Raw genomic sequence first — 43,529 nt, forward strand, 5'->3', positions numbered from 1 at the left:
CACGGCCGACGATGAGGCCATCCTGCACTTCACCAGCGGAACCACCGGTACGCCGAAAGGTGCGGTGCATGCGCATGGAGCCGTTTTGGCGCATCATGTCACGGCGAGCTATGCCCTCGACTTCCGAGTGGATGACGTGTTCTGGTGCACCGCGGATCCGGGATGGGTGACGGGCACCTCGTACGGCATCATTGCTCCCCTCAGCCACGGCATCACGAGCGTCGTGTACGAGGGTGACTTCGACGTCGAGCGCTGGTATCGCACCCTGCAGGACGAGCGCGTGACGGTCTGGTATACCGCCCCCACGGCCATTCGCTTGCTCATGCGAGCGGGAACCAACGCGGTGCGACCGTACGACCTCTCGGCCTTGCGGCTTATCTGCAGCTTTGGCGAGCCCCTCCATCCGGAGGCCGTGCAGTGGAGCGCCGAGGTGCTCAGCCGTCCCATTCACGACCACTGGTGGCAGACCGAAACCGGAGGCATCATGATCGCCAACGTTCCGGCGCTGGAGATCCGCCCCGGGTCCATGGGGAAGCCACTCCCCGGGGTCACCGCAGGCATTGTCAAACGCGCCCCCCATGCGGTGGAGGAAGTACAGGAGCCGGATCAGGTGGGCGAGCTGGCACTCCGGCCGGGATGGCCGTCGATGTTTCGCGGCTACCTCAACGAGGATGAGCGCTACCGCCGTTGCTTCGCGGACGGCTGGTATCTCACCGGCGACCTCGCCCGACGTGACGCCGATGGATACTACTGGTTCGCGGGGCGGGCCGATGATGTCATCACGAGCGCGGGACAGCTGATCGGCCCGTTTGAAGTGGAAAGCATACTGCTGGAGCATCCGGCCGTAGCCGAGGCGGCCGCGATAGGCATTCCCGATCCGCTGGCCGGCGAACTCGTCAAGGTGTTCGTGACACTCAAACCTGGCTTCGCGCCATCGGAGGCGTTGAGCCTCGAGCTACGTGACTTCAGCCGACAGCGGCTCGGCGCGGCCATTGCCCCCAGAGCACTGTCATTCCTCGACCTGATCCCACGCACCCGGAGCGGCAAGATCATGCGACGGCTCCTCAAGGCACGCGCCCTCGGATTGCCGGAAGGTGACCTCTCCTCCGTGGAGGGCGGCACCATCTGACCGGCTCCGCACGTCCGTCGTCAGGGTGGGCGTTTGCGCTGGCGCTGAGGCTCGCCCACATCGTGCGCCCACAAGAAAGAACCCCCGCAGGGGCATCGCTGCCTCCCGCGGGGGTTCATATCGCTGGCGATCGTCAGCAGCGTGGTTCGGTACCAAATATCGATGAGGCTCTTTCGAGGCATCGGTATTGTGGCAACCGACGATCTTTCCCTTGTTGGACGAGCCCAACGCAGGCGCCCGATGTACATCGGACTTCAGTTGTGTCCAGCGACCTCACAACCTGCGTGTCGACACCGAACTGCCGGCACGCGCCCTTCCGTGAACGTCTTCGAGGAAGGATCCATGCGCGGCGTCTCGTTCCGTGCATGCACCGCGAATATGCCTGGCTCGTTTCAGCGCACCAGTCGGAAAAAATCCGACGCGGTACCCACGCGCTCGATCCCCTCGAGCCGCAAGCGCCGCGGCCTTCGCGGTCCTGGTCAGATATTCGTCACCCGCACTCGCTGAAGCCGCACACATGGCACTTCACGCACCCTTCGGCGAACTCCAGCTGGCTCCCGCAGTCCGGGCACGTGCCCATGAACACCTCACCGCCCACGTTGCCGAAGTCGATCTGCGGGAGGGCATTTTGCGGCACCCCCTGCTCCGCCGCCGTGGATGGGCGCGGGCTGGACATGCCGGCAGCCGGGGCCGGCATGGGTGAGAGGAACGCGGGGCCGCTCGGCGTCGTGGCGCTCTGCCCGCCGTTCAGGAGATCCTGCTGCACCCCCTGCTTCTCACGCCACCACTGCTCCAGCGCGATACCCACCGCATCGGGCAACGACAACACCTTGTTGGGACCAAGCCCCACCGCCCGGTCGCTTGAAATGCCGCGCAGCTGCCGGTGGATCTCCTGCATGCTGATCCCGCTGCGCAGCGCGAGCGAGATCAGGCGACCGATGGCCTCGGCGTCGGCCATGGCCGACCCACCCGCCTTGCCGAGATTGAGGAACACCTCGAACGGCTGCCCCTTCTCATCTTCGGTGATGTTCACGAACATCGTGCCAAGCGGCGTGTCCTTCCGGTACGTGGTGCCGCGCATGACTTCGGGACGCGAACGCTTGCCGCGACGATTGGCGTTCTCGGCCTCCGCACTGAACAGCGCTTTCTTGGTGCGATCGAGTTCGTTCTGCAGCTCCGCCATCGTGCCCTGCAGCTCCCCCAGCTCGCGGCGCATCGCCGTGACTTCCTTGGCCGCTTCAGGCTTCGCCTCAGCCGCAGACGCCGCGGCCGGCGCGCCATCACGCTTCGCGGCCGCTTCCTGCGTGGCGCCGGTGCTCAGCACCTGGCCGTCGCGCGAACCGTCGCGGTACACGGTCACGCCCTTGCACTTCATGTCGTACGCGAGCTCATAGATCGCGCGGACATCGTCTACGGTCGCGGCGTGACTGAAGTTGGTGGTCTTGGAGATGGCCGAGTCGCAGTGCTGCTGGAAGGCCGCCTGCATGCGGATGTGATACTCGGGCGCGATGTTGTTGGCGGTGTTGAACACGCGCTGCCATGTGAGGGGCACCTCGGCGTGCTTCACGCTGCCGGTCTTCGCAATGCGCTCCATGAGCTCATCGCTGTACCACCCCTCTTTCTTCGCAATCGCCACGAAGTCTTCGTTCACGTCGGGCATCATCACGCCCGCCTGGTTGCGCATGAACGCCACGGCAAAGAGCGGCTCGAGGCCGCTGGAGCAGCCGGCGATGATGGAGATGGTGCCGGTGGGGGCGACCGTGGTCACGTTGCAGTTGCGCAGCGGCTGCATGGGGCGGATACGCTGCCCGTTGGCATCACGCGCGCAGGTGTCGTCGGGACCCCAGATGGAGCGTGCCCACTCGGGGAAGGCCCCGCGCTCCTTGGCGAGCCGCTCGCTCTCCTTCTTGCCTTCGACGTCGAGGAACTCCATCACCGTGCGCCCCATTTCCACGCCCTCGGGGCTGTCATACGGAATGCCGAGGCGTACGAGCATGTCGGCAAAGCCCATCACACCCAGTCCGATGCGGCGAATGCGCTTGCTGAGCGCGTCGATCTCCGGCAGCGGATACTTGTTGACGTCGATGATGTTGTCGAGGAAGTGCGTGCTGAGCGCGATGTCGCGCCGCATGGCCTCCCAGTCCACCACGCCGTCGCTCACATAGTGGCCCACGTTCACGCTGCCCAGATTGCACACGTCGTAGGCCAGCAGCGGCTGCTCGCCGCAGGGGTTCGTCGCCTCGTAGTTCCCGAGGTGCGGCACCGGATTGTAGTGGTTGGCCTCGTCGATGAAGAACACGCCCGGCTCACCGGTGCGCCACGCGCCGAGGATCATCTTGTCCCATACGTCACGCGCGCGCAGCTGCGCCGTGACCTGGCCGTTGGCCGGGTCGATGAGGGCGTAGTTCGTGTCGGCCTTCACGGCCTCCATGAACGTGTTGGTGATGCCCACCGAGATGTTGAAGTTGGTAATCTTGGTGAGGTCTTCCTTGGCGGTGATGAACTCCATCACGTCAGGGTGATCGACCCGCAGGATGCCCATGTTGGCGCCGCGGCGCGTCCCGCCCTGCTTCACCGCGTTGGTGCTGCCGTCGTAGAGCTCCATGAAGCTCACCGGGCCGCTAGCCACGCCGGTGGTGCTGCGGACCGTGCTCCCCTTGGCGCGCAGGCGCGAGAAGCTGAACCCCGTACCGCCGCCGCTCTGATGGATGAGCGCCATGCTGCGCAGCGTATCGTAGATGCCGCTCTGTCCGTTGCTGAGCGCGTCATCCACCGGCAACACGAAGCAGGCAGAGAGTTGCCCGAGCGGACGGCCGGCGTTCATCAGCGTGGGCGAGTTGGGCTCGAACCGACGCTGCGTCATGAGGAAGTAGAATTCCTCCGCCAGCGCCTGCACCGCCCCGTCGCTTGCCCCGTAGCGGCGGTCGGCCTCAGCCACCACCGTGGCCACACGCCAGAACATGTCTTCAACCTTCTCCACCGACTTGCCAGCCGCGTCCTTGACGAGGTAGCGCTTGTCCAGCACGGTGCGAGCATTCGCCGACAGCGTGACCAGACCTTCCGGGGGCGTTGCGGAGAAGGACATGCGAGGGCTCCTGAGCTCTTGACGGGTGGCAGACTGCCTGGGTGCGGCGACATCTCGGTGGGGAATTCCGAGAGCGGGAGGGGGTGGCAGCGGGGCGGTATGGTGCCGCTATTCGTGAAGCCACGCAAGCCGTGGGCTAACCGTTTGCGCGTGGACGAGTTGCAATCGGCGGATCACTTTTGTGCGACGATGGTGGAGTTGTCCACCAGCCACAGCAGTGTGCCGTCATCCGAAGTGCCGTGCATGCCGAGGCCCGACTCGCTGCTGGTGAGCCCTCTCGCGACAGTCACGGCATGAACCGGCAACACATTGCACAGCAATAGCTTACAAGGCTATTGCCAGAGCAGACTCGGCAGTAACACAACAGCAGGACGCCACGAGTACCCCGGGGTGAGCATTCCCGCCGGGTCTCCTGCGGTCGTCTCCGCTTGCTTGCAGTCACACCTGCGGTGCCGCCGTTGCTCGCATTCGCGTTGCGGCGATTCTCCTTGCCTCGCCGGACCTCGCCGGACCTCGCCGGACCTCAGCGCCTCCGCCCGTACTGTTCAGCGGTGCCGCGTGATCGCCCCTGACCGGTGCGCCTGCGCCAGCACCACATACCGCGCCGCATTGTCGAGAATCCGGGCCTGCTGTGCGGCGTCGAGCTGCCGCACCACCTTGCCAGGCACGCCCAGCACCAGCGATCCCGGCGGGACCTGCATGTTCTCCGTCAGCACCGCCCCTGCCCCGATGATGCTCCCGGCGCCCACGTGCACGCCGTTGAGGAGGATCGCGCCCATCCCCACCAGCACGCCGTGCTCCAGCACGCTGCCGTGCACGATTGCCCGGTGCCCAATCACGCAGTCCTCACCGACGATGGTGGGCTTGCCCGGATCGGCATGGATGACGGCGCCGTCCTGGACGTTGCTGCGGGCGCCGATGGTGATGCGCTCCACATCGCCGCGAATGACGGCGGTGGGCCACACGCTGGTGTCCTCGGCGAGCTGGACGTCGCCGACGACGACCGCGGATTCGTGAATGAAGGGAGAGGCCATGCGGGAAGTTACTCCAGCGTCCAGCAGGGGGCGGCAGGCAGGGAACGCGACGAGCGGCATGCTCGGACACCCGCCACCCTCAGAAGTACCCCCCAAGGGTCACGTACACACTCGCCTTCCGCGAGACCCCCGCCGGTGCCACGTACGGCACCGCCGTTCCGAGCCGTACGCGATACGGCACGTCGTACTGCAGCGCCAGATCGAGCACGACCTCGCCACCGGCGCTCGCCAGCCAGCCGTCGCGCACCCCGTTGGGGAGGCACACCACCGCATTGCGGCGCAGCGACGCCGGACACCACGCGCGTGCCGCGTCGCTGAACAGCACTACGCTCAGACGGTCGCTGTATACCGTGAACGGACTGGGCACCCGCCGGAACATCAGCAGCGGCGCGCGATACTCCACGCTCCCCGCTAGGGCACGCGCGCCGCGCTGCACGCCGGGCGGCGTACCGCGCACCGGGAACGGCCGCAGGGGATCACCCACCACCACACCGGGGAGCAGCTCCGAAGTCACGCCGCTCGCGCCGCCCACCGTAAACTCGGTCCGCGTATTGTTGTCGGCGTAGCCCACCGCCACGCGCGTGGCCAGCACGTGCCGCGCGTATCCCGGCAGATCGAGCGGCAGATACGCGCGCGCCGTCAGGATATCGCGGAACGATCCGCCCTCGGCGCTCTCCTCCTGCCAACGGTACGCGACACTGTTGCTGAGCGTGAACCCTTCCTCCACGCTCACGCCGCGCAGCGCGCGGCGGGCCGTACTCACGCTCGCATTGAGAAACAGGCTTGGATAGCGCACCCCGGTGCGTAGCGGATCGTCGGCGGTGCCGCGAATGGAGTCGGCGGCGGCCTTGAAGGCACGCAGTTCGTATTGCGCCCCGATGGTGCCCACGACGTTCCAGCGCACGCGTGGTACGACGTAGGTGTTGCTGGCCGTGAGAAAGCGGCGCCGGCGTGCGACCGTACCAAGGCGCGCACCGCTGTTGTTGCGCACCACGAAGGTCCCGTCCCACTCCTGACTGTAGCTCACGTCAGCAACGGGCACGCCCAGCCCGGCGTAGCGATAGGACAGCGCCCCATCGTACTCGCGCGTGGCGGGCTCGAGCAGCAGGCTGCCGCTCCAGGCATGACGCCCCAGAATGTCCACGCCACTCGATGACACGCCGTAGGTGATGTCGCCAAGGCGCGACTCCCCCGCCAGCGGCAACCAGTAGCGCGGCACCAGCTGACGCCACACCCCGTAGCGAGTGGATGCCTGGGCGCTCACACGCGCCGAATCGGCGAAGGCGGGAATGCGCACGGCGTTCGTGCGGGGATAGAACCCACCCCGCACCATCGCACCGGCGGTATCGAGCGGTGCCCAGGCCACATGATACCCGTCGCCCCGCTGCACGAGGGCGGCCACACGCGCCCCATCCGGCGACACACTGGGCTCATAGACCCCCGTCGTCACGGCACTCGCCTGCGTCGCCACTTCGGTGGTACGCCACGACAACGTATCAACCACCCCGAGCGCACCACGCGCGGCAGTCTCGAGCTGCATGCGCCCGCTGCGATCGCTGCTCCACACCAGCCGCGCGCCGTCTGGCGTGAAGGCGGGGCTCGCAAACACGGCGCGCCCACCGCTCACCACGCGGCGCACGTCGCCGAACACGGTGAGCACGACCACCCGCTGCTCACCGGTCGGCAGCAGCTGCACGGCGGCGATCTCTTCACCGTTCGGTGACCAGCGGGGCTCCGCCCAGCGTTCGCCGACCAAGTCGCGCGTGAGTGGGGTAATGGCATCACCGGTACCGCTCACACGGACAAGCCGGCTGCCATTGGCGGACAGCTGCACCGCCACGATGCTGCCGTCCGCGCGCACATCGGGCATGGTGAGGCGCTGCCCGACCGTAAGGCGCCGGTCGCGCCCGTCATGCACTCCGCCGTCGCGCACATAGAGATCGCTGCGCGTGATGTAGGGATCGAGACGCTCGTCTTGCGCAAATACCACACGCTGCGCCGAGCTGTCGAGCGGCACGTTCACATCGAGTCCGTTGCGCCAGGCCACGCGGCGAGGCAGCCCGCCCCCCGCGACCGGCGCCACGTAGAGCCCCGTGACCTCACGCCCCGTGCTCGCACTCCAGAGCAGCGAATCGTTGCCCACCCAGCGCGGCGCCTGCGCATACCAGCCGTCGAGGCTCACGTACTGCCACACGGCATCACCGTCAGCCGGTGCCGCGCTGGCTACGGCCTGCGCCGAGTCGCGAAGCGTGCGATAGAGCGTGGAAAACCGTTCACCGAAGCCGGCGCGCGACATGCGCTGCAGCCGAAACGGAATGAGATCCCCCGCAGTAGCCTCGACGAACCGCCGCATGCCGTGTACCGAATCGGCCAGATCCACCGCCCGCTGCATCAGCAGCGAGCCATAGCCGTACGCCGTCTGCCCCCGCGGGAATCGCGTGGTCGCCAAACTCCAGCGGCCGTACGGTACGAGCGCGCTGTCCCGTGCCGCGGCGCGCAGCAGCACGGGGAACTCCGTGCTCACGAGGCGTCCGCTGCCGGTCAGGGCGCTCTCGTAATGCACCGCGAGCCCCTCCTTCACCCAGCTCGGCGTGAAGGCGTTGGGGAAGAACAGCGGGTTGCGCCCGAACAGCCAGCGCCCGGCGCGCCAGAGGCCACGCGCCCGGTCAATGTGAAAAATGTGCGCCAGCTCGTGGGTGATCACGAGACGCAGCCAGTCGTCGTGGAAACGCAGCTCGCGTGTACCGACCGGTGGCACCGCGTAGATCACCACGCGGTTGGTCGGAAACACCTGTGCGAAGCCGTTGCTGGCGTCCACGTTGTCGGTGAGCAGCAGGTCGATGCGACCACGCGGCGCCACGAGTTCGCGCGCCAGCTGCCCGTACGCGGTCTCGCCGAAGACCGCCGCGAGGCGCGCCAGCGAATCGAGCGCCGCAGGATAGTGCACGTAGAGGTGCGGGGTGGTGATCGTGCGCACTGTGCCGCGCGGATCCACCTGTGCGGCGGCGCGCTCGGCGCTCGTCATGACGAGCAGGATGCCGATCGCGGCGACCAGCACCGGGCGCCATACCGCCATCGTCACCGCTCGGATCATGACGGAGCGCGCCGCGGGTCTCACCGGCCTCCGTCCCTGAGCCAGCGGAAGTACGACTCCAGCCCCGCCACCAGCGCCTCGGCATATCTGCGCTGAAAGGCCGGGTCGCGCATGGCCGCCTCCTGCTCGGGGATCATGAGGAACAGGCCCTCGGCGAGCACACTCGGATACCAGCTGGGACGCGCGACCGCGAGGTTCTGGTAATGCACCCCCAGATCCCGCAGACCAAAGCGCGCCTGCAGCGCGCGCTGGACATCACGCGCCAGCGGCTCGCTCGCGTTGTGATAGAACAGCGTGCTCGTGCCGTTGGCCGTGAACGGATTCACGCCGTCCGGCAGGGCGTTGAGATGTATGCTCACGAAGGCATGCGCATTGTCCCGGCGTGACTGCACCCCACGCTCGGTCAGCCCCACCGGTGCGAGGCTGGTGCGGGTGATGACCGGTTTGGCGCCGCGTTCCTCGAGCAGCGTGACCAGCAGTTGCCCCACAGGGAAGACCGCGTCGCCCTCGTACAGCCCCGTTGGTCCCGTCGCGCCAGCGGGTGGGTGGCCCGGATCGACAGCGATCGTGAGCCCCGCCAGCGGCAGACGGGCGTCAATCGACGGTACGCGGCGTACCCGCAGCACAAAGGCCCGGCGCACCTCATCCCATAGCGACAGCCAGCCGTAGGCCGGCTGCGACAAGGTGAAGACAAGGCGCACGCGATCACTGGTGACCTGTTCCCATGCCATGCGGCGCACGAGCGTGTCATTGCCGATGATCGGCGAGATCTCCGGGTTGGCCTGCACACCGTACAACGTGAGGATCAGGTCGCGGCCGTTCGCCTCGACATGGTGCGCCGGGCGGTCGCCGGTGCCGATCACGACGTCGACGTAATCGGCAGACGGATTCACGCGGAACCCGCCCGTCACGCGACGGGGCAATGCCGTGCCCTCGGGGAGCATGGTGATCTCGTCGCTGTCCACCCACACCTGCAGTTGGTCGTCGAGCTGCACGCGGGTGAAGCCATTCTGCCGACCGGTCACCTCGAGCACCGTGCCGGGCATCAGCTGCCATTTGTACGTGCCGCCCACGGTCGTGCGGGCGCTCACCACCTTGTCGCTGTCGCTGCCGACGGCGTTGCCGGACGTGAGCACCCCCAGCAGGCGTGTGGTCGTGGGCAATGCCCGCACGAACGGCACGCGCAGTTGCACAGAGTCCGCGGCGCCATCGTTGGCACGGACGACCACGACGCGCGCGGGGGCCGTGCTGTCAGCCAGCAGGGCGGTCGCCACGTCGGTCGCGAACACCGCCGATGCGTCGCTGACGCTGTCGATCACGGTCACCATCCCGCCCGGCGGCGGAAGCATCGGGCGCGACACCCCGTCGGTGCCGATCAACCGCACGGTGGCATTGCGCGGCGCGCGCACGCTCACCCGCTGCATGTCACTGGGGCGCGCCCACCAGCGGCGTCCTGGAATGAGGGAGCCGGTATCCACCCGGAGCCGTCCAGTGGCCGGTAGTGCCATTCGTACCGGATAGCGCACGGGCAGCGAGCGGCGCGCCGTGTCGGCGCCGCGGACCGCCATCAGGTCGTAGCGCGGGGAAGGCCCGGGCGGATTGGCGAGCCACCCCAGAAAGGCGCCGTTGGGCGCCACCGGCACCGCCACGCCGTTGATCGTGAGCGTGGCATCACCGGTGCCAACGGTTCCGAGGACGAAGTTGGAGTCGCGACTGGTGAGGAGCTGGTTGACGCCGGGGTAGCGGACCTGCACCGCCAGCGGGGCGGCGCGGACCACCGGCACCGGCGGCAAGCCAACGGTCGGCGCCTCAGGAGCCACCGGCGGTACCGCTACGGTGGGCAGCGGCACCCGGCGTGCCGGGGTGCAGCCGGCTATCCAGGCCGATGACAGGACGGTGGCACAGGTCACGGCCGCACGGGCCGACATCAGAAAGAATCGGGGAGGTCTCCGCATATCTCCGAATTTGACCCACTATTGAAACGTGGGCCATCTTCCCGCCGTCATTTGGAATACGAGGCGGGGCGCCGCCGGGCAGGATGTCGACGCCCTCATGCCTGGGATCTCCGAACAACCCTTCCGTCGGGGGCGCCCTCGGTGCAACCTCCGGCGTTCCCATCCGCAGCGGCCTCCGGCCCCGGCGAGCGTACCGGCCCTCCCACAGTCGCTGTGACCGTTCCCATCCGCGATTCCAATCAAGCGCCCCCCCACGGAGAACGCCGCGTGCGCGCGCACGTGTTCGCGCTGACCGACGTGGGGCAGCTGCGCGACCACAATGAGGACACGTTCCTCGTGGCCGATCTGGAATCAGGAACGCCGCTCGACTTCGCGACCGACTCCCACGAGCTCATCGCCGACACACACGGCCTGCTCTTCCTCGTGGCCGACGGCATGGGCGGCGCTGCCTCCGGAGAACTGGCCAGCAACATGGCCGGCCACCTCGTGCTGGAGGGGCTGATGCACCGCTGGAGTGCTGGAGCCGCCAGCTCCGTCGACGCGTTCGCCGCCGCGCTGCGCGACGCCACGGTGCAGGCCAACGCCCGGATTCACCAACACGCGAAGGACCACCCCGAACACCGCGGCATGGGCACCACCGCCACGATCGCCGGGCTGCTGGGTGACCACGTGTACGTGGTGCAGGTAGGCGACAGCCGCGCGTACCTGATTCGCGATGGGCATGCCCGACAGCTCACGAAGGATCAATCGCTGATGCAGCGACTCGTGGAGGCGGGGGAACTCACGCCCGAAGAAGCCGAGGTGAGCGACCGCCGCAACATCATTCTGCAAGCGCTCGGCCCTGAGGATCAGGTCACGGTCGACCTTACGCACCAGCAAGTCCGCCGTGGCGACACCCTCGTCCTGTGCAGCGATGGCCTGAGCGGGCTCGTGAAGGCCGACGAGATCGCGCAGCTCACCACGACGGACCCCGACCTGCGACGCGTGTGTCAGAAGCTGGTCGAACGCGCCAATGCGCGTGGGGGCCCGGACAACATCACGGTGGTGGCGGTGCGCTTCGAGGGGGACGGGCTGAGCGAGCCCGCCGCGACCGACCGCGTGGGTTACCACGCTTTCCCGCTCGCAGGCACGCTCAACGACCAAACGCGCGAACTCCCCGTTGCCCCCGGCAGCACGCACCGGAGCACGCTGCCGGTCGGTCCGGAGGACCAGGCCCCCACGGCGACGCCGCCTCTCGCACCTGCGCCCGCGCAAGTCATCGCGCAGCGCAAGGCGGCCGTGCAGCCGATCTTCATCCTGCTCGCCATTGCGGCGGTGGCCGCAACGCTCTGGACCGCCGCGGAGCTGCTGTACTGACCGCGCGCGGGCGCTGATGGAGCCGAACGCGTCTCAGCGCTTCCGCAGCAACCCGCGACCGGCCGCTTGCTGCATCACGCGGTCACCACTCCACGCCACGATCGTGGGCACCTCCATCTGCAGCTGCTGCACCCAGCGTGGATCACCAAGCCCCACCATGACCACCTCTCGCTGCATGGCCGCCGCCTGCGCGACGAGCGCGCGCACGGCAGTGATCGTGCTATCACGCAAGCGGGTGCGCCCCTTGTTGGGCAGATAATCAGCGAAGAGGGCGATCACGAAGGGACCACTACTGGCTGCGGTGGGCGCGCTGACGATGCGCGCATCGTTACCGGCAACGCGCATCGCCTCCACGATGCCGGTGCGATCGGCCCGGCGCCCTTCCACATCATCATCGTCGTCCACAATCGCAACTTCCGTCACGCCGCCCATCGGCGGCACGACGCCGTGTTCGAAGCGCAGCACCTTGTCGGCCAGCAGGGCACCCCACGCGGTGTCAGCGCCACTCGGACGGCGCCAGTCGTTGGGCGGTGACACCCACTGGGCCCACTTGAGGCGGCGGCGCACACTCTGCTTCACGCGGTCGGCATCGAGCGTACCATCGTCGAGCGCGCGCTCGAGCGCCCCGAGCGTGACATCGAGATCGCCGGGCGACAGTAGCACGTCGCACCCCGCGCGCAGTGCCTGCACGCAAGCGTCGGCCACCTCGCGCCCCTCACAAACACCGGGGAGCGTCATGAGGTCACCGACCAACAGGTTGTCGAACTTGAGCTGCTGCCGCAGCAGCCACTGCAAGATCTCCCGCGACACGGTCGCGGGGGCCTTGCTGCTGTCCAGCGCCGGGTACGCCGCGTGCGCGGTCATCACACTGGCCACACCACCGCTGACCGCGGCGCGGAACGGGTGAAGGTCGAGCTCCTTGAGCTGATCCGCGGGGGTGTCGATCGACACGGCCTCACGGTGCGGATCTTTCAGGGCGCGCCCGAGGCCGGGGAAATGCTTCGCGCACGCCATCACGCCCTCAGCTTGCGTGGCTTCGACCCACGCCTGCACCAACGTTGCCACCGTGCGCGCATCGCTACCGAACGAGCGCGTGCCCATGAAAGGATTTTCGGCCAGCAGATCGAGATCACACACGGGGGCGAGGTTCCAGTTCACACCCATGGTGCGCGCTTCGCGCGCGGTGAGCCGCGCGGCCCGACGCAACGATTCGATGTCGCCGAGGGCCGTGATCGCCGACAGCGGCGGCAGCCCGGTGGCGCCGGCGAACTGCTGCCCGGCCCCCCGCTCGAGTTCCGCGGCCAGCAGCAACGGATGCTTCGACTTGAGCTGTAGTTCCTTGGCTAGCGCGCGCACACCATCCTTCTCGCCCCCGGACAGTAGAAACCCGCCCACACCGAGGGCCAGCGCATGATCGATCAAGGGACGCGCGTCGGAGAAGCCACGCTCGGGAGTCCAACGGATGACAGGCAGCAATAACTGCGCGAGGTCGCGACGCGACTGTTCGCTCATGACTTCAACTCAGTACCAGGAGTGAGTGCGCCAAGTACCCGCGGCGCACGGGCACCAGTGGCAGCAGGCACGTTGCCCGCGCGACCAGTGAGATGGAGATACCCGAGCAGGGCGAAGGCCACCGCCTCCTTTGCTTCGGCATCGAAGAACAACTCGTCGAAGAGGCGTACCGAAGGGACTGCACGCGCGGCCTGCTCACCGTGGCGGGCGAACGCGCGCTCGATGCAGCGCACGAGGAACGGGTTGCGGGCCCCGCCGCCGGACAGCAGCACCTCCCGCGGTACCGGATGTACGAAACGCGCGTACTGGTCGGCAATGGTCGCCGCCGTAAACGCCGTGGCGGTGGCCACGACATCGTGCGGCGTGCCGCCGGCCTCGGTGCAGTGCGCGATGAAGGCGTCGATGAACACCGGCGTGAACAGTTCGCGCCCGGTACTCTTGGGAGGCTCCTGCCCCAGGAACGACAGGGAAAGCAGCGACTCGACAACCGGTTCGAGAATGCGCCCCGTCGCCCCGAGAGCACCGTCGGTGTCGTAGGGCGTGCCGAAGAGCCGCTGCACCACGCCATCGATCACCACCACACCGGGCCCGGTGTCGAAGGCACGTACCTGAACGCCTGACGCGTCCGACGCCAGCGACGCCAGTGCCTCGCGCGCTGGTGGCACCAAGGTCACGTTGCCGATGCCGCCGATGTTCTGCAGCGCACGCCATTCGCTCTCGTGCGCGAAGAGCACGGCATCGGCCATGGGCACCAGTGGCGCTCCTTGCCCGCCCACCGCCATGTCGCGCGTCCGGAAGTCGCTCACCACCGCGCAGCCAGTGCGCTCGGCAATGCGCGCCGCGTCGCCGATCTGCCATGTACTGTGGCCGGGTTCATGCCACAGGGTTTGCCCGTGAGACGCAATCCCCCGTACGTCGCGCGACGTGACGCCGGCGCCCTGCATCGCCTCCACGGCGGCATCGCCGAGCCATGTACCAAGATCGGCCTGCAGGCGGCAATACGCCTGCGCCGTGCCGCCCTGCATTGCCGCCTGCAAGCGCGCCCGCTGCTCGGGGGTATATGGGCGCTGCACGAAGTGGCGCAGCGTGGCCTGCGTACCGACAGACACCGGAAGGCGCTCGGAAAACTCCACCACGGCCGCACTGATGCCGTCGAGCGACGTGCCCGACATCAGGCCCACCATGAGGACCGGCGCGCTGATGCTCACCAAACCGGCGGCGGCGCGTTCGGCACCACCTTGCGGATCACGCCGCCGGCCTCGGCGAGGCGCGCATCGGCGGTGGCCGCATCCACGCCGAGCGCGTGCATCACGAGCGCGCGCTTCACGCGGCCGTCGGCCTGCGCGAGCAGCACCCGGGCGTCCTCGCGCACGAGCCCCGTCACCTCGCACACGATGCGCTCGGCGCGATCCTGCAGCTTCACGTTGGTGGCGCGCAGGTCCACCATAAGGTTGCCGTAGCTCTTGCCGATGCGAATCATCGCGCCGGTGGTGAGCATGTTGCACACGAGCTTCGTCGCGGTGCCGGCCTTGAGGCGCGTGCTGCCGGTCAGCACTTCGGGACCCACGATGGGCAGCATGAGAATATCAGCCGCCGCGCGCATGACCGGCGGCGGCTCACTGCAGGCGATCAGCGCGGTGGTCGCCCCCAGCTCGCGCGCCCGCAGCAGGGCCCCACGCACGAAGGGGGTGGTGCCACTCGCGGCAATGCCAACCACCACATCACCGGCGGTGACCGTGTGGAGGTCTACAGCCGCCGCTCCGGCGGCAGGGTCGTCTTCAGCGCCCTCGATCGGATTGCGCAGCGCGTGATCACCCCCGGCGATGATCCCCACGACCATATGCGGATCGGTGCCGAAGGTGGGCGGGCATTCGCTGGCGTCGAGGACACCCAGCCGCCCCGAGGTTCCGGCGCCCAAGTAGAGCAACCGGTGCCCGCTGCGGAACGCCGCTTCGATCGCCGCAATGGCGTGCGCAATCGGTTCGCGCTGCGACGCCACAGCATCCGCCACGGCGCGATCCTCCGCGGTCATCAGATCGATGATCGCCAGCGGCGACGCGACATCGATGTCGGCCGTGCGCGGATTGCGACGTTCGGTGACTCGTGGGTCGAGCGGCGGAGCGGACACAGGAATGGACTGGGGACGACGCCGTGGCAGGCCCGGTGCGTTTCCCGAACCCCGTGGCGATGCGTAGCTTGGAGATGCTCAGGTAACTTAACGGATGGTCAACCTCGGAGTCGCATTGTCTCTGCCCTCGGCGATACGCACTACCTGGTGCGCTGTCCTGCATGCGCTCGAACGCGCCCAGCCCCGATCCCGTGCGTGGCTTCGGCTGGCGGTGCCTGCCGTCGCCGCTTCGGCATTCGCGGCATCCCCGCTGGCGGGCCAGATCCGCGGACGACCGGTGGGCGGCAGCCCCGGGCAGGCCCCCCGTGCCAGCTGGACGGTCTCCGGCGGGGCCAGCGCGATCGTGATGGGTGACATCAACGACGGGGCGTCCCGATCCCAGTGGCGATTCGGCCCGGATCCACTCTGGCAGCTTCGCGGCACCCTCGAGAAGGCGCTCGACGGGGTCAGCACCATCGGGGTCGCCGCCGGGTATGGCGTGGTGGATCTTCTCTCGGTCCCGTTCCCGAACAATGGCGTGGTGGCCCCCGTCGGCGAATCGGCGGTCTGCCTCGGCGGCTGCGAGGCGCAGACGCAGCTGTGGTCGCTCATGGGTCAGTTCCGCAGCGGTGGCGGGCCTGGCGTGCACACCGTCTTCGAAGCACAGGGCGGCGTGAATGCTTTTCGCAACCTGCGCGAGCAGGCCACCGGCGTGTCGTTCGGCGCCACCGGCATGCAGATCGACGTCGTCGGCGCCCTCGGCGTCGGCGCGGGCGTCACGCTGTCACAAGGCGTGGCACTCACCCTCGTACAGGACTTCGGGATGGGATGGCATTCGCAGCAGGCGCTGCCCACCGAGGCCGCACGCACGTACCGCACGCGGAGCACACGAGCCACGCTGCGATTCAGCTTCTAACCCGTTCCGTTCACACTTCCCGACACCCCACCACGTGACGCACAGCCTCTTCGCCGTGACCACAACATCGTTTACCACCGCCGCGCGTGCTTCCGCCTGCGCCCTCGGGGCGCTCTCCCTCGCCTTTTCGGCAGCGTGCACCGCGCCATCCTCTCAGGCGGTCGACACGGGCGTTCCGGGCGGACGCCCATCCTCGGCGGTGCGTGCGCCGGGCGATCCAGCGATCCCCGAGCGTCAGACGGCGCGCTTTCCTGACGGGTGGCGACTGCCCGCGGGCACGCGGGCGACGTTTGCTCCGGAGGTGATGGCGGTGAGCAACAGCCCCGAGGCGAGTGCTGCCGCAGCCGAGATCATGCGCGCGGGCGGCAACGCGGTCGACGCTGCGGTGGCGCTCGGGTTTGCACTCGCGGTGTCGTGGCCCGAGGCGGGCAATATCGGTGGTGGCGGCTACACCGTCGTGCGCATGGCCGACGGGCGCACCGCCGCGATCGACTACCGGGAAGTCGCGCCGCTCGCTGCGACACGCAACATGTATCTCGACGAAAACGGCAAACTGACCGACAAGAGCATCTACGGCCATCTCGCGTCCGGCGTACCGGGCGCGGTCGCCGGCCTCAACGCGCTGCTTGAACGCTACGGCACCATGCCGCTGTCCCGGGTGATGCAGCCGGCCATCAAGCTCGCACGCGATGGCTTTGTGGTGGATACCGCACTCGCCGGGTCGATCGAGCGCGCCTCGAAGATGCTGCTGCGCTTCCAAGCCCAATCCCCGTTCACCCCCGGCGGCAAGCCGCTCGCGGCCGGTGCGCGGCTGGTGCAGCCCGATCTCGCGCGCACCCTCGAGGCGATCGCGGCGCAGGGTCCCAGCGCGTTCTACAGCGGATGGATTGCCGACTCGCTCACGGGCGAAATGCAGCGCGGTGGCGGCATCATCACGAAGGCCGATCTCGCGAAATACGCGCCGGTGTGGCGGGCGCCCATCCGCACTACTTACCGCGGCTACGGACTGCTCTCCATGCCGCCGTCCTCGTCGGGCGGGGTGACAACGGCCGAGGCACTCAACATCCTCGAGCAGTACCCCACGGTCCCGTCGTACGGGAGTACGCAGTGGTTCCACCTCGTGGGCAGCGCCTACCAGCGGGCATTCATCGACCGCAACGCGAAGCTGGGCGATCCTGCATTCGTACAGGTGCCGTTGGCGCAGCTGACGAGCAAGACGTACGCGGCGCGGCTCAAGGCCACCATTGCCGACACGCGCGCCACGCCGACGCGTGACCTCGAGCCTCGCATGGAGGCGGCAGCGCGTGAGCCGATGAACACCACGCACTACAGCGTGGTCGATGCACGGGGCAACGCCGTCGCCACCACCACCACGCTCAACAACTCGTGGGGCTCCGGAGTGTGGGTACGTGGCGCCGGGTTCATGCTCAACGACGAGATGGATGACTTCGCTGCGCAGCCCGGCAAACCCAACATGTTCGGCCTCGTGCAGGGCGAACAGAACGCGATTCAGCCCGGCAAGCGCATGCTGAGCGCCATGTCGCCCACGATCGTGCTCGACCCCGTGGATCAGGTACTACTGGTGGTAGGCGCCGCCGGCGGTCCCACCATCATCACCGGCACCAGCCAGGTGATCCTCAACGTGATTGACCACCGTATGTCGCTCGGCGACGCCATGCGGGCGCCGCGCGTCCATCACCAGGCCCTCCCCGACTCCCTCACGTTCGAAGCCGGTGGTGTACGCCCCGCCGTGCTCGACTCGCTGCGTGGGTACGGGCACGTGATGCGCGAACTGCGCAGTCTCGTGAACGTGAATGCCATCATGCGAGTGAAGGGGGGATGGGAAGGCCAGCCCGAACCCCGTCGCTCGGGTGGAGCCGTGGGATACTGAGAGCGGAGACGCTGCGTCTCGTGTCTCGAGGCGCCTGTCGGTCAGTTCACCGGTGCCGGCCGCACAGTGATCGGGCCGTCGAGCGTTACCGTCACCGTTCCTCCGTTGTTCAGGCAGGTGTCGAAGTTCGCCGTCGCGGCAGCGGCGGCGGTGCCCGCAGCGGCACCTGCGGCAGCGCCAACCACGGTCCCCTTGGTGCTCTTGCCGATCACCTGTCCAGCGATAGCGCCTAGAATGGCGCCACCGACCACCTTCCGGGCGTCGGCTCCCTTGGCGGTGCTGCGCACGCGCTCCGTACTGGCCGTCTGCACGGTGGCATCCACGGGGTACGTGTAGCCGCCATAGGTCACACTCACGAGTCGCACCCGCAGGTACGTATCATCGCTGCTGTTCTGCGCCGTCTTCGCGTCGGCGACCTCGAAAACTCCCGTGGCGCCCGCGGGGATGCTGATGCCGTTAGTGGCGTTCACCGTCTCCGACAGCTCGGCGGTGAACTTCTCACCCGCGGGCGTCGTGTTGCTGCACACCTTGGCCCTCACGGCGAAACGCATGCTCGTCCCGGCCGCCACGGTGCCCGTCACTGGCACCGCGGCCGCAGGAGCGGGTGCGGGTGTGACAGCCGGCGCCGGCGTCGGACGCGGTGTCGGACGCGGGGTCGCGGCGCGAGGCGTACTGCGCGGACGAGGCACCGGCGCCGGCACCGGAGCCGCCACTGGCGCGGGTGCGGGTGCGGGCGCGGCTGCCGGGGTCGGTATGTTGGGCACGTCCTGCAACTGCGGCTGAGCGCTGTCCTGGCGGGCGAGCGCGAGGTCCCGTCCACGCGCCGAATCGCTGGCGAGTGCGCCGGTCTCTGACCGCTTGTCACCACCGCACGCGGCCAGTGCGGCCAAAGCCAGCGTTGACATGAACACGGTGGGTCGGCAGGAACCGCTATATTGGCGCATGGGCAGACTCCAAGGGACGGGGGGCAGGAACAAGGCGTGGCGAACGCTGCGCCGGCTGCTCCCATACTACCACCCCTATCGCGTACAAGTTGCGCTGGGGTTGGTCGCCGTCGTCATTTCGGCTGCACTCGCCACCCTGATCCCGTCGTTCCTGCAGCGCGGGCTCGATGACCTGCGCCGAGGCGTCCCCGTTCGTGCCCTGGTCGCGCTCGCCGTGGGCATGGTCGCCACGCAACTCGTGGCGGGCGGTCTGCGCTTCACCATGCGCCACACACTCAACGGTGTGAGCCGCCGTATCGAGACCGACCTGCGCCGCGATCTCTTTTCGCGCCTCAGCGCGCTCGATGCCGCTTGGTATGCGCGCTGGCGTACCGGCGACGTGATGGCACGCCTCACGAACGATCTCAGCGCGGTGCGCATGGCGGCCGGTCCCGCCGTCATGTACTTCACCAATACGATTGCCGGTGGCCTCTTCGCCCTCGTGATGATGCTACGCATATCACCCGGGCTCACGGCGGCCGCGCTGCTTCCTCTGATTGGCTTGCCCTTCCTGATGCTGCGGCTCGGCAAGCAGGTGCATGCGCGCTTTGAGGCGGTCCAATCGCAATTCAGTCAGCTCACCACCCGCGCACAGGAGAATCTGTCCGGCGTACGCGTGGTCCGTGCTTACCAGCAGGAAGCGGCCGAAGTCGCGCGGTTCGAAGCGCTTGGCCACGGCTATCTCGAGGCCAACATGCGTCTCGCGTGGTTGAACGGGCTGATGAGCCCCAGCTTCGCCCTACTGGCAGGACTTGGTGGTGCGGTCACCATCGCCGTGGGCGGACAGATGCTGATCGACGGGCGCCTGAGCGTGGGCAGCTACGTGGCCTTCGGCATCTACCTTGGGATGCTCACCTGGCCGTTGATCGCCTTGGGGTGGACGACCAATCTCTTCCAACGTGGCGCGGCCTCAATGGCGCGCGTGCTCGAACTGCTCGATGCCTCCCCCGAGTCGGTCCACGACACCGGGACCGCCACGTTGCCACCCGCTACAGGCGGCGGGCGCAGCATCGAGTTCCAACACGTATCGTTCCATTACCCTGCCCCGACGGCGCTCAACGACAACGGCGAGGCGGCCACGGCCACCTATGGGGACCACAACGGCACGCCGCGCTGGGTGCTGCGGAACGTGTCATTCCGCATCCCTGCCGGCGGTACGCTGGCGATCGTAGGAAGCACCGGCTCGGGCAAGAGTACGCTCATGGACCTGCTGCCGCGGATGCACGAGATCCAACAGGGGCAGATCCTCGTGGATGGCGTGGACATCCGGATGCTCCCGCTTCGCGAGCTCCGCGCCATGATCGGCGTCGTACCGCAGGAAGCGCTGCTCTTCAGCGATACGATCGGGGCGAACATCACGTACGGGCTCGCGCAGCCCGAGCCGGCGCGCCTGCACCAGGCCACGACGGTCGCACAGCTCGCCGCCACGATCGCTGCGCTCCCCGACGGCTACGACACGCGCCTTGGTGAACGTGGCATCAACCTGTCCGGCGGCCAGAAGCAGCGCACGGCCTTGGCTCGTGCTCTCGCCCGCACCCCAGACATCGTACTACTCGACGATGCCCTCAGTGCCGTCGATACGCACACGGAAGCTGCCATTCTGCACGGCCTGCGTGAGGCTCTGCGCGGACGCACCGCGATCATCGCCTCGCATCGGGTCAGCGCGGTGCGTGAGGCAGACCACATTCTCGTACTGCACGAGGGGACGGTGGTGGAGCAAGGCACGCACGACGCGCTCGTCCTCCTGGGCGGCCGGTACGCGGACCTGCTGAAGCGCCAACAGCTCCTCGACGCCATCGAGGCCGCGTGAGCGCTGGGCACACCGCCCAGTAGCAGAGAACAACGCGTCGAGTGTAGAGACGCGGCTCGGCGCTTCGGCCTTAGAGACGCTCCACCAGGAACGCCGGCGTGAGCGGTTGCAGGAACGCCGCCAGCCGCTCGAACCACCCCGTGAACATCAGCACGCCCACGATCACGAGCAGGATCCCCGCGATGCGATTCACGCGGCCGATGTTGTGCTTGAACTTTTGGAAGAAGCCGAGGAAGCGTTCGATGGCCAGTGCGCTGAGCAGGAACGGCACGGCCAGGCCAAGCGAGTACGCCGTGAGCAGTACGATGCCCTTGGACAGGTCCGTCTCGTTCGCCGCGAGCAGCAGGATCGCACCCAGCGTTGGGCCGAGGCACGGCGTCCACCCCGCACCGAAGGCGATACCCACGAAGACAGTACCGAGGTAGCCCAGCGGCTTGTCGCTGAGGTGCAGGCGCCGTTCCTGCTGCAGCGCACCGACCTTGATGATGTCGAGCATCCAGAGCCCCATCACCACCATCATCACGCCCCCGATGCGTGCGATCCATGCGCGGTATTCCCGCAGGAGCTGGCCGAAGGCACTGGCGCCTGCGCCCAGCGCCACGAAGATGAAGGTGAATCCCAGCACGAACAGGACCGCGTGAATGAGTGCCGTGCGCCGGGCGCGTGACACGTCGTCGAGTCCCATACCCGTGATGAACGTGACGTAACTGGGCACCAGCGGCAGCACGCACGGACTCAGGAAGCTGAGCAATCCGGCGGTGAACGCCACGAGGACGGTGAGCGATTCAGGAGCCACGGAATGATCCGGAGGGCCGGCCGCGGCGGCAGTCGCCGCAGAGACCGTAAATGACGAGACGATGGCGCTGCCGCGAGAAGTCGTGCGCTTCGGCAAGCAACTGCGTCATGCGCTCGAGGCGTTCGTCACGAAACTCGGTGACACGTCCGCACGACGTACACAACAGGTGTTCATGATGCGGCACGCCGCGCGCCGCTTCGTATCGCTTGAAACCCTCCCCGAAGTCACGCTCCACGACCAACCCGCTACGCACCAGGACGTCGAGTGTCCGATAGACCGTAGCCGTGCCCGCGTTGGCGCCGCGCGCGCGCAACTCTCCCGCCACGTCTTCAGCGCGTAGGTGACGGTCGGTCCCGAGCACCACATCGGCAATCGCGAGACGCTGCGCTGTCGCCGGCAGGTTATGGTCACGCAGGTACGCGCGAAACGCCTCCTTGTCGGCGGCAATCGCAGCGGCATCGGAGGCGTGCCCCACGCGTGTGGCGTCAGGCGGGGTACGGCATGCGCAGCGCGCGCGCGATTTGCGCGGCGGTGTAGCGCACGATTTCGGAGTCCTCTCCGGCGCGACGCTGCACACCGCGCACGACGGTTTCCACGGTAATGAGCGGTGCGTCGGCCTCAGCGACCACGCTTGCCTCCCACTTGCCGCGCTCGGGCCCCTTGATCACGTAGCGGTAGCGGGCCGTATACACCGTGAGCCGTTCCGGCCTGACCGGCAGGTCCTCCTCGGCGTGCAGCGATCCGTCTTCGTCAGCGATCGGCGCGCTCACAGCCGCCGACTCGTCCGGGCCGTCCGCGGCGATCACCGCCGCCTCAATCTCTTCGGTCGCCTCGGCCTCCTCGGCCTCCTCGGCGTCGCGCACGTCGTCGCCACCTGGCTGGTCTGCCGTGTCGCCACCGCCTTCCGCCCCGGCGATGACCGCGTCATCGATCGTCGCGTCGCCAGCCAATTCCGTCCCGTCGGCGGCCCCGTCGAACAGCTCCGGCTCACCGGTCGCCTCCCCGGAGACCACGCCGGCGATCATCACCGGGATACGCGCAGCGAGCACCGCGATCCCCGTCTCCACCGTACCCTGTCGCAGTGGGGAAAACAGGTGAAGTTCCTCGAGTCGATCGAGTGGCACGCTCGTAATCACGGCCCGCAGGAACCGTTCGACCACCTCGGACACCGGTGCGTTGGCGCGGTCCGGGACGGTGGGGATCGGCGCGGCGGCCAGTTCAGTGGGGAGGTCGTCGGGCGCGGAGGTTACCGGAGCGGTCATCGAGGGGGGCAAAGGATCGGCGTCACGCTCTGGAACGAATCCCGCCGGCTACGCACTCACGGAGGGGCGCGCGGGCGGGCATTCGGCACCGCGTGGGCACCAACGCGGCTGAAGCGTGCGTAAAGATCGCCGCCGCCGGGGCGCCGGTACAAGGCAACCGACCGGAATTCCCGGGACTTGCTCGGCGCGTCAGGTAAAGTATCTTACAACTATACTATTGTTTATCCAACAGAAGCCAGAACGTGAATACCTGGAGCCGCTGCGCCTTGCGGCCCACACGGACTGACACCACACCATGCCACCATCGGAGCCTGCTCATGTTCGCTGTCCGCCAGTTGGCCGCGGTCCTCGCGCTGCCCCTTGTCCTCGCCGCCCGCCCCTTCGTCGACGCCAAGCCGCACATGATCGACAAGGCGCACTCGGAGATCAATTTCGTGGCCGACTCGCGCATGCTGAGCGCGCATGGCTTCTTCGGGAAGTGGGATGCCGACGTGAAGCTCGACGCGGCCAAGTGGGAGAACTCCACGGTGGCCATCACCATTGATGCCGCCAGCATCAATACCCGTCAGGAGCGCCGCGATGGGCATCTGCGCAGCGCCGACTTTTTCGATGTGGAGAAGCACCCCACGATCACCTTCAAGTCGGTGAGCGTGAAGTCGACCGGGGCGAACAAGCTCGACATCACTGGTGACCTGACCGTACGCGGCACCACCAAGCGCATCACGGTCCCCGCCACGATGATGTTCTACGAGGGCGGCACGGGACGCTTCCGCGGGCAGTTCGTGATCAACCGCCAGGACTACGGCGTGAGCTACGACTCCAAGCTCAATCCCATTCAGAACGACGTGCAGGTGCAGTGGGACATTGCGCTCAGCGAGCCGAAGCCGGCGAAGTAACGGCGTGCTCGGGCCTCGCGTGATGTTTCACGGCGAGTAACGGGAACGGGGCACGCTCCCGCCGTGCCCCGCTACCGCCGTTGCGCGGTGCTCCAAGCAGCGGTCGCAACGATCCCCTCCGCCGCCCGCACCAACTGCTCCGCGGGCTGCACGAAGCTCACGCGGAACTTCCCCCGCCCGGCGTCACCGAACGCCATGCCCGGCGTGACCACCACGCCGGCGTGCTCGATCAGAGCATCCACCCACTGCCAGTCGCTCAGCCCCGGCGGCACGTCGAGCCACAGATACATGGTGGCCGTGGGCGCCGGCACGTGCCAGCCGCCGGCAGTGAACGCCGTCACGATCGCATCGCGCCGGGCGCGGTACTCCGCCACGATGGGCGGTACGATCTGCGCGTGGTGCGTGAACGCCGCCGCACCGGCCAGCTGCGCCAGCGTGCTCACCCCGTAGCCGATGTTGGCGCGATACGCGTCGAGCCGCGCAATCGCCTCGCGATTTCCCGCGAGGAAGGCGATGCGCACACCGGCCATGTTGAAGCTCTTGCTGCAGGTGTGCGTTTCCACCGCCACCCGCGACGCGCCCGGCACCTGCAGCACGCTCGGCACGGCATAGCCGTCGTACGACAGCTCGCTGTATGCCAGGTCGCTCAACAGCAGGAGGCCGTGGCGCTCCGCGAAAGCGACGTAGCGCGCCAGCTCGTCGAGCGAGACCGACGTGGTGGTCGGGTTGCCAGGATAGTTCACGATCATCACGGTCGCACGAGCGACCGTGGCCGCATCGAGCGCATCCAGATCGAGACACCCATCCGGCAGGAACGGCACGTACACCGGCTCCGCCCCGGCCAGTAGCGTGGCGCGCGCATACACCGGGTAGTACACCGCCGGGATCAGCACCACGTCACCCGGATTGGTGTGCGCGAGAATCAGCTCCGCGATCCCCTCCTTGGAGCCCGCCAAGGCCAGCAGCTCGCCGGCGGGATCGATCGTCACACCGAAGCGGGTGTGCAGGTACCCGGCCACCGCCTCGCGGAAGAGCGGATGCCCCTGAAAGTACGGGTAGCCGCTCAGCGATCGATCGGCCGCGACCCGCTGCATCGTCTCCACCACCACAGGGGGGATGGGGCCGTCGGGGCTGCCGATCCCCACGTCGAGGAGTGGCTGGCCGGTCGCGCGCGCGGCGGCGCGACGGGCGTCGAGTTCGTAGAACACATACGGCGGAATCGCCGAAAGCGAAGTGCGCGACATGTCGGAAAGATAGCAGGGGGCGGGCTGCCGGACCGGCAGCGACGGCGCCTCCGGACACCGCGTGTACCGCTACAGCAAACTCACCGGATCCCGGTCCACCACCAGGCGCAGGTCTGAATCCTTGGGCACCGGACACCGTGCCGCGATGTAGTGCGCCACCCGCGTCATCAACCGGGGCTGAGAACTCTTGAGGAGGAAATGCCAGCGCCACCGATCCTTGATGCGATCGATCGGACAGGGCGCCGGCCCCACCAGCACGAGATCGCGCAGCCCCTGGCGCTGCATGAGTGTGGTGACCCACTGCGCCGCGGCTGCAGCAGCCTCCGCAACCGCCGCCTGATGCACCCCACTCACCACGACGTTGGCGATGTGGACGAACGGCGGATACGCCGGGGTGCGGCGCGCCCCCAGCTCCTCGCGCACGAAGCCCACGTAATCGTGCGTGAGGGCATGTCGTACCGCATGCGCCTGGGGCATGCGCGTCTGTACGATCACATCGCCCCCCTTGGGACCGCGTCCGGCACGACCGGCCACCTGACTGAGGAGCTGGAAGGTGCGCTCTGAGGCACGGAAGTCGGGGAGATTGAGCCCGGTGTCGGCGTCCACCACACCCACCAGGGTCACGTTGGGAAAATCGAGCCCCTTGGCAATCATCTGCGTGCCCAGAAGGATGTCCACCTCGCCGCGCCCCACGCGGTCGAGGATCTGGGTGTGTGCCCACTTGCCGCTCGTGGTGTCCACGTCCATGCGCGCGATGCGCGCCTCGGGGAAGCGTTCGGCCACGAGCGTCTCCACCTGCTGCGTTCCCAACCCGCGGCGTTGCAGCTTGTCACTGGCACAGCGCGGACAGGTGACCGGCATGTCGGTCTGGTACTGGCAGTAGTGACACACCAGCGCCTCGGGCACGCGATGATACGTGAGCGAGATGCTGCAATGCGGACACACCTGCACATCGCCGCACGCATGACACTGCACGAAGGCCGCAAAGCCGCGCCGGTTGAGCAGCAGCAGGCTCTGCTCCCCGCGCGTGAGGCGCGACTCGATGGCGGCCAGCAGCGTGGGGCTGAGCACGCTCAACGCGGGGTCATACGGCGCCTGCGGACTGCGCGTGGCAAGCGCCTCCCGCACCGCCACCCGCATATCCACCACCGCTACTGGCGGCAGCTGTGCGCCGGCCGCACGATCGGGGAGCGTGAGGCGGACGGATTGCCCGCGATCGGCACGCTCCCAGCTCTCGAGACTGGGCGTGGCGCTGCCCAGCACGACCAGCGCCCCCTCAGCGCGCGCGCGCACGATCGCCGCCTCGCGCGCATGGTACCGCGGCGTTTCCGACTGTTTGTAGCTGCTCTCGTGCTCCTCGTCGACGATCACCACGCCAACCTGCTCAAGCGGTGCAAACAGCGCCGAACGCGCCCCCACGGCAATACGGCGCTCGCCGCGACGCAATGACTGCCAGGCGTCGAGCCGCTCGCCGTCGCTGAGCCCTGAGTGAAGGACCGCCACATCATCACCAAACGCCCCGCGGAACCGGTCTACGGTCTGCGAGGTCAGCGCAATCTCCGGCACGAGCACGATCGCGGTGCGTCCCTGGGTGCGCAGCACTTCGCGGAGCACCTCGATATACACGAGCGTCTTCCCGCTGCCGGTGATGCCGTGCAGCAGGAACACCTGCCCGGGGTCACCGGCGAGAATCGCGTCAATGGCGGCGCGCTGGGCCGGCGACGGATTGGGTGGCGGCGCCACGCCAGCGCGATCGGCGAAGGGATCACGCTCCAATGACTCATCGCGAATCTCGATCAGCCCGCGCTTGGCCATGGCGGAGAACACCCCGGCCGAGCAGCCGGCCTGCGTCCGCAGCGCCTCAAGCGGCGCCAAGCCTCCCTGGGCCTCAAGCAGTTCGTAGACGGCGCGCTGCTGCTTGGCACGCGCGAACGCCTGCTCGCGCTGCAGCAGTGACGGTAGCTCCTGCACAAGGCGCACCACCCGCTGCAGCTTTCCCGCCGGCGCCGGCGCACTGGCGTGCGTGAGCGCCGTGGGGAGCATCGACCGGAGCGTGAGCCCCAGCGGAGCCGCGTACCAGTCGGAAATCCACCGCGCCGTGTGCAGCAGCGGCTCGGGGAGCGATGGGACAGCGTCCACCACGGCCCGAATGGGCTTGAGCGCGACGCCCTCCGGTGGCTCGGTCTCGCCCAGGCAGATGCCGAGCTCCGGGCGATTGCGAAACGGCACCAACACCCGCGAGCCGGCCGCGATCGGCCAAGCCACGCCCTCCGGCACGCGGTATGTGAACGTGCGAAAGAGCGGGACGGGGAGGGCGACGGCAATGCAGCGCATACGGAAAGCTACAGCCTCTCCGCCAGCCCGGGGTCAGCGCCGCGTCACCCCAAGTCCCACGCCATTCCCCAAGACCACCTGCCCACCCGGAATGCCCGGCCCCGCGAACGGGTCGTCGCTGAGAAGCGCGGCGCCGTCCAGGTCCGCATCATCGAGCAACGGCGAGAAGTGGGCGGCGGCAGCGATACCCAGCGTGGTTTCGATCATGCACCCGCACATCACGCGCATGCCGTGCGCGCGCGCGACGGCGATCATGCGCAGGGCTTCCCGCAGCGAGCCGCACTTCGCGAGCTTGATGTTCACGCCATCCACGATCCCCTCGAGCTTGGGGATGTCGGATGCCACGAGGCATGACTCGTCGGCCACCACCGGCAGGTTGGCCCGATCTCGCACGAACTTGAGCCCCGCGAGATCGTGCGGCGGCAACGGCTGCTCCAGCATGTCGACGCCCACGCGATTGAGCGGCTCCAGCATATCGAGTGCCTGCTTGGGCGTCCACGCGCAATTGGCGTCCACGCGCAGGACCGCCGCGGGGGCCTCCTCGCGCACGATGCGCAGCACGTCACGGTCCCAGCTCGAGCCCAGCTTGATCTTGAGAATGGGATAGTGCGCCGCCTCACGCACACGGGCGCGCAAGGTGGCTTCGTCGGGCGCGATGCCGATCGTGAAGCTCGACGTGGGCGCCGCGTTGGCATCGAGCCCCCACAGCTTCCAGAGCGGCACCCCTAGCCGTTTGGCGGCCAGATCATGCAAGGCCGCACTCACCGCACACCGCGCCGCCGCGTTCCAGCGCATCGCCTTCTCGAGCTCCCGCTCGATCGCGTCGATCGACCACGCATCGGCGTCGGCCAGCACCGGCGCAAAGCGCTGCAGCGCCACCATCACCGTGTCAGCCGTCTCGCCGTAGAACTTGCTGGGCGAGGCTTCCCCCCACCCCTCAGCGCCATCCTTGTCGACCAGACGGACCCACACCACGCGGTATTCACTCTGGCCACCGCGGGCGATGATGAAGGGATGGGTGGTGTGAACGGTGACGATGTCGGCGTGAAGTTGCATGACGAGGGGAGAAACGAGGCGAAAGGGTTCTGCACGGGTGTATCAAAACGGCGTCAGCCACCGCGACCCCCCGATCGTAACGCTCCGCGGGCGGCTTGGCGAGGCATGTCATTACGATGGCGCCGAGCGCCGCGAGCCCCGGGAATCCACCGGATCAGGGGCAACGCGGGGCCTACAACAGCATGCGACGACGCAGCGCCAACAGGAGCAACCCGCCCAGCCCCAACTGCACCAGCAGGAGGACCCAGAACCCATTCGGCCACTCGGCCATCGGCATCGCCGCAAAATTCATCCCCCACATGCCGCTCACTACCACGAAGGGAAGCGACAGCGTGGCCACCACCGACAGCCCCTTGGTGGTAGCACCGAGCCGGTTGCTCACCTGCGTGAGGTACGCATCCATCGTGCTGCTCAACAGGTCACGATAGGTATCGAGCGCATCGTTGATCCGCAGTACATGGTCGTAGATGTCGCGGAAGTAGATCTGCACCTCGGGCGTGATCAACGTACTGGGACGGTTGGTGAGCACGTTGAGGACTTCACGTTGCGGCTGCAGGTACCGGCGCAGCGACAGCACGAGGCGCTTCACTTTGAACACGTCGCGCAGCGCATGCTCATCGAACGCCACGAACACCCGCTCTTCGAGCCCGTCGATGAACTCGTCGACCTGATCGAGAATGGGGAAGTACGCGTCAATCGTGCTGTCGAGGATGGCGTGCAGCGTACGCTCCACCCCGCGTGCCATGAGCTCCGGTGACCGACGGAGCACCTCGGCGATGGCATCGACCGGCCCCACCGGTCCGGCATGCACCGTAACGAGGAAATTGGGCCCCAGAAAACAGTGCAGGTCTTTGGTTTCGAGATCGTAGGGATCGTCGGTGTCGGACACGAACTGCACGGCACGTGTGACGATGTAGAGGAACCCCGGGTACTCCTCCAGCTTCACACGTGAGGCCGGATTGAGCGTGTCCTCGATCGCCAGCGGATGGAAGCCGAACACCTGTTCGAGCAGCGCGTGCTGCGAATGTACGGTGCTGTCGATGTCCACCCACAGCTGGCCGCCGTCCGTGAGCAGCTGCGGCACATCGCCCGCGGGGCAATCCACCACGTTGCTCCCCGAGGGGGAGCGATAAATCGTGCGCGGAGCGGGGTCTGGGCGGCCCGGCACCGAAGCGGGAGTTATTCGCGTCATATCACGGCAATCTCCTCGGCAGTAGTGCGTCTCGCCAGCGCCGCCGAGCCACGGGCGTTACGCCAGGGCCCGCAGGTGGACCAGCACGGCCTGCGCGACCGACGCTGGCGCGTAGCCACCTTCCAGAGCGCTCACGAGACGCCCGCCACACCACCGCTCAGCCCGCTCGACCAGCGCGCGCGTCATCGTGTGCACGTCGTCAAGCGTGAGGGTGAAGGCTCCCAGCGGATCGCCTTCGAGGCAGTCGAACCCGGCACTTAACAGGATGAGGTCGGGGGTGAAGTCCGCAGCCGCCGCGTCCACGGCACTCAGTAACGCCTCCACGTAGCGCGCCGATGGCAGCGACGGGGGCATCGGCACATTCCACACGGTCCCGTGCGGACCACGATCGTCGGCCGCGCCGGTACCGGGATACCACGGCCACTGGTGCATGCTCACGAAGTGGATACGCGCGTCCTGTTCCACCAGCGCCTGCGTGCCGTTGCCATGATGCACATCCCAGTCCACCACCAACACCCGCTCGCAGCCGTACCTCGCAATCGCGTAGTGCGCCCCGATCGCCACGTTGCCGAAGAGGCAGAAACCCATCGCGCGGTCACGCAGCGCATGGTGCCCGGGCGGACGTACCGCGCTGAAGCTGCGCCGCGCCCGGCCGTCGAAGGCCATATCCACGCCATCGAGCACACATCCGGCACCGGCCGTGACCGCTCCCCACGAGCCCTCGCTCACCACCGTGTCGGGATCGAGACGACCGCCACCCTGCTCCACCGTTTCTCGCACGCGCGTGATGTACGCGCGGTCGTGTGCGAGGGCGAGTTCGTCCTCGGTGGCGTGCCGGCCCTCCACGTGCTGCAACGCCTCGAAGAGTGCAAAGTCGTGCTTGAGCGCGCGGGGAATGGCCACCAGCCGACCCACGTGCTCCGGGTGCTCCCACCCCGTGTCGTGCTGACCGCAGTCGGGGTGAGAAATGAGGGCCACACGTGTGCTCATGTACGCTCCGGAAGGTCGGCGTGATGGGTGGTGCACAGCCGCAATCTGTCCGTGCCGCTCACCGCAGGCCACGGAGGCGGCGCGAGCTCCACTCCACCAGCAGCGCGACCGTCGCCAGCGCGAACAGCCAGCGCGGCCAATGCGAGGGCACAGGGCGTCCCACGCGCCCCGCCGGTCCGGGCTGCGCCACGGACGGGGCGCCGGCACGCGCCGCCAGATCCGCGTACGGCGCGGCATCACCGGGCCAGGCCTCCTGCGCAGCGCCGACGGGCACCGCACGAAGCGCCGGCAGAGAATTCGGCAGCGCCGTCGGCAGCGCCGCCCGCAGTACATCGCGCCACCACTGCCGATGGTCAGACATGCCGTCCTCAGAGCCCTGCATGCGCCACCGCCAGCTCTCACGATACGCCGTGGCCACCACGCGCCCCGCCCCCACGCGGCGCGCCACCACGGCCGGTTCCGGATGCGCGTGATCACCCCGATCGTCCTGCAGCACGGTCGCCCCACGCACGGGTGTCAGTTCCCACGCCTCCAGCCCACGACGCGGCGTCTCGCTAAGGAGCGCGCCGGCAATGCCACCACGCACCTCGCTCGCGGTTGCCGGGCGCAGCGGGGCAAGCGCCGGCAAACGCAACGCGTCCCCGCTCAGCACCACGCCGCCTCCCGCATTCACGAAGGCCGTGATCGCGCGCGCGTCGACCGCCGTACTGTCCACCACCAGCACCGCGGCATAGCGCGCGGTGTCGAGCCGCCCGGGTACCCCCACCGTCACGCGCCCCGATGGCGAGACGCGAACGGTGCCATCCACCTGCCACCCGAGCTCCTCGAGCGCCGCCACCACAAACTTGCTTTCCCATCCGGGCTCACCGTACACGAACAGGCGCTTCGTGCTGCCCACGGCACGGAGATCCACGACGGCCTGCGCGCTGCCCGCGTCGAGGTGCACCCGCCGAGCGTCACCGGACACGCGCCAGCCGTGCACCTGGCGCGGCGCGCCCTCGAGCGAATCGAGCACGCCGCCCGCATCGCGTAGCGTGACCCGCCCTGAGCCGCCACTTGCCGCACGCACATCGAAACCACCGCGTGGCCCCGGAATCTCGGCCACCGAGAGCGCCACGCCCGCCGACGCTGTGCTGTCCACCCAGAACGCCAACGGGCGCGCCGCTCCCGCGACCGCCGCGAGCGCGGCACGGGCTGGGCGCGTCGGCAATTCTCGCAGCTGTACTTCGAGCGTATCGCCGGCGGAGGCCACGAGCGCGAGATGCATCGCCGCCACCGCACCCTGCCCGCTTGCATCACGCACGGCGGCACGGTCCAGTGTCAGCAGGCGGCGAGAGGGGGCCCCCGCCGTCGCGGACGCGCCACGCCCATCGCGCCATGCCATCCATGCCGCGGCGGTCAGCGCCACCACGGCGAGTGCACGACACGCGCGCTCCGCCATCGCGCGGGCACCGCGCGCCGACTCGAGCGGTGCCACGGGTGGCGCCGGACTCGGAATGTTGGGCGTGGTCATCGTACGACCCGCTTGGCGCTATCGCGTAAGCGCATACACCACGAGGTTGACGGCGAACTTGGTATTGTCCACCGACAGGAAGCGCTTGTTGTCGGGGTGAAAGCTCCACTCCGAGCTGTAGTCCTTGTTGGAGTACAGTACGCTGATCCGTCCGTCACGCAGCACGGCGTCGAGGTTCTCGTGCACGAGGTTGTCCCCCCAGCCGTTCATCTCGTGCGAGGTGGTGGGGGGGCCGTTCTCGAACACGAAGAAGCAGCGGTAGAGCTCATGCGCATTGGGAAGCGGCACCAGTGGCCCGGCGATGCGGCGGATCTCCTCGCGCACGGTCTTGTGAAAGGCGCCGTCCACGTCGTGGTTATGGTCGTCCACGAACAGCAGTCCGCCGCGCGCGAGGTACTTGCCCAACACATCGGCCTCACGCGTCGTAAAGCGCACCGGCAGGTGGCCGGTGAGATATAGCAGCGGATACTGAAACACGGCTTCCGATGCGAGCGGCACCGACACGCCTTGCGGCCGCACCGGTAGCGACGTGTAGCGCGCGATCGAATCGATCACATTGGCCGGCACCAAGGGCGCCGAATCCCAGTCGCCCGACTCGTACTGCGCCGTCGCAAAGACGAATGGTGCCGAGGCAGCGCCATGGCCGCTGGGCATGGTCTCCCGCGCGACCGGGGTCATGGCGGCACGCCGCGTGACCAGGGCACCACCGTGGTCCGCACCACGGTGCCCAGCGCCCGCCGCGCATCCACCAGCGACGCGGTGGCGTCGCCGCCCTGCTCCACGACGCGCAAGACGCGCGCGATCGCCGCCGCGAACGCTGGGGCATCCCCCAGCGCCTCCGCGCGCAACAGCACCAGCGAATCACGCGCCGCACTGCGCTGGTCTTCGCGCTGAAGCAGCGGCGCCACCGTGAGCAGCCGGGAATCGCGGGCGGCCGCCCGCGCGGGGAGCATCTCACGCGATGAGCGGGTGGTCTGCTGGCCGGTATCCTTACCCGCCAATCGCACCTTATTGATATCCACGATCACCTGCGGCGGCCGGCCGCGGAGGTAGAGCCGCGACGCGGCGCGCGAACGCTCGATCGCTTCGAGGGCGCGCTTCATGGGCGGAATGGCTGCATGCGGTTCCCCCTGTTCGAGCGCCCGCCCCGCATCCCACATCGCGTTGTAGGCCTCGAGCAGCGGCTGGTTGATCGCCACCACCGGCGAATCGTTCCCCTCTTCGAGCATGCCGGTCGTCGCCGAGGTACTCATCGACAGCTTACCGCCCTGCTGATCCACACCGTGCTCGTGACCGTCGCCGGCATAGTGCGCGTGCTCCGCGCTCGACTCGCCGCTCAGGCGCTGGAACACCACATCCCCCACCGCCAAACGCAGCCGTGCCTGATCACGCGCGATCCTGAGCGACTCACGCACCACCTCGGGGCGCGCCATCCGCCGCTGCGCCTTGTCGAGCTTCTCGGTGAGCATGAGCAGCATGCGCTGGCTCAACAGCGACGTGTCCACCTCCGGCGGTGGTGCCGGCTCCACCGCCACGCTATCCATCTCGCTCGGCCGAGCGATGCGAAACGCGCGTGTTTCACTGCTCCCCAGTGCACGTGCCGGTCCGGGATGCGCGTCACGCGCCACCGCCCGCAAATGCACCACGTCGCCGGGCTGCAGCTTCAACGCCGCAAGATCCAGGGTGCCGGTGATGCGTGCCGCACGCACAGCTCCGCGTGGCCACACGGCGGCCCCCGCCGTCACCGTCCGTACGGTGAAGCGCTCCCCTTCACCGGAGGTCACGATCAGTTCGAACTGCGCCTGCGCCAGCCCGATGTCATCGCGAAGGACGGCCAGCATCGGCAACCGCCCCGTGGCCTCACGGAATACGCTATCCCGAGCCGGCAGCTGCAGCATGACGGTGGGAATGCTGTCCGGGTGCCCTTCGATCACCAGCAGCCGGCTGCGCCCCCCGCGCGCGATCGTCATCGACGTGGGACGCGAATCCGCCACGGCGTGCGTACGCCACGCGCCATGGCGCTCCTCGACGTCACGCATGGTGCTGGTGCGGTCACCAACGCGTTGCTCCTGCACGGAGGGCGCGGCTCCATCGCCGCGCACGTCCACCCGGCTTCCGGTCAGTGCGACCACGCTCGTTGCGTCACCGAAACTGCGAGGCGCCTGCGCGGTATACGCCGGCGGAATCACCCGTACCGCCCAGGCACCGAGCGGCGCCACGGCGGCGTCGGCGCTCGTACTGCCGGCACCGGCGGCGTTGCCGCCGACCGCACGGAGCACCGGCGCCTCGGAACGCCTGACCACCACGGCGAGCAGCACGCCGGCCAGCGTGACGAAAAGCAACGGGCCACCCCAACGGCGCCGACGCCGTGCCGAGAGCGCCGCCGGTACTGGAGAACGCGCCAGCACCTGCTCCGCCGCCGTCAGCAGTGCAGGCGTGACCTCCCGACCATCGGCGAGCAGCTCCACGCAGGTGACCAGCGCAAAGTCGGAGGACACGCCGGAGGCGCGCGCGCGCGCGTCGCTGATCGCCCGCTCTTCCACCCACAGCGCCGCCTGTTGCACCGACGGCCATGCTGTGCGGCGCGCGAGCACCACCCACGCCAACGGTGCGACGAGCACGGTGGAAACCGTCCACCCCTTCGGAGCGCCCGCCACCAGCAAGACCAGCGCACACATCAGCACGGCCGACAGCGACAACAGCGCCGTGCGCACCAGTTGCTGTCTGACGAGCTGTACCTGCGTTTGCTGTACCGAGCGCAATACGGTGGTGATCATGCGCTCTCGCTCCGACGCACCAGCCATTCGGCACCCAGCAACGCAAGCGCGAACAGCAGCAGAATCGGCCCAAGCCAGACGGGGAGCGTCCCGGCGCGCGGCGCACCACCGGCGCGAAATGCCACGGCGGCCGCGTGGCCACGCCTGGGATCATCACTGCGGAGCGAATCCGTGCGCAGCCCACGCATACCGCACGGAGCACGCAGCGCGCGCAGGAGCCCCTCTGCCGGCGCCGACAGCAACAGATCGGACGCCGCCGGCACGCGAATGCCCACGGTCCGTAGGCATCGGTCGCCTACCCGCTCCTCCACGGCGGCCGCCGCACCGTCCGACCACCACGCGATGGCACGGCGTGTCTTCGCGCGGCTGGGTGGCGCATCGGCGACTCGCACGAACGGCCCAACCAGTGCCTGCGCCCGCGCCGCCACGGCGCTCACGGTGTCGGGCACCGGGCGCACCGCCCAGCCCACCGGTGCACCATCCTGCGGCCACACAATGGTGACCCGCGGGTCCGGGGCCGTGGGCCCGAACAGCGACGTCATCGCCACCATGGCGGCCTCGTTCATGACGCTCGCCACGACCGACGGCGACACTCCGCTGTTGGTTCCCACCGACGCCTCGACCAATTGCCCCACAGGCTCTGCACGCTGCACCGTGATGGCGCCGGGCCACTGCGTACGCCATGCCGCCCACCCGTCGAGCGTTTCGACACGGTCGGGCATCACCACCAGCAATTCGACCCGTTCGAGCGCCGGGCGATCCGCCGCCAGCGTGGCAGCAACCTGTGTGGCACGTACGACGGCGCGCGCCGGATCACGTGCAAGCCCCGCGACCGGGTGCAACTGCTGCTCTACATCGCCCTCCCCCCTCGCAGCACTCGCGATGTTCGCCTCGACAGCGCGCAGCTGTCGCGCACGCCAGCTACTGTCCGCAGCGGCCGCGCTGTCCACCATGACCAGCCGCACGGTGCGTGCACCGCCCGCGTCGAGCTGCATGCCCGCCAGGGCGGCGCCAGCAGCCAGCAAGGCCAGCACGCGCAGGATCAGTAGGAGCAGATCGTTCGGGCGCGGGCGCCGCGCCACGGCGCGCGCGTCTTCGCGCGTTGCGAATCGCGCCGTGGGGAGCGCCAGCACCGGTGGCTGACGCACCGACAGCAGGTGCAGCCCCCCCACCAACAGCGAGGCCGCGACGGCCGCGCCGAATAGCCAGGGCGTGGCGAACGTCACGTCAGCGGGCTCCCTCGATCGGCGCGTCCCCCGCCAGGACCACGGCACGCACACCGCGTGCCGCGTTTCCACCGGTCACCACTTCGGTGTAGCCAGCGCCGAGGCTCCGCCACAGCTGCGCCGTGTCGCGTCGAAACTGCGCAAAGCGGTCGCGATAGCCGTCGCGGCCGCGCGCGTCGAGCACGAGGTCGGACAGACTCGCGGCACTGGCGAGTGCCTGTTCAGGATCGCGGAGGAGGAACGTTCCTTCAGGCGGGTCGAGCTCTTCGCGCGCCACCACGTGCACACACTCGACCAGTGCGCCGGCCGCCCCGTGTGCACCCGCCACCTTCTGCAGGTCGGTCAGATCACCGAGACAGTCGGTGATCACCACGATGCGGGCGTTGGTGGGCAGCGAGGCCAAGTGCGGCGCAACCGGCGCGCCACCGCCTGGCTCCAGCGCCCCGAGCACGCGCGCGAGCTCCTGCACGGTCCCCCGCCGTGTGCGAGGCGGCACACGTGTCACGCCATCGCCGTGTACCACGAGCAACCCCACGGGATCGCTCGACGCATGCGCCACGGCCGCCAACCCCACCGCAAGCGACTGCGCCAATTGCCACTTGCTGCCGGCCCCTTCGGGGAACGCCATGCTCGCCGATCCGTCCACCACGAGCCAAGTGGTGAGCAGGGCACGATCATCGCTCAGCCTGACGAACGCACGGTCACTGCGCGCCAGCAGCCGCCAGTCGAGCGCACGCGGGTCGTCGCCCTGCCGATACAGACGATACTCGGTGAACTCGCCGGCCGTGCCTTTCTGTCGCGACCGATGCGTGCCGGGCGGTGCCGCCCCCACAGCGCGGCGCGGCGTCCAGCGCAATCCGCGGAGCGCATCGAGCAGGGGGCCGTGCGTCGCGTGCCCCACCCGCGTTACGCCGCGCTCGTGGGCACCGCCACGTGCGAAAGCAGCGCCTCGATGATCGGTGCCGCCGACACGCCGTCGGCGTCGGCCGCAAAATTGGGGAGGATGCGATGGCGCAGCACAGGCATGGCGACGCGCTGAATGTCCGCGGGCGACACCGCCGCGCGCCCCGCCAGCAGCGCCGAGGCCTTGGCCCCGAGAATCAGCGCCTGTCCCGCGCGCGGCCCGGCGCCCCAGCGCACGTACTGCTGCACCAGCCGCACCGCCGACTCCTGCGGACGTGACGCCCGCACCACACGCGCCGCGTATTGGAGCAACAGTTCGCTGCAGGGGACGGCACGGACCGCCCGCTGGAGCGCCAGCGCATCGTCCGCGGTGAAGACCGCCTCGATCGCTGCCCCGCGCGCGCCCGTGGTGGCGCGCAGGATCGACACTTCGTCGGCCTCGGTGGGATACCCCACGCGAATATCGAAGAGAAACCGGTCGAGCTGCGCTTCGGGCAGTGGATACGTGCCTTCCTGCTCGATCGGATTCTGCGTGGCCAGCACGAAGAACGGTTCGGGAAGCCGCATCGTCTGCCCCGCCGCCGTCACACTGTGCTCCTGCATGGCTTCGAGCAACGCGGCCTGAGTGCGCGGCGGCGCGCGATTGATCTCGTCGGCCAACACGATGTTGGCAAACACCGGGCCGCGCACGAAGCGGAACGCGCGCTGCCCGCCACCCGTCTCCTCGAGAATCTCGGTGCCCGTGATGTCACTCGGCACCAGATCGGGCGTGAACTGAATGCGACGGAATTCCAACTGCATGGCGTCAGCGAGCGACTTGATCATGAGCGTCTTCGCCAACCCGGGGACGCCCACTAACAGCGCATGCCCGCCGGCCACGAGCGCCATGAGGATCTCGTCTACGACGTGATCCTGCCCCACCACGCGCTTGCCGATTTCGGCGCGCAGACGGCGCACCGAGGCTACGAGCGACTCGACCGACCGCTCCGCAGCCACACCCGCCGCTCCGCCGACCATTGCTGAACTCACCCGGGGCGTCTCACTTGAGCGGACGACGACGATGCGCCGCGAGGAAGAGCGTGGACGCATTCTGCGCGCCCACCCCACGAAGGCTCTGCGATTCGTCGACCTCGGCGCCACGCAGCTTCACTGCGTGGCCGTCGAGGTCCGGCATGTCGGGAAGGAGGTTGGCCATGGCCGCGCGCTTGACGTCCCGGACGAGCGACTCAGGAGTGCACGCCACGCGCACCGCATCCCATGCCTCCGCCGCTTGGACACGCAGCATCCACACCGGGGCGGAACCCTCGGGGGCCACGCGCAGGACTTCGGGACGCACGCGCAGGGTGTTCGCGAACGCGGGAGCACTGTCGTGAGGGGCACTCATGCAGCACTGCCTCCCTCGAGCAGGGGGGGGACCGCTCCGGGCAGTTCAGCCGGTGCCGCCGACGGCACCACCGGCGCGGGGGGCAACGACTCGAAGAAGCGTGCGATCTGCTGGTCGAACAGGTAGCTCGATCCGCTGACGGCCGTGCCGGCCGGCGTGTCGCGCACACCAATCACGATTTCCTCACCGCCCTGCCCGCGCAGCGCCACATGGGACGGCCCCTGCTTCTCTACGAATGCGGTGTACACGCCACTGCGATTCGCGAAGAAGTGCGTAGCCGCCCGAAGGACTTCATCCATCGGGAGCGATGTCAACGTGTCCTGGAGCTGACGGGACGATTGCTGGTGCATAGCCGGGTTGATCGGAATATCGGATTCGGATGGTCGACACAGCGGCCACGGTGCACCGCACGCGAGGCCGCAGATACAGCGGGACGGCGTCAGCCGTGATCGTGCTCCGCGTCGACTGGGAAGACGAGCAGCAGCTCACGGACCAGGTCGGGGTCGCCGGCCTCGATGTGCAATTCGCCACCGAGCCGCGCCACGAGGGCCCGGGCCAGTGGAAGGTCCACGGCGGTCACCGCGGTGCGCACCGCCACGAACGGATCGCCAGCGTCCCACGCCAGCGCGCCGTTCCGCATGCGTAGTATACGCGCCGGGTCGGCCGGAAGTTGTCCTCCCGGCCCGGCCGGGACGCGGTCATCCCGCTCGAACAGGGGCCGGCCGTGCCAGCGCACGGAGAGCTCCAGAAAGCCCGGCCCCAACCGCACCCCCGCCTGCACGGCGCCGCCCTCGACGGCCGCCCCACAGACCCCGAGCCCCACCACGAGTTCGAGCGCCCGCGTGAGTTGCGCCACATCGGCGCGCATCGTGGGAAGCAGCACCGTGGGTTCGTCGATCTGCACGGGGATCATGGGCGCTCGGGCGCGCCACCGCGCAACCGCCTCACGCAGCGGCTCGCGCGGGTCCACATCGTCTGGCGACAGCACGAAGGTCGGCGCGGTCACCTCGCGGTATTCGCGCGCATGCTGCGCCAGCCATTGCACCGCCGCCAGCCGGTCGGTCCGATCGCGCGGATCATCCTGCCGCGTGAGCGACAGCATGGCCTCCACCACCACCCCCTCCGACGCCGTACGCGCCCGTGCGGCGGCGCTCCAGCTCGCCGCCTGCAGTTCGAGCTCGGCGTTGGCCTCCGCCAGCGCGGCGTTGGCTCGCCGCAGCGCATCGGTGCGGCGTGACTTGTCGGTAGCGGCGGCGAGCTGGTCGGCCACCAGTCGGACGAGCGCGCGCTGCTCGTCGCTCACGCAGGTGGCGTCGGCGAAATAGAACGCCACCGCACCGATCGGTCCCTCGGCGGTCTCGAGCGGGACGGCGATGATGCTGCGGAAGCCGAGCTCCGTGGCCACCTCGTACCAGGCCTCGAGCGACGGATCGGCGAAAAGATCTTCGATTTCCACCGTGCGACGCTCGGCGACAGCCAGCCCGCTGGGCCCATCCCCCACCCGCACCCGCAGCGCACCGATCCACTGCCGATGCGGCGCCGGCCACTCGTGCTGGGCAACGGGGCGCAACAGCCCGCCGTCGGGCCCGAGCTGCATCACCAGCGAGAACGAGGCGCCGATGAGCGGCGTGACCCGATCGAGTGCGAACTGCTGCACGTCATCGGGATGCTCGGCTAACAGAAAGGCGTGCGCGATTTCTCGCACCGCCAGCAGCTCGCGTGCGTCACTCATTCGAAGCGGAGATGGGGGTCAGAAGCTGGCGCGCGGACGTTTCGGCGACAGCGGTCGCACTTCGAGACGATGCACCAGCATGATCAGGTCGTGCGAGGCGCCGGTCACGAGCGCCACGGGCCGGGTCAGCGTGGTCGTCATCTTCCAAAACTAGAGAGGGCGACCGGCCAAGGACACCAGAGACAAGGCCTCCCCATTAGAATTCCGTGATTGCGGACGGTCCCGGTCCACCAGCCGACCGGGCTGCTGACGTGGTTTGTTGCTGTCTCTCGAGGATCCCACCGTGCTTCGCGCCTTCCGTTCCTCCCGCAGCGCCACGCCCCTCCTGGCCATCGCCCTCCTGTGCTCGGCGTGTGACCGCCGCGGTACCGCGGCCCCCGCGGCCGCCAACGGCTTCGTCGACGACACCCTGCGCGCGGCCGTGGTCACTCAGCCGGTGCCCAACGACGCCGATGACCCGGCGATCTGGATCGACGCAGCAGATCCGGCCCGGTCGCTGGTCATCGGCACCGACAAGGGCGACAGCACCGGTGGCCTCTACGCCTTCCGCCTCGATGGCACCATCGACAGCGCGCGCACTCGCCGTCCCCTCAAGCGCCCAAACAACGTGGACGTGGTGCTGGGCGCCGTCATTGGCGGGGAGACGATGGACCTCGCCGTGACAGCCGAACGTGGCACGATGTCGCTGCGCGTGTTCCGCCTGCCCGACATGACGCCCGTCGACGACGGTGGCATCCCCGTCTTCGACGGCGACAAGAGCCGCGCCCCGATGGGCGTGGCGCTGTACAAACGCCCGCGAGATGGCGCCGTCTTCGCCATTGTGGGAGGCAAGAGCGGTCCGCGCGACGGCTACCTCTGGCAGTACCGCCTGGTGGCCGGCCCCGGAGGCACCGTCCTCGGCAGGCACGTGCGCGCCTTCGGCACCTACAGCGGCAAGAAGGAAATCGAGGCGATCGCCGTCGATCAGACGCTGGGCTTCGTGTACTACAGCGACGAAACCGCTGGGATCCGTCAGTACCATGCCGATCCCGACGCGCCCGGTGCAGCGGTCGAACTCGCGTTCTTCGGGCAGACCGGCTTCGTGAGCGATCACGAGGGCATCGGCATCTATCCCACCTCCGACACCACCGGCTATCTGCTCGTCTCCGACCAGCAGGGCCAACGCCTGCGTGTGTTCACGCGGGAAGGGCGAAGGGATCAGCCCTATCGTCACGACCTCGTGGCCGTGATCCCGGTGAGTGCTCTCGAGACCGATGGCCTCGAGGTGACCGCCGCGCCGCTCGGTCCACGGTACCCCGACGGCATCCTTGTGATGATGTCCACCGATCGCACCTTCCACCTTTTTGACTGGCGCGACGTCCGGCGGGCGATCGAGCGCCGTGACGCGTCTGTTACCAAGTAACAACCGACTTGTGATCTGAGGGGCGGATGGTTCAGTGCGCGCGGCGAGCAGCTCTACGCGCCCCCCTCCATCCCATCCAGCCCATGCGTTTCTCACTGCTCCCGATGGCGGTCGTTGTCAGTGCCGCCATTGCCCCCCTTCAGGCTCAGGGTGTCGTGACCGGTACGGTCACCGATCCCTCGGGCCGCCCACTGTCCGGCGTGCTCGTCCTCGTCGATGGCACGTCCATCCGCGCCTCCACGGACCGCGGCCTGTACCGCGCCGTGAACGTCCCTGCGGGGTCGCGCACCATCACGTTCCGATACATCGGCTACGCACCGCAGACCAAGTCGGTCACGGTGGTGAACGGACGCACCGCAATCCTCGATGTGAAGCTCGCGGAAGCGGTGACCTCGCTCTCCACCATTGAAGTGCGCGGCCAGGTCGTCGGACAGGCCTCGGCGCTCAATCAGCAGCGCACGGCGTCGTCGATCGCCAGCGTGATCGACAATGAACTCGTCGGTCGCCTCCCCGACCCCAACATGGCCGAAGCGCTGGCCCGCGTCCCCGGCATTGCCGTGCTGCGCGACCAGGGGGAAGGCCGCTTCGTGCAGATCCGTGGCACGAGCCCGAACTTCAACGGCATGTCGGTGAACGGCCTCCGCCTCGCGACGCCGGAGCAGAACAGCCGCCAGCTGCCGATGGACATCGTGCCGTCGGACCAGGCGAGCCAGATCCAGGTGTCGAAGACGCTTACGCCCGACATGGACGCTGACGCCATCGGCGGGAACGTGAACATCGTGACCCGTTCGGCTCGCGCGAACGAAACGCTGTTCAACGTCACGGCAGCCGGTGGTGGCAACCAGCTCGGCGGTGGGCTGCTCGCCAACCTCGGCCTCAACGCCGGCAAGCGCTTCGGCAAGAGCCAGAAGTTCGGCGCCATGCTGGGCGGCACGTACTATCGCAACGATCGCGCCTCGCAGAATGTGGAAGGCGACTGGTGCTCGCAGACGCGCAACTGCGGCGTCGCGCCGTCGCTCACCTCGCTCGACGCGCCGAACCTCTTCGAGTATCGCGACTATCCGCAGGTGGACCGGTTGCGCACCGGCATGAACGGGACGCTCGACTACTTGCTCGCCAACAACAGCAAGATCTTCCTGCGCGGCTCGTGGAATCAGTTCAACGACGACGAAATCCGTGCGCGCGCCCGTTTCCGCTTCCGTGGGGGCGGCGGCTCCCGCTGGACGCAGGTGAGCGCCGATTCCGGTATCACCACCGGCTCACAGTTCGACCGCGACATCCGTCTTCGCGAAGTCCTGCAGGACATCTACACCGCGCAGCTGGGCGGTGAGCACTACAGCGGCGACGGTAAGTCGCTCGACTGGGCCGTGGGCGTGTCGCGCGCGACGGAAAACCGCCCGGGCGCCCTGACCATGTCGTTCCGTCAGAGCAACATGTCGCTGGCGTACAACTTCGCCGACGCTGAGCGTCCCCGGGCCTACGTGGTGACCGGTTCGTTCGACGATCCCGCCCGCTTCGGCTTCAACAGCTTGGCGAACGAAAAGCGTGACACCAAGGACGAAGATCTGTCGGCCAAGATCAACGGCTCGATTCCGGTGCAGTTCGGCGGGTTCAGCGGCACGCTCAAGGCGGGGCTCGCCGCGCGCCTCAAGGACCGCTCGAACACGCTCATCACCACGAACTACACGAGCGCACTCGGGACGAACTCGCTGAACGCGACGGCGGCCACGCTCATGGGTGCCCTCACCACCGAGACGGCCGGCCGCAACATCTTCGACGGCGACTACGCGTTCGGTCGCACGTTCGACCCCACGCGCATGCGCGACTTCATCGCCGCCAATCCGAACGCCTTCACGGTGAATGCGCTGTCGTCGGCCACCACGTCGGCGGGTGGCTCGTTCAAGGTGAAGGAAGACGTGTACGCCGGCTACCTCATGGCCAACCTCGATG

General features: G+C 68.4%; 34 protein-coding genes. 8 read left to right on the forward strand and 26 right to left on the reverse strand.

The genetic code is table 11. The features are described 5' to 3' along the window. Nucleotides 1–1,129: AMP-binding protein (locus ACIQ51_RS08860; RefSeq protein ID WP_396204679.1), on the forward strand; the 1,129-nt coding region annotated here is incomplete at its 5' end. 490 nt (nt 1,130–1,619) lie between these two features. Here ACIQ51_RS08860 and ACIQ51_RS08865 read toward each other — a convergent pair. From ACIQ51_RS08865 to ACIQ51_RS08880, 4 genes are all read right to left on the reverse strand, one after another. Then, entirely contained in the window at nt 1,620–4,214 is a 2,595-nt protein-coding gene (locus tag ACIQ51_RS08865) for a vitamin B12-dependent ribonucleotide reductase (protein ID WP_396204680.1), read from the reverse strand. A 545-nt stretch (nt 4,215–4,759) separates the two neighbouring features. Then, nucleotides 4,760–5,248, reverse strand: coding sequence for a gamma carbonic anhydrase family protein (locus ACIQ51_RS08870; protein WP_396204681.1), 489 nt, complete (start codon nt 5,246–5,248; stop codon nt 4,760–4,762). Nucleotides 5,249–5,327: 79 nt separating this feature from the next. Next, entirely contained in the window at nt 5,328–8,342 is a 3,015-nt protein-coding gene (locus tag ACIQ51_RS08875) for a hypothetical protein (protein WP_396204682.1), read from the reverse strand. A gap of 20 nt (nt 8,343–8,362) precedes the next feature. Next, on the reverse strand, nt 8,363–10,270 hold the full coding sequence (locus tag ACIQ51_RS08880) for an N-acetylmuramoyl-L-alanine amidase (protein ID WP_396204683.1): 1,908 nt from the start codon (nt 10,268–10,270) through the stop codon (nt 8,363–8,365). A 294-nt stretch (nt 10,271–10,564) separates the two neighbouring features. On the opposite strand from ACIQ51_RS08880, the gene ACIQ51_RS08885 reads away from it, so the two are divergent. Next, a complete protein-coding gene (locus tag ACIQ51_RS08885) occupies nt 10,565–11,653 on the forward strand; it encodes a PP2C family protein-serine/threonine phosphatase (RefSeq protein WP_396204684.1) in 1,089 nt (362 codons plus the stop codon). Nucleotides 11,654–11,686: 33 nt separating this feature from the next. Here ACIQ51_RS08885 and ACIQ51_RS08890 read toward each other — a convergent pair whose 3' ends face one another. The 3 genes from ACIQ51_RS08890 to murQ are packed head-to-tail and all read right to left on the reverse strand — an operon-like array spanning nt 11,687 to nt 15,293. Further along, nucleotides 11,687–13,165 (reverse strand): glycoside hydrolase family 3 protein, encoded by a 1,479-nt coding sequence (locus ACIQ51_RS08890; protein WP_396204685.1) that lies wholly within the window; start codon nt 13,163–13,165, stop codon nt 11,687–11,689. Next, nucleotides 13,162–14,373 carry an anhydro-N-acetylmuramic acid kinase gene (locus ACIQ51_RS08895; RefSeq protein WP_396204686.1) on the reverse strand — a complete coding sequence of 404 codons (1,212 nt, stop codon included), beginning with the start codon at nt 14,371–14,373 and terminating at the stop codon, nt 13,162–13,164. Before ACIQ51_RS08895 ends, ACIQ51_RS08890 begins: the two co-directional genes overlap by 4 nt. Beyond that, on the reverse strand, nt 14,370–15,293 hold the full coding sequence (gene murQ / locus ACIQ51_RS08900; RefSeq protein ID WP_396204687.1) for an N-acetylmuramic acid 6-phosphate etherase: 924 nt from the start codon (nt 15,291–15,293) through the stop codon (nt 14,370–14,372). The genes ACIQ51_RS08895 and murQ overlap by 4 nt, the downstream gene beginning before the upstream one ends. Nucleotides 15,294–15,387: 94 nt before the next feature. On the opposite strand from murQ, the gene ACIQ51_RS08905 reads away from it, so the two are divergent. Then, nucleotides 15,388–16,188, forward strand: coding sequence for a hypothetical protein (locus tag ACIQ51_RS08905; RefSeq protein WP_396204688.1), 801 nt, complete (start codon nt 15,388–15,390; stop codon nt 16,186–16,188). Between the two features lie 55 nt (nt 16,189–16,243). Next, a complete protein-coding gene (gene ggt / locus ACIQ51_RS08910; RefSeq protein WP_396204689.1) occupies nt 16,244–18,079 on the forward strand; it encodes a gamma-glutamyltransferase in 1,836 nt (611 codons plus the stop codon). Between the two features lie 41 nt (nt 18,080–18,120). Here the strand turns inward: ggt and ACIQ51_RS08915 are convergent, their stop codons facing one another. Beyond that, the gene (locus tag ACIQ51_RS08915) at nt 18,121–18,630 is read right to left on the reverse strand and encodes a hypothetical protein (protein ID WP_396204690.1); all 510 of its coding nucleotides are present in this window, start codon (nt 18,628–18,630) and stop codon (nt 18,121–18,123) included. A 391-nt stretch (nt 18,631–19,021) separates the two neighbouring features. Between ACIQ51_RS08915 and ACIQ51_RS08920 the strand changes: the two genes are divergently transcribed. Next, nucleotides 19,022–20,872, forward strand: coding sequence for an ABC transporter ATP-binding protein (locus ACIQ51_RS08920; RefSeq protein WP_396204691.1), 1,851 nt, complete (start codon nt 19,022–19,024; stop codon nt 20,870–20,872). A gap of 70 nt (nt 20,873–20,942) precedes the next feature. Here ACIQ51_RS08920 and ACIQ51_RS08925 read toward each other — a convergent pair whose 3' ends face one another. The 3 genes from ACIQ51_RS08925 to ACIQ51_RS08935 are packed head-to-tail and all read right to left on the reverse strand — an operon-like array spanning nt 20,943 to nt 22,930. Then, nucleotides 20,943–21,668: a cytochrome c biogenesis CcdA family protein gene (locus ACIQ51_RS08925; protein WP_396204692.1), complete on the reverse strand. Its 726-nt coding sequence runs from the start codon at nt 21,666–21,668 to the stop codon at nt 20,943–20,945. Beyond that, nucleotides 21,658–22,143, reverse strand: a complete 486-nt coding sequence (locus tag ACIQ51_RS08930; protein ID WP_396204693.1) for a Fur family transcriptional regulator — start codon at nt 22,141–22,143, stop codon at nt 21,658–21,660. The genes ACIQ51_RS08925 and ACIQ51_RS08930 overlap by 11 nt, the downstream gene beginning before the upstream one ends. A 10-nt stretch (nt 22,144–22,153) precedes the next feature. Further along, a complete protein-coding gene (locus ACIQ51_RS08935; protein ID WP_396204694.1) occupies nt 22,154–22,930 on the reverse strand; it encodes a hypothetical protein in 777 nt (258 codons plus the stop codon). A gap of 317 nt (nt 22,931–23,247) precedes the next feature. Between ACIQ51_RS08935 and ACIQ51_RS08940 the strand changes: the two genes are divergently transcribed. Further along, complete coding sequence (locus tag ACIQ51_RS08940) at nt 23,248–23,826, forward strand: YceI family protein (protein ID WP_396204695.1); 579 nt, start codon at nt 23,248–23,250, stop codon at nt 23,824–23,826. A gap of 71 nt (nt 23,827–23,897) precedes the next feature. Here the strand turns inward: ACIQ51_RS08940 and ACIQ51_RS08945 are convergent, their stop codons facing one another. The 15 genes from ACIQ51_RS08945 to ACIQ51_RS09015 all read right to left on the reverse strand — a co-directional run bounded on the left by ACIQ51_RS08945 (nt 23,898) and on the right by ACIQ51_RS09015 (nt 40,318). Then, nucleotides 23,898–25,070: a pyridoxal phosphate-dependent aminotransferase gene (locus tag ACIQ51_RS08945; RefSeq protein ID WP_396204696.1), complete on the reverse strand. Its 1,173-nt coding sequence runs from the start codon at nt 25,068–25,070 to the stop codon at nt 23,898–23,900. A 69-nt stretch (nt 25,071–25,139) separates the two neighbouring features. Continuing rightward, on the reverse strand, nt 25,140–27,404 hold the full coding sequence (gene priA / locus ACIQ51_RS08950) for a primosomal protein N' (protein ID WP_396204697.1): 2,265 nt from the start codon (nt 27,402–27,404) through the stop codon (nt 25,140–25,142). A gap of 33 nt (nt 27,405–27,437) precedes the next feature. Beyond that, nucleotides 27,438–28,460, reverse strand: a complete 1,023-nt coding sequence (locus tag ACIQ51_RS08955) for a dipeptide epimerase (RefSeq protein ID WP_396204698.1) — start codon at nt 28,458–28,460, stop codon at nt 27,438–27,440. Nucleotides 28,461–28,632: 172 nt separating this feature from the next. Then, the gene (gene corA / locus ACIQ51_RS08960; RefSeq protein ID WP_396204699.1) at nt 28,633–29,652 is read right to left on the reverse strand and encodes a magnesium/cobalt transporter CorA; all 1,020 of its coding nucleotides are present in this window, start codon (nt 29,650–29,652) and stop codon (nt 28,633–28,635) included. 57 nt (nt 29,653–29,709) lie between these two features. Further along, the gene (locus ACIQ51_RS08965; protein ID WP_396204700.1) at nt 29,710–30,642 is read right to left on the reverse strand and encodes a histone deacetylase; all 933 of its coding nucleotides are present in this window, start codon (nt 30,640–30,642) and stop codon (nt 29,710–29,712) included. 58 nt (nt 30,643–30,700) lie between these two features. Continuing rightward, the gene (locus ACIQ51_RS08970) at nt 30,701–32,155 is read right to left on the reverse strand and encodes a hypothetical protein (RefSeq protein ID WP_396204701.1); all 1,455 of its coding nucleotides are present in this window, start codon (nt 32,153–32,155) and stop codon (nt 30,701–30,703) included. A gap of 18 nt (nt 32,156–32,173) precedes the next feature. Continuing rightward, complete coding sequence (locus ACIQ51_RS08975; RefSeq protein WP_396204702.1) at nt 32,174–32,833, reverse strand: DUF4159 domain-containing protein; 660 nt, start codon at nt 32,831–32,833, stop codon at nt 32,174–32,176. Then, entirely contained in the window at nt 32,830–34,932 is a 2,103-nt protein-coding gene (locus tag ACIQ51_RS08980) for a hypothetical protein (RefSeq protein ID WP_396204703.1), read from the reverse strand. Before ACIQ51_RS08980 ends, ACIQ51_RS08975 begins: the two co-directional genes overlap by 4 nt. Further along, the gene (locus tag ACIQ51_RS08985; RefSeq protein WP_396204704.1) at nt 34,929–36,158 is read right to left on the reverse strand and encodes a BatA domain-containing protein; all 1,230 of its coding nucleotides are present in this window, start codon (nt 36,156–36,158) and stop codon (nt 34,929–34,931) included. Before ACIQ51_RS08985 ends, ACIQ51_RS08980 begins: the two co-directional genes overlap by 4 nt. Before the next feature lies 1 nt (nt 36,159). Then, nucleotides 36,160–37,059: a DUF58 domain-containing protein gene (locus tag ACIQ51_RS08990; RefSeq protein ID WP_396204705.1), complete on the reverse strand. Its 900-nt coding sequence runs from the start codon at nt 37,057–37,059 to the stop codon at nt 36,160–36,162. A gap of 5 nt (nt 37,060–37,064) precedes the next feature. Further along, nucleotides 37,065–38,078 (reverse strand): AAA family ATPase, encoded by a 1,014-nt coding sequence (locus ACIQ51_RS08995; protein ID WP_396204712.1) that lies wholly within the window; start codon nt 38,076–38,078, stop codon nt 37,065–37,067. A gap of 22 nt (nt 38,079–38,100) precedes the next feature. Next, nucleotides 38,101–38,445 carry a hypothetical protein gene (locus ACIQ51_RS09000; RefSeq protein WP_396204706.1) on the reverse strand — a complete coding sequence of 115 codons (345 nt, stop codon included), beginning with the start codon at nt 38,443–38,445 and terminating at the stop codon, nt 38,101–38,103. Continuing rightward, entirely contained in the window at nt 38,442–38,744 is a 303-nt protein-coding gene (locus ACIQ51_RS09005; RefSeq protein WP_396204707.1) for a hypothetical protein, read from the reverse strand. The genes ACIQ51_RS09000 and ACIQ51_RS09005 overlap by 4 nt, the downstream gene beginning before the upstream one ends. Nucleotides 38,745–38,884: 140 nt before the next feature. Further along, on the reverse strand, nt 38,885–40,177 hold the full coding sequence (locus ACIQ51_RS09010) for a GAF domain-containing protein (RefSeq protein ID WP_396204708.1): 1,293 nt from the start codon (nt 40,175–40,177) through the stop codon (nt 38,885–38,887). Between the two features lie 18 nt (nt 40,178–40,195). Further along, the gene (locus tag ACIQ51_RS09015; RefSeq protein ID WP_396204709.1) at nt 40,196–40,318 is read right to left on the reverse strand and encodes a hypothetical protein; all 123 of its coding nucleotides are present in this window, start codon (nt 40,316–40,318) and stop codon (nt 40,196–40,198) included. Between the two features lie 118 nt (nt 40,319–40,436). On the opposite strand from ACIQ51_RS09015, the gene ACIQ51_RS09020 reads away from it, so the two are divergent. Beyond that, a complete protein-coding gene (locus ACIQ51_RS09020; RefSeq protein ID WP_396204710.1) occupies nt 40,437–41,579 on the forward strand; it encodes a phytase in 1,143 nt (380 codons plus the stop codon). Between the two features lie 83 nt (nt 41,580–41,662). Further along, on the forward strand, nt 41,663–43,529 hold a 1,867-nt coding region (locus ACIQ51_RS09025; RefSeq protein WP_396204711.1), incomplete at its 3' end, for a carboxypeptidase regulatory-like domain-containing protein.

Source organism: Gemmatimonas sp. (assembly GCF_044344655.1).
Classification (GTDB): domain Bacteria; phylum Gemmatimonadota; class Gemmatimonadetes; order Gemmatimonadales; family Gemmatimonadaceae; genus Gemmatimonas.

Bases quoted from the DNA above. Each gene is read 5' to 3' on its own strand.
- ACIQ51_RS08965 (WP_396204700.1), bottom strand. From the start codon at position 30,642: ATGAGCACACGTGTGGCCCTCATTTCTCACCCCGACTGCGGTCAGCAC.
- ACIQ51_RS08890 (WP_396204685.1), bottom strand. From the start codon at position 13,165: ATGAGCGAACAGTCGCGTCGCGACCTCGCGCAGTTATTGCTGCCTGTC.
- ACIQ51_RS09010 (WP_396204708.1), bottom strand. From the start codon at position 40,177: ATGAGTGACGCACGCGAGCTGCTGGCGGTGCGAGAAATCGCGCACGCC.
- priA (WP_396204697.1), bottom strand. From the start codon at position 27,404: ATGCGCTGCATTGCCGTCGCCCTCCCCGTCCCGCTCTTTCGCACGTTC.
- corA (WP_396204699.1), bottom strand. From the start codon at position 29,652: ATGACGCGAATAACTCCCGCTTCGGTGCCGGGCCGCCCAGACCCCGCT.
- ACIQ51_RS08875 (WP_396204682.1), bottom strand. From the start codon at position 8,342: ATGATCCGAGCGGTGACGATGGCGGTATGGCGCCCGGTGCTGGTCGCC.
- ACIQ51_RS08945 (WP_396204696.1), bottom strand. From the start codon at position 25,070: ATGTCGCGCACTTCGCTTTCGGCGATTCCGCCGTATGTGTTCTACGAA.
- ACIQ51_RS08970 (WP_396204701.1), bottom strand. From the start codon at position 32,155: ATGACCACGCCCAACATTCCGAGTCCGGCGCCACCCGTGGCACCGCTC.
- ACIQ51_RS08935 (WP_396204694.1), bottom strand. From the start codon at position 22,930: ATGACCGCTCCGGTAACCTCCGCGCCCGACGACCTCCCCACTGAACTG.
- ACIQ51_RS08920 (WP_396204691.1), top strand. From the start codon at position 19,022: ATGGGCAGACTCCAAGGGACGGGGGGCAGGAACAAGGCGTGGCGAACG.
- ACIQ51_RS08940 (WP_396204695.1), top strand. From the start codon at position 23,248: ATGTTCGCTGTCCGCCAGTTGGCCGCGGTCCTCGCGCTGCCCCTTGTC.
- ACIQ51_RS09015 (WP_396204709.1), bottom strand. From the start codon at position 40,318: ATGACGACCACGCTGACCCGGCCCGTGGCGCTCGTGACCGGCGCCTCG.
- ACIQ51_RS08880 (WP_396204683.1), bottom strand. From the start codon at position 10,270: ATGTCGGCCCGTGCGGCCGTGACCTGTGCCACCGTCCTGTCATCGGCC.
- ACIQ51_RS08905 (WP_396204688.1), top strand. From the start codon at position 15,388: ATGGTCAACCTCGGAGTCGCATTGTCTCTGCCCTCGGCGATACGCACT.
- ACIQ51_RS08865 (WP_396204680.1), bottom strand. From the start codon at position 4,214: ATGTCCTTCTCCGCAACGCCCCCGGAAGGTCTGGTCACGCTGTCGGCG.
- ACIQ51_RS09000 (WP_396204706.1), bottom strand. From the start codon at position 38,445: ATGAGTGCCCCTCACGACAGTGCTCCCGCGTTCGCGAACACCCTGCGC.
- ACIQ51_RS08995 (WP_396204712.1), bottom strand. From the start codon at position 38,078: ATGGTCGGCGGAGCGGCGGGTGTGGCTGCGGAGCGGTCGGTCGAGTCG.
- ACIQ51_RS08915 (WP_396204690.1), bottom strand. From the start codon at position 18,630: ATGCGTTTCGCCGTGAGGGCCAAGGTGTGCAGCAACACGACGCCCGCG.
- ACIQ51_RS08975 (WP_396204702.1), bottom strand. From the start codon at position 32,833: ATGACCCCGGTCGCGCGGGAGACCATGCCCAGCGGCCATGGCGCTGCC.
- ACIQ51_RS08870 (WP_396204681.1), bottom strand. From the start codon at position 5,248: ATGGCCTCTCCCTTCATTCACGAATCCGCGGTCGTCGTCGGCGACGTC.
- ACIQ51_RS09005 (WP_396204707.1), bottom strand. From the start codon at position 38,744: ATGGATGAAGTCCTTCGGGCGGCTACGCACTTCTTCGCGAATCGCAGT.
- ACIQ51_RS08980 (WP_396204703.1), bottom strand. From the start codon at position 34,932: ATGATCACCACCGTATTGCGCTCGGTACAGCAAACGCAGGTACAGCTC.
- ACIQ51_RS08955 (WP_396204698.1), bottom strand. From the start codon at position 28,460: ATGCAACTTCACGCCGACATCGTCACCGTTCACACCACCCATCCCTTC.